Consider the following 56,868-nt stretch of genomic DNA (forward strand, 5'->3'; position numbering starts at 1 on the left):
TGACGGTATCATCAGCACCTGGGACCTTACGGTTGTAGAAGGTGAGGTACTGGGCACGCAGGACCCTGCAGGCTATGAGGTAACGTATTACACCAGCCTGGAAGATGCAGAGAACTATGAAAATGCCATAGCCACCCCTGAGGCCTATACCAATACTATAGCCGATGACCAGACCATCTGGGTAAGGGTAACCAATACCGCTACACTAAGCAAATGCCATGATATCACTACCTTCACCCTGCATGTAGAGCGCCTTGCAGAACCTGTGATCACAGGGGAGAACGGCAGCAATACGGTATGTGTCGATGTAGACGGTACCACAGACGGCCTGCTGCTTGACAGCGGTGTAGCCCCTGCAGGGCACAGCTACCGCTGGTTCTTAGACGGAGTGGAGCTTACCGACGCCGATCCGTCCTCAGGTACTTACCTTGCCGTATCGGAAGGTGATTATACGGTAGAGGTAACCGGGCCGCTTCCCAATGCGTGTGTATCTGACCTTTCAGCAGTATTTACAGTGATCAAGTCGGGAATGGCAAGTCCTGTAGGAGCAGGTTATTATGTAACCAACTACTTCAGCGACAACCAGGTGATCACCATCACAGTGGAAGGGAACGGAGAGTATGTGTACCAGCTTGATGAAGGCCCTACACAGACCAGCCCTGTATTTACCAATGTATCTCCAGGCCCTCACATGGTAAGGGTATATGATGTGAAGACCGAGTTCAGCTGCGGAGTACTTCCGATAGAAGGTGTTAGTGTTGTAGACTATCCTAACTTCTTTACCCCTAACGGTGACGGCTTCCACGATACGTGGAACATCATCGGGCTTCAGAACACAGGATCTGTAATTTACATCTTTGACCGCTATGGCAAGCTTATCAAACAGATCAGCCCTGACCTTGAGAGCGATGGATGGGACGGTACCTTCAACGGTACACCGCTTCCTGCCGATGACTACTGGTTCAGTGTAACCTATCCTGAGTTTGATGGCACCACAACGGTAACAAGGGAGTTTAAAGCGCATTTCTCACTTAAAAGATAAGAAGTGAATCCATAATAAAGAAACCGGGCAGCCAATCAGGCTGCCCGGTTTTTTTTATGTTATAACTTTATCATATAGAATAACTTGTATGCTACAAAAAAAAGCCTCACAAGGTGAGGCTTTATATGGATATTAAAAAAATTACCTGGCTTTATATTTTTCTATAGCATCAGCCAATATTTCTACTGAACGTATAAGGTCTTCTTTTTTCAGTACATAAGCAATTCTAATTTCATCCAAACCTACATTTGGAGTTGAATAGAACCCTGCAGCGGGAGCAACCATAACCGTTTCTCCGTTTAAATCATATGATTCAAGCAGCCATTGTGCAAAATTATCAGCATTGTCAACCGGTAGCTTAGCAATACAGTAAAAAGCTCCTTTAGGGGTTGCTACTTTTACACCTTCTATTTTATTAAGTTCGGAAATAAGTGTATCTCTTCGCTCTTTATATTCACCAATTACTTCATCAAAATAACTCATAGGAGTTTCCAGAGCAGCCTCGCTGGCAATCTGGGCAAAAGTAGGAGGGCTAAGGCGAGCCTGGGCAAATTTCATTGCAGTAGCCATTACGTCTTTGTTTTTAGAAACAATGCATCCGATTCTTGCTCCGCACATACTGTAACGTTTAGATACTGAATCGATCATAATAGCATTTTCTTCAATACCTTCAACATTCATTACCGAATAATGCTTATCACCATCATAAGTAAATTCGCGGTAAACTTCATCGGCAATAAGAAAAAGATCATGTTTTTTTACTAATTGTGCTAATTGCTGAATTTCTTCCTGAGTATAAAGATATCCTGTGGGATTGCCCGGATTACAGATAAGTATAGCTTTTGTTTTTGGTGTAATAAGCTTTTCAAAATCAGCAATAGGAGGAAGTGCAAAACCTTCATCTATAGTTGATATTACGGGTACTACTTTCACGCCCGAAGCTACAGAAAATCCATTGTAGTTAGCATAAAATGGTTCAGGAATTATAATTTCATCACCTGCATCCATAGTGCTTCCTAAAGCAAAAAGCAAAGCTTCAGAGCCTCCGGTTGTTATTATAATATCCTGTGTATTTACATTAACGCCATGGTTTGTATAATAAGCAGCCAGTTTTGTCCTGTAGCTTTCAAAGCCTGCAGAGTGGCTATATTCTAATATTTTAATAGAATTGTTTTTTATAGCTTCCAGCGCCACTTCAGGAGTTTTAATATCCGGTTGTCCAATATTCAGGTGATATACTTTATGGCCTTTCTTTTTTGCCATTTCGGCATAAGGAACCAGTTTCCTGATGGGAGATTCAGGCATTTGCCTGCCTTTATTAGATACTTGAGGCATTGTATTTTAGATTTTATAATGAATGGCGCAAATTTGCGACTTTTTTTAGATATTTAATAATTTTATAATAAGCAAATTTACTGTTGTAACAGTAAATGAAACTTCTTAAAAACGAAAAAGCCCTGCATTGCAGAGCTGTATTGATTATTATTTTCGGAAGTTTACTGGTTTGGAAGACTTTTTTTCTTTTCCAGGATATTGACTTCCTCTGTTTTTACTACTTCTCCTTTTAATTTTAAGGCTACAACACCATCAGGATAATTAACAGCATTTGATTGAACGGTTATTGTTTTTCTTATAGGGCCGGGACTCATATTATATTTAACCTCTATTACACCTGTTTTTCCCGGAGCTATAGGCTCTTTTGGCCATGAAGGCACTGTACATCCACATGTTGATTTTACATTTTTTATAATTAAAGGAGCATCACCTGTATTTTTAAATTCAAATGACCTTTTACCACTATCATCATTCTTGTTGGTTGTACCATAGTCTACAGTATCAGTTTTCAATTCCATTTTTGCACCTGATTGGGAATGTGATACTGTGGTTATAAAGATAAGTGTAATAAGGAGTAAAATTTTTTTCATGGTAGTAGTGTTTGGATTAAGTAAAAATACAGACTTTAAATTAAAGTGCAAATATTGACATATGTTTTTTTAAAATTGTACTTATATGGTTACTTTTGCTTACATTTTAAAAACATACACCAATATTTTTGGAGTAATTATATATAGCACACTAAATTATGACGATTCCATCGCAATTTGACGCCAAAACAGCAGAAAGTAAATGGTACGATTACTGGATGAAAAACAATTATTTTCATTCTGAACCTGACCACAGAACACCTTATACTATTGTAATACCTCCACCTAATGTAACAGGTGTGCTGCATATGGGACATATGCTTAATAATACTATTCAGGATGTGTTAATAAGAAGAGCACGTCTTAAAGGGTATAATGCATGCTGGGTGCCGGGTACTGATCACGCATCTATTGCTACCGAAGCTAAGGTTGTTGCTAAACTTAGAGCAGAGGGTATTAATAAGAATGATCTTACGCGCGAGGAATTCTTAAAGCATGCATGGGAATGGACCGACAAATATGGAGGTGTTATACTTGATCAGCTTAAAAAGCTTGGAGCTTCCTGCGACTGGGACAGGACCAAATTTACAATGGATCCTGATATGTCGGCATCGGTTATAAAATCGTTTGTAGATTTATATAATAAAGGGCTTATATATCGCGGTTACCGTATGGTAAACTGGGATCCGGAAGCGAAGACAACACTTTCTGACGAAGAAGTTATCTACGAAGAAAGACAAGGTAAGCTTTATCATTTAAAATATCAGATTGAAGGTTCTCAGGATTTTATAGTAGTTGCAACAACTCGTCCTGAAACTATACTTGGCGATACTGCAATATGTATTAATCCTAATGATGAACGTTATATACATCTAAAAGGGAAAAAAGCTATTGTACCAATTGCAAACCGTATTATACCAATTATTTTTGATGAATATGTTGATATGGAGTTTGGTACAGGCTGTCTTAAAGTGACTCCTGCACACGATGTAAATGATAAGGAACTTGGTGAAAGACATAATCTTGAAATTATAGATATCTTTAATGAAGATGCAACTTTAAATAGTTTCGGACTTCATTACGCAGGTAAAGACCGTTTTGTGGTAAGAGATGAAATTGCTAGGGAGCTTGAATCGATTGGAAATCTTGAAAAAATAGAGAACCATATTAATAAAGTTGGTACTTCGGAAAGAACTAAGGCGGTAATTGAGCCAAGACTTTCTGACCAATGGTTCCTTAAAATGGAAGAACTAGCTAAACCTGCTATTAAAGCTGTATTAGAAACAGAAGAAGTAAAGCTTTATCCTAACCGTTTTAATAATACATACCGTCACTGGATGGAAAATATCCGCGACTGGAATATATCACGTCAGCTATGGTGGGGGCAGCAGATTCCTGCTTATTATTATGGTGAAGGCAAGGAAGATTTTGTAGTTGCTGAGACTGCGGAAGATGCTTTATCTCTGGCTAAAACAAAAACAGGAAACCAGAATCTTACAGATGCCGATTTGAAACAGGATCCTGATGCATTGGACACATGGTTTTCATCATGGTTATGGCCTATGGCTGTTTTTGGAGGAATACTTGATTCTGAAAATGAAGATTTTAAATATTATTACCCTACAAATGATCTTGTTACAGGGCCTGATATTCTTTTCTTCTGGGTAGCAAGAATGATTATTGCAGGTTACGAATATGCAGGAGAGAAACCATTTACTAATGTTTACCTTACTGGACTTGTAAGGGATAGTCAGCGACGTAAGATGTCTAAACAATTAGGTAATTCTCCTGATCCTTTAGATCTTATTGAAAAATTTGGAGCCGATGGAGTACGTGTCGGTTTGCTTTTAAGTGCTTCTGCAGGTAATGATATATTATTTGATGAAGAACTTTGTAATCAGGGCAAAGCATTTACAAATAAAATATGGAATGCTTTCCGACTTATAAAAGGATGGGAGGTAGCGGATATTGAACAGCCTGATTATGCTAAGAAGGCGGTAAACTGGTATGAAGCAAAACTAAATAAGACCTTAACTGAAATTGAAGACCATTTTGAGAAATACAGAATATCTGATGCTCTAATGGCTATTTATAAGCTTGTTTGGGATGATTTTTGCTCATGGTTTCTTGAAATGATCAAACCCGGCTACCAACAGCCTATTGACAGAGCTACATTTAACAGTGCTATTGAAATGCTGGAAAATAACCTTAAGTTACTGCATCCTTTTATGCCTTTCCTTACCGAGGAAATATGGCATCATATTGCAGAAAGAAGCAAGGAAGAAGCGCTTATTGTATCTGAATGGCCTGTAATAAAACAGGCTGATGAAAGACTTATAGGCGGATTTGAGATGGCTTCTGAAGTTATTGCAGGTATACGTACTATAAGAAAAGAGAAAAATATCCCTCAAAAAGATGCTATAGAACTTAGGATTATAAATAATGAGGTGATTTCGGATGAATATGATAGTGTAATTGCCAAACTTGGCAATATATCCTCTCTTGAATATACAGCAGAAAAGATTTCGGGGGCACTTACGTTCAGAGTACGTTCTAACGAATATTTTGTACCGGTTACCGGAAACGTAAATGTTGAGGAAGAAATTGCTAAACTTACTGATGAACTTAACTACAACCGCGGATTCCTTAAATCAGTTCAGGCAAAGCTGTCTAATGAAAAATTTGTAGGCAGCGCTCCTGAAAAAGTAGTAGCAATGGAAAGGCAGAAAGAAGCAGATACACTTGCTAAAATCGCCACTATTGAACAAAGCCTTGAAAGCCTGAAATAAATTTTCATGTTATAAATACCAAAAAAGGCTGCCATATGGCAGCCTTTTTTGGTATTAGTCATAATAGGTAATTTGTCTTTCTTCAATAAACTGAGGGACATTTTTAATTTTTATCGTCTTCTTTATCCAGTTTCCATTTGAATCATAGTCATAAGCATATTCCCGCTTGTCTACTTCTTTTCCGGAATTATCATTAACAATAATAGATGTTGTGTTATTTTTACTGTCATATGTATAATTGGCAATCATGAAAAGTTTGTCATTTTTAACTACTTCCCATTGAATTTTATTACCATTGTCATCATACTTATAGGTATTTAAAGTGTTTGAATTATCGTACTTCTCAAATATTGAATGTGTAATCATGTTTCCTTTAGCATCATAAGTAAATTCTTCAGAATAATCAGTTTCACCTTTTTCATTAACAGTGTGTTTCTTTACCAGATTTTCACCTTCGTATTTTGAGATAGTTTCATAGAGTTTTTTTGAAGCTTTATCGTAACGGGCTTCAGAAATTTTCCTGTTTTTTTTATCGTATTTATTTATGCCTTTATATTGTATATATTCTGTTCCAAGGTAAATATTCTCTTCATTTACATTTCCTTTGCTATCGTACAGGTAGGTTATTTTATCTGTAGGATTGTTTTGAGAATTATAAGTGATTTTCTCCGCTAATTTATTGCCCTGATATTTCATTTCAATACGGTCAATCTGCGTATTATCTGCATTACGTCTTGTTATAGAAGTATTATCTTTACCAGACTTGTCCCAGTCATACTCAATTTTAATACCTACTTTTCCATTAATATACTGAAGTTTCTGTTGTTTTTTATCTTTCCCTTTATAAGTAGTTTCTTCATAAGGTATATTATTAAGATAAAGTTTTTCAGAAATCAATTTGCCTTCCTCATCAAAAAGCATATCGTTATCATGGTTACTCATGTCTTCATACTGGTTTTTTTCTTTTTCTAGATTTTCATTTACATGCCATGATTTGGTAGATATATTTTTTACATTTCCTTCAATCTTATAAAATGCCCAGTCTGTTTTTGAGTGGTCTACAGCTTTTCTATCTTCTTTTTGGCAGGAAGCTAAAATAAATAAAAGGGAGAGGGGGTATAAGTATTTCATTGGTCAATATTAAGTTTATAGTTTAGTTTTATGCTTCAAATGTGGCTCTTTTTTTTGAAAGAAACAAGCCTTAAAATTGCTTATTATTTTAATAACTGCATTCTATTATTCAATGGGGACTTCTAATATAGAGGCATAAAAAAAATCCGCCTTTTGGCGGATTTTCAATCATTCTATATTGCTATTACATGGCAGCAAGTGCAGCATCATATTTTTTACCAACAGCATCCCAGTTAATAACATTAAAGAATGCTGTGATATAATCAGGCCTTTTGTTTTGGTAATTTAAATAATAAGCATGTTCCCATACATCAAGGGCTAATACTGGCTTACCTTTAACTATAGCATTTGGCATTAAAGGGTTATCCTGGTTTGGTGTGCTGGTAACAACTAGTTTACCCGAACCATCTAATACTAACCATGCCCAGCCTGAACCAAATTGAGTAGCGGCAGCCTCACTAAATTGTGTTTTAAATGCATCAAAAGAGCCAAAATCTTTATTTATAGCTTCTGCTAAAGCACCTTTTGGTGCACCTCCTGCATTAGGCCCCATAACTTCCCAAAAGAAAGTGTGATTATAAAAACCACCTCCATTATTTCTTACAGCTTTATTTTCCATATCAAGGGTACGGAAAATTTCTTCAATGGTCTTATTTTCAAGGTCAGTTCCTTTAATAGCCTTGTTTAAGTTGTCAATATATTTTTTATAATGCTTAGAGTAATGAATTTCCATAGTTTTAGCATCAATGTAAGGAGCAAGAGCATCATATGCATATCCTAATTTCGCTACCTGAAATGGACCTTCTTCAGCTTTTACATCATCAGGATTGCCCATAGGTGCAGCCTCTTCTTTTTGAGGTTCAGGTACAGCTACAACTTCTTCAAGGTTGTTTTTGTCTTTACAGGATTGAAGTGATGCCATTATTACAAAAGCGGAAAGCAAAATCTTTACTTTTTTCATAATTGATTAGTTTTTTATTTGATTAAAGAATTTATCGTTTCTATATATAATTTTTTTGCTTCGTCAGCAGTTAAATGTCTCACCTGCATCCAGGCATTCATTTTAAAAGCATTGCGAAGATCAAAATTCTGATAATGATTCCTATAAGCAATTCCCTGTGTGGCTTGTTTATAATAAGCATAAATTCTCAGCATGACATCCTGCGGAAGCGATTCTGTCATATTTGAGGCTTTTTCATAAGCTTCATTAAACAGGGTATCTAAATCTTTTTCCTGCATTAAGCTTTTGTTGCAATTATTGTTTTACCGCCAATAGCTTTTTCTCCCAGTTTTACATTTACTTCAGTACCTAAAGGTAAAAATAAATCTACCCTCGAACCAAATTTTATAAATCCTGCATCAGTACCCTGTATTACCTGCATACCTTCCTGCGCATAATTTACAATTCTTCTTGCCAAAGCACCGGCAATCTGTCTGTATAATATTTCTCCAAAAAGCACATTTTCAATAACAACAGTTGTACGCTCATTTTCTTCACTTGCTTTTGGATGCCAGGCTACAAGGTATTTTCCGGGATGGTATTTACTGAACTTTACGAGTCCGTTTACAGCATAACGTGTTACGTGTACATTAATTGGAGACATAAAAATAGATACCTGAAGGCGTTTATCCTTAAAATATTCAGGCTCATATACTTCTTCTATTACAACAACCTTTCCGTCTACCGGTGCTATAATATTATGGTCGGTTGCCTGAACTATACGTTTTGGATTTCTGAAAAACTGCAGTATCAGTACCAGAAAAGCCAGTGCAACCAGCTGTACAATAATTTTAAGCGTTGCGCTCGGTATAAAATTGTCTGCAAGCAATGCTATTGTTACTGTTACAAATAGCGCAATAAAAATGATTTTAGCTCCTTCTTTATGAAACATAAGTTAAAATTTGGTAATACAAAAATAGAAAAGGTATTGCAAATATAATACTATCCAGCCTGTCAAGTATGCCTCCATGTCCCGGCATTATGTTTCCGCTGTCTTTTACACCTGCTTTTCTTTTAAGCTGCGATTCTACCAAATCGCCCAGCGTGCCAAAGATTACAAGTATTATAGCGGCTCCCATCCATATATATGCTGAATGGAATACAGGTGTTAAAAATATATCGAAAAGACTGATTATGTAAGCCCCAAGTATAGTAAAGATCATTCCCCCTAAAAAGCCTTCTATTGTTTTTTTTGGAGAAATGCGCTCTAATAATTTATGTTTACCCATAGTTTTGCCGACTATATAGGCAAAGGTATCATTTGTCCATATAAGAATAAAGCTGCCTATTATTATATAAGGTGTATAAGTGCCCTGTATTAAAAAAGGTAATCTGATGATAAGAAGAAAGGGAAGGATTACATAGCCTGTTAGCCTTGCAAGCTTTGCAGTCTTATCCTTAGGTATAGGGCCTTTATAAAAAAGTTCCTCCAGTAACATAAAAGCAATAAAAAGGGCACCTATATTTAGTAAAAGATTAGTGTAGAGTGTAGTATCTATTAAAAGGCAGAATATTACAAGTCCTGCGACTCCCATTATTAATGGAACCATTTTATTAAGGTTTGCTAATTTGCAGAATTCAGTAATGGCGATAAGCATAAAAATGCCGAACAGCAGTACAAAACTAATAGGGGAGAACAGGGTTGCGCCTAAAAGGAGTAGGATATAAACAACTCCCGAAAGCGTCCTGACAATACTTTCATTCATACTACAGATCTTCTAAAAGAAGCAGGTAAAGATTTTTTGCAGAACTGCCGTAGTGCAGGAAATCTTCTTCTTTTACTTTTTCAAAATATTTAATTGTGGTAATATTGGTAGGATAATCACGATCATATTTTTTTTTGATCTCCCTTAAACCATCACTTTTATTGCCTAAAATCTGGCTTGTTGTGGCAAAAATAACAATGTTTGCCGGCAGCTCATTTGGTTTATTTTGTTTGATTTGATTGGATGAGAATAAAACTGAACCTTCATCGGCAATAAGGTTTTCGCAGGATGCCAAAAGGAATTTTGGATTTGGAGATTTTGTATATGTAAGTTTATTTTCTTCTAATAAGCCATAAAGTTTAGGCTCAAGGCACATTGCCTCACACTCAAACCAGTCATTTTCTTCAAGAACATTTAAAAACTGCTCATGAACTTCATTCATATTGTCGCAGTAGATAAATTTACCTCCGTTTTTTCGGAAATTAAGCATAAAAAGTTCGTCGACAGGGAGTTGCTTTTCCGGAAGGAAAGGACTCGTTTCCGAGTTTTTTTCTTCGTTAGAAACATCGTTTACTGCGCCAAAAATTTTCTTGAAAAGACTCATATCTTACATTACCTTATTTCTCCTGATATGCTCAAAGATAAAAAAATCTTAATTCAATTTAAGTATTGAATTAAGATTTTTATAAATATTGACAATTTTTTTGTCTAAGCCTCTGTAATTACTTCAAAATCTGGTTTGTCAAATAATCTTTTGCCAAATATATCTTCAAGATCATCTTTAAAAATAACTTCTTTTTCAATAAGTATATCGGCTAATTTTATTAGTTTATCTCTGTTATCTTCCAGCAATTGTATAGCCCTTCGGTATTGTTCTTCAATAAGAGCAGAAATTTCCTGGTCAATCAATTTTGCTGTATCCTCAGAGTACGGTTTAGAGAAGTTGTATTCGCTTTGTCCTGAAGAATCATAATAAGTAATGTTACCAAGCTTATCATTAAGTCCGTAAACAGTAACCATAGCGCGTGCCTGTTTGGTAACTTTTTCAAGGTCGCTTAATGCTCCGGTAGAAATCCTGTTAAAAATTACTTTTTCAGCAGCACGGCCACCCATGGTAGCACACATTTCATCAAGCATCTGGTCAGGCCTTACAATAAGCCTTTCTTCCGGTAAATACCAAGCGGCACCAAGGCTTTGGCCTCGGGGCACTATAGTAACTTTTACAAGAGGGGCAGCATGTTCAAGCATCCAGCTTACTGTAGCATGGCCTGCTTCATGTATAGCAATCGCTCTTTTTTCTTCAGGAGAAACAATTTTATTTTTCTTTTCAAGACCACCTACTATACGGTCTACCGCATCCAGAAAGTCTTGTTTGTCTACCATTTTCTTGTCTTTCCTGGCAGCTACAAGGGCAGCTTCATTACAAACATTTGCTATATCTGCTCCCGAGAAGCCAGGTGTTTGTTTAGCCAGGAACTCTGTGTCAAGATCTTCAGATTTTTTTAACGGTTTCAAATGCACTTCAAAAATCTCTCTTCTTTCACGAATATCCGGTAAATCAACATAGATCTGTCTGTCAAAACGGCCTGCACGCATAAGTGCTTTATCAAGCACGTCGGCACGGTTGGTCGCAGCCAGTACAATTACGTTAGTATTAGTTCCAAAACCATCCATTTCCGTAAGCAGCTGGTTAAGGGTGTTTTCACGTTCATCATTAGAACCGGAAAAGTTGTTTTTTCCACGGGCACGTCCTACAGCGTCAATCTCGTCAATAAATATAATAGCCGGAGATTTTTCTTTTGCCTGTTTAAAAAGGTCTCTAACCCTCGATGCACCTACACCAACAAACATCTCAACAAAATCAGAGCCTGACAGTGAGAAGAAAGGCACTTTGGCTTCACCTGCTACAGCTTTAGCTAAAAGTGTCTTACCTGTTCCGGGAGGCCCTACAAGAAGAGCTCCTTTTGGTATTTTACCACCAATATTTGTATATTTTTCCGGATTTCTAAGGAATTCTACAATTTCCTGAATTTCTTCTTTTGCACCTTCAAGGCCGGCAACATCTTTAAATGTTACTTTTATATCATTCTTTTCATCAAATAGTTTGGCTTTAGATTTACCGATATTAAATATCTGGCCACCGCCACCGCCTGCACCGCCACCGGACATTCTTCGCATCATAAAAATCCAAAGAGCCACAATAACAAGTATTGGTAATAGTGTAAATAACAGTTCGCCCCAAATTCCATCCGGTTGAGGGTCGTAATCGTTTAGTTTACCTTGTTCACGGGCTTCATAAAGCCTTTTTTGAAAGTCTTCTGTATTGCCGGTTTGAAAAGAGTAATGAGGCCCTTTATTTGGTTTACCTAAAAAATCTTCTCTTACCTTTTCATTTTCAGGAAGTTTTAAAGCTTCCTTTTTAAGATAGACTTCTGCGTTAGTTTTATTATATGTGACTTTATCTATTTGTCCTTTATCGAGATATTCGTAAAACTTAGATAGAGATATAGACTTAGGGTCTTTCCAGTTGGAGTCTCCTGACAGCCAGCTTATTGCTAAAAACATTAATAGAATGCTACCATAAATTAGCCATGGGCTAAATTTAAGCTTCGATGGTTTATTATCTTTTGACATGAAATTCGATTATTAATAGTTGTTTCCTATTGATGTAATGCGGGCATCTCCCCAAAGGCTTTCAATATTGTAGTATTCACGTATGTGTTTCTGGAAAACATGTACTACAATGTTTACATAATCCATCAGAACCCATTCGCCGTTTTCTGTGCCTTCAACATGCCATGGCTTATCTTTTAATGATTTGGAAACTGTTTTTTGAATAGAATGAACAATAGCGTTCACCTGAGTGTTTGAGGTACCGTTACAAATAACGAAATAATCACAAACTGTATTGTCTATAGCCCTAAGGTCCAGAATGTCAATATCATTCCCTTTTACTTCTTCAATACCTTTGATGATATTAGCTAACAGATCATCATTACTTATATTTTTTTTAGCCATTTAAAATTATATGTTTTCGCAAAGTTATCATTTTTGTATTTACTTTTGAAGCTTCTACGCAGATTACTTGCATTTAAAAGTTACTTAAAGTTGTTTTAATGAATATTATCAAACTCAGTGCCATTAACTCTACTAACGACTATCTTAAAGAATTATGTGCATCACAATACGTTGAAAACTTTACTGTTGTAGTAGCAGAACATCAAACAGCAGGGCGTGGGCAAATGGGAGCAAAGTGGGAAACAGAGTCAGGTAAAAACCTTACTTTTAGCATATTGATTAAAGATTTATTACTGGGTATCAATGAAATTTTCAGCCTTAATGCTGCTGTTGCTCTCAGTATTGCTGAAGCTGTGAAAACTTTTAAGATCAATGACGTTTATATAAAATGGCCTAACGACATTTTGGCAGGCAATAAAAAAATTGCTGGCATACTTATAGAAAATAGTATTAAAAATAATGGGGAAATTTTTTCTATAGTAGGTATAGGGGTTAACATAAACCAAAAAAACTTTGAAGGGCTTGCTAAAGCCTCGTCTTTATCTGTACTGTCAGGCATAGAATATGACAAAGATATTGTTATGCATACTATTGTTAAAAATCTACGGTTAAACGTGTCGGCAATTATGAATAAGAATACCGTTAATATATGGAAGAAATATATTGATATGCTCTATAAAAAAAACGTTCCCATGCCTTTTGAAAAAGATGGGAATCGCTTTATGGGTATTATAAAGGGAGTTTCAAAAAATGGAACTCTTATGGTAATGCTTGAAAATGATACTGTAGCCGAATATGGAATTAAAGAAGTACAGCTACTTTATTAAGTAAAGATTAATCTTCTTGATCAAATTCTTCTTCACCTTCAGGGTCAAAATCATTTATTAAAAAGTCTATCACAAGTTCTATTGTGTCACCTTCTTCATTTAAGCCCCAATATGCCGGATAATAGCCATCACCCCAACCTGAGGCAAACATTATAACATTATTATCGGAATCTGAATCAGGATGATGATCATTCCAGTCGCCTAATTCTCTTGAAAAGTTATTTTTACCCGAATATTCTCTAAATTCTTCAGACAGTACATCATCATAATAATTCGATTCCGGATTTTTTTCCTGCAATTCGTCCATTTTTGCTGTGAACCTGGTATTTGTTTCTTCATCAAGAAAACATGCAAGCCCCGATTCTACAGGGAAGCCATAAAACTCATCTTCTCCAAGATCATTAAGCTCCTCACGTGTAATATCATCTGTAATCGCCAATATCCATTTTGATGCTTCTTCAGGCCTGAATTTAATTTTTGCGTAGGCAATCCTGTGATGGAGAGGATCAATTTCTGACATATAAATGAAAACAGGATATTTGTCTGGCTCAACAGTACGTGCAAAAGGACGTTGTTCTAAAGAAAAAAAAGGATCGGCAACAATAATTTTTCCGGTAGGTAGAGTAAGGTCGCCAATATGTATTTCTACAAGTTCCTGTGAATTCATTTCATCCTCAAGGTCATAGTGCAGTTCAAAGTCATTTATATCTTTCATGGTTTGTTGTTTTAAGGTTTAAAATTAGTGAAACCTTTATGGAGTGAGGGCGTTTTATAAAATCTTTAACGGCTAAATTTTTATTCTGGTTTTTTATCTTCTTCAAATATAGGATCTGATGGTATTGGTATATCAAGTTCATCGGACAGATTTGGTAAAAGCATCTTCATGCTGTAAAGATTATTTCCACCTGTATCTAAAAAATACCAGTTGTTACCATTGTCAGTAGATATTGCAATTAGAGTTGTAGTAGTTGTGAGTTTTCCTCCGGTTACCTGCATTTCTATCATTTCAGGGAAAGTGCATTGGAGCTCATTTTCAATAGTGATAATTTTATCCGGGGCACCAAATTTTATAGATAAAAAAGTTACCCCTTCATTTTCAAGAGATTCGATTTCTTTTTTAGTATCTGCAATCATTTTTGCCTCACCACCCATAGTTTTTACGACTTTTGGATGGCTGTATTTTAAAAAGCCCGAATAATCTTTTGCAATAAATTTTTTCCCCATATCATCAGCCTGCTCAAGAAGTTTGGTTGTAAGATTATTGTTTTGGGAAAAAGTATTTCCTGCTGTTAGAAGGAATATAAACAGAATTATATAAGTTTTCATTTTGACGCCATTAGAGTATAAAAATATAAAAAAAGCCTTTTAGTAGTACTAAAAGGCTAAGTTTGGCACAAACTGATATTACAGTTTGTGTATATTGTTTGCAAGAGTTTCTATAAATTTGGTAATAGGCCCTTTAATCATCATTGCCATCATAGCATTAAATTCACCTTCAAAAAAAAGCTGAACTTCACTTGAAGTGCCTGTTATTGCATTGATGTTTCCTGTAAGGGTAAATGGCAGTTTATCACTTGCAGCACCCAAAACAACCTTGCCGGGAGCAACTTTGTCTTTTAGTTTCAGTTTTATTTCCGGCATACCTTTAAGAGCAAAAATGAAAGATTCCTCTCCGGTTACTTCAAATTTCGCAATATTGTCGGGCATCAGTTTCTCAAAGCTTCTTACATCAATCAGCTGGTCGAAAATATATTGTGCCGGTTTTTGTACGGTTACTTTAGGACTTTCTAAATTCATTATTTATAGATTTATATCTCTGCTAAAGATAGTATCTTTTGATTTTTATTTTTTACCAAAAAGTTTTTCGATCTGTTTTTTTGTAAACATGTTTGAGGTGCCTTTATGCAGGCTCTCATTTTTTCCTTCTATAGATGAAAATGAAACTAACGTCATGCCGAAGCTTTTTACAAAGTTTATCCAAACAAAATTGGATTCAAGTTCTAATTTTATAGACTTTTTTTCCTTTTCTTTAAGACCGTCTATTATGGTTGTATATAAGGTTTCAAAATCATTTCCCGTATCTTTAAACATAAAATGCTCATATTGTTTTAAAGTTTTATATTCAGTATCAAGATATTTAAAAATGTAAACATTTGTTTCTTCATCCTTGTAGCAAACCATATGCATTGGTTGTCCTAAAGGAGAAATTGTTCCAATTTCGGTAAGAGAACTTTCTTCTTCCTGTACCTGTTTAATTTGAGCGTTAGAAACTACAGCTGTTAACAGCAGTAAAAACAGAATGATTTTTTTCATTGTGGTGGTTGTTAAAATTGGTTAATTATTATGGATTATTTGTTAAGTGTTTATGGCGTATAATATGTATTAAACAACCTCCTGTCCCCAGGTTGAAGGGCTTTTACTCCATTCAATAAGGGTTTCCTGTTCTTTTTCAGTAATATAGTTTTTAGATACAGCAAGTTCTAAAAGAGTTTTATAATTTCCTAATGTATGTAATGTTACATTAGCTTCTTTAAAGTTTTCTACGGATATATCAAAGCCATATGTAAATATGGCTACCATGCCTTTTACATTTGCCCCAGCCGCTTTAAGTGCTTCTACAGCAAGAAGGCTGCTTTTTCCTGTACTTATCAGATCTTCAACAACAACAACATTTTGTCCCTTTTGCAGAAAACCTTCCACCTGATTCTGACGGCCATGCTTTTTAGCCTCAGGACGTACATATACAAATGGCAGTCCCATATATTCTGCAACAAGCATGCCTATACCTATAGCACCGGTAGCCACACCTGCAATTACATCTGGTTTGCCAAATTCTTTTTCTATATGCTTTGCAAATTCCTCACGTATGTAATTTCTTATTGGTGGGAATGAGAGCGTTATCCTATTATCACAATATATAGGCGATTTCCATCCTGAAGCCCATGTAAAAGGATTTTTAGGATTTAATTTAATTGCGTTTATTTGTAAAAGCAATTCGGCTGTTTTTTTGGCGGTGTCTATATTGAAAATCATATTGCAAATGTATAAAGTTTTTGTAAACGATAAACCACTTTTTTTGACTAATACTGTTGAAAAAGAAACTGATTTCAGAATGTTTTTACTGGAAAGCGTTGATATTGAACAGTTAATAGTAAATATGTTTAATAATAAAATTCAAAAAGCTTTTCTTTACCATCCTGATGAAAAAGAAACATTAAAAAAATTAAAAGAAAAAATCCCGGTGGCTAAAGCCGGGGGAGGACTCGTTTATAACAAAAGAGGGGAAGTTCTTTTTATTTTCAGGAATGGTAAATGGGACCTTCCTAAAGGAGGTATAGAGAAAAATGAAGACATTGAAGACACAGCTATAAGGGAAGTAGAAGAAGAAACAGGTGTAAAAGGACTTAAAATTACTCAGAAATTGCAAAAAACATATCATGTTTTTAAGCGTAACGGTACTTACAGGCTTAAAGTAACACATTGGTATGAAATGAAAACCGATTATAGTGGTAAACTTTCAGGACAGCTTGAAGAAGGTATTGAAAAAGTAGCATGGCTAAACCCTGAACAAATTAAAGAGGTACTTACAAACTCTTACGAGAACATAAAATTACTTTTTGAAACAGTAGAGCTGGATAAATAGTGATTTAATCTGCTTTAAAAACCAATAGCCTGTTAAGTATTTACAGTTACTTAACAGGCTATTTTAGAATTTTAAGTCAATTAATTTTTAATCAATTTATAATTCAGTATCTGATTTTCAATTTGGAGTTTTACAATGTAAATTCCATTTTGTAAATCGGAAATGTTTATCTTATTATCGATTGTTTGCTTTACTAAAGCACCAGTAACCGAATAAAATGAAATATCTTTTAAAACCTTTCCCGAGTTGTTTTCTATATTAAGAATACCAGATGATGGATTAGGATAAAGTGAAATAGGATTTTTCATTAGATTATCAGGGATTGATGCTGTTGCATCTGTTTTAAAACGCCACCCTTCACCAGTTGTTACTTCCCATGCGCCGGTGTTACGTCCTTCAGGGCTATAAGCTATTGTTCCTGTGGCGTCTATAATTCCAACTACTGTATTTCCATTATTCCAGTCGAGGCATAAATCTTTTTTTGTTATCTGAATATCTATATAATTAAGTGTTTCATGCAAAATTATCTGAAATGAACTTGATGCACCAAACTGACTACAATAATACTGTGGCATATCATTAAAAGCAATTACAAATTGCCTGTAGGGCGCTTCACCCAAAACAGTCGAGGTACGGCTTGCCTGAGAACCTGTTGCAACAGAATTCATATCATGATAACATCCCAGTATTACATTTTTAACAGGAAAATCAACATTGGGTATAGTATTGCTGAACTGCCAGGTAGAAAATGTATTAGCCAGTTCTGTATTAAAACTTATAAATCCGTTGCCGGATATTACAAATTGGTTATAGGTTTGTCCAAAAAAGGTAAAGTCAAAAGGTATTTCAATTATATCTGAATAATAATCATCAAAAGTACCCTCAATAGGTACTGTTGTCTCATATATCTGATATGGTATTGACTCTACAACATAGTTAATTTGAGCATAACCCTGACCCTGACCTGAAAGCAAAATTGCCAGCAATACTATTGCAGACTGCATTTTTTTTAAGTAAGTAAATTTCATAGTTTAATAAGTTTAGTTTGAATAAATTTACTTAAAAATCTTACATATTGTGCATTTTATTTAAAACATTCTTGATTTTTTTCTATATATAATATTGTAATATTATTAAAAATAAAGTTATTTTAATATTTGCATATTATTGAATTTGTTTTTTTAATTATTGTTATTCGATTTCTATTTTTATTATTTTTTTTGTAAAAATCATATGTTTTTTTTTAAATATTTTAAGTAATCATATAACTATTTCATTTTTATTTTTACCAAAACTAAAATCTTAATAATATGAGAAAAAAATTACTTATTGGTGCCTTTATACTGGCAACTTTCTTTACATCTAACGCACAACAAAAAATTTCACAAAACAATGATGAAACTACTGTAGAATCAGGAGGGAATCTTGGATGTCCTACAGCACCCAATGTTTACAGTAGAAGTTTTGTGCTTTCAGATTTTGATATTACTGAAGATTGGAACGTTACAGAAGTAGAATTTGGTTTGCAGGATTATATTACAGCAGGTTCTCCTTTAACAATAACTTTATCAACAACTTCACAGGCTTATCCTGGCGGATATCCTGGTTCATTAACGCAACTTGCAACTATTACAGTAAGTTACACCGAAGCTGGTGAAACATTAAATGTACTTAAGCAAGTTCCAATTACGGCTGTTGTACCTGCAGGTTCTGAATTGGTAGTTGAAATTTCGGGTGATTTTTTTATAGGAGGTAATACTGCTGGCGCTTCAGGCCCTTCTTATCTTATGGCTGTAGGCTGTGGAGCTACTACTCCTACAGATGTTACCGAGCTTGGAGATTTTGGTGATGTTAACTTTGTTATTAATGTAACAGGTAGCTCTGAAACTGCCGGTATTAAGTCGAATTTAGTAGATAAAGTAACGTTATTTCCTAACCCAACTAACGGTATTGTAACTATTAAAGCTCCTGGTACAATAAATATTGCCGGTGCTACTATAACAGATGTTGCCGGAAAAGTTTCTAACGCTGATCTAAACGGTAATACCGTTAATATGACAAACTATGCAGCAGGAGTATATTTTCTAAATATTTCTACTGATTCAGGGAAAATAACTAAAAAGATAGTTAAGCAATAAATTGCTGAAGAAGATAGTTTTTATTTTTTAGCCGGACGATATATCTTATCGGTCGGTTTTTTATTAATACAAAGGGGAGTAAATTTACTTTACTATTCTGTAAATGGGATATTCCATATGTGATTGTTCATAATATACAGAATTACGATAAATCCAGTCTAATTGTGCATCTGCATCATCTGCAAACGGTTTGTTCTCTTGTTTTTTCTTTTCGAAGGCTGCTTTAAGGTTTTTATCATTTTTTAATAGATTAGCAGCGGTGTCTTCAAAAACATAATTAGAGAAATATTCTTTTTGCTGGAGTATAGGATCAAAAAAGTTCCAGTTAAAATACGAGTCTATAGCTTGAGGTTCTAAAGTTTCCAATAGATATTTAACACCTGGCTGTTGTGTGTTTATTACAAAATCGCCTTCATGAAAAGCAATTTTTTTGCTGCTGATTTCAATATTTATGTTATGATGAGGGTAATGTCCTTCATAAGGCTGTTTACTTGTTTTATAGTCTTTTATACGATAGCTTTCCACTTCAATTTCAATATCTTTAGCTAAAGGTTCCATTTCTATATTGTTGATTTTTAATAACTCTATTACATTCCACCATGATTTCGGAACAATATAGGCTTTCGGTATCGTTACTTGTAAAGTTGAAAGATAACTTTGATAGTAAGGAACCATTTTATTGAAGGGTTTACTGCGGTCATAATATAATCTTTGTTTGCCGGTTACTTCACTGGTTTTGTAATCGCCGTTATAACCTAAGAAGGGCAGGGGAGTAACCTGTGTAGAATCTATTTTCCATTGAAGCGTGTAATGCTTACCTGGGATATAATTTTCTAAGTTGGCAGAACGTAAAAGCTTAATTCTATTATAATTTTGATCAATAAATTTTATTGATTCGGCGATATATTCATAAGTGACTTTTACTCTGGAGCTATATTCTTTTAGCATATGTGTTTCGGGCATACATCCCAATACATTAAACATAGACGCATATCCTGTAGAATATCTTGGATAGTCCATAAATTGGGTAAAACCTGCTGTGTCAGGTTTTGTGTCATGCACGTTTACATAAGGAGTAGCTTCTATTCCTTTTTCTTTTAAAGAAGCCAATATTTCCGGCATCATTTCTTCTTTAAAATAAGAACCAAGTTCACCTCCGAGCTTTTGATGATGGGTTGCAATATAAGTTAAAGTGTATTGATAATCTGCCCCATTACTCACATGATTGTCAATAAAAACATCGGGATTTACAAGATGAAAAATCTGTGCAAAACTTTTAGCATTTTTAGTGTCACTTTTCACAAAGTCCCTATTTAGGTCATAATTACGGGCATTACCTCTAAAACCATAGCTTTCAGGGCCATTTTGGTTCGTTCTTGTGTGAGAATTTCTGTTTAAGGCACCACCAATATTATATATAGGAATATTTACAATTACAGTATTTTGCGGTGCTTTTAATTTTCCGGTTGCAAGATCTCTGTAAAGCATCATAGTGGCATCAATCCCATCAGGTTCTCCGGGATGAATACCGTTGTTTAATAATAGTACAGCTTTATTTTTTTTAATTTGCTTAAAATCAAAATTTTTATGGGGATTGTATATAACAATATGTAAAGGTTCTCCACTATCTGTAAGTCCCATTTCAACCATCTGGATGCTTTCAAAATCTTTATCCAGAAGCTTGAAAAAAGCTATAGTTTCAGCATAAGTAGCTGTCTGGTTTCCGTTTCCTTTTTCGTATGGAGTTTGATACATTACTTTTTTTTGTGCAAATATGATACTACTAAAAAGCAGTAATGGTAAAATTTTCTTCATACAAATCATTTTACCCTTACGGCATCAGGTACCAGTATAGTATAATCTCCGCCATTGCGTAAAACATCGCGGACTATGCTGGAACTTATATATGATGTACTGGCTGCCGTAAGTAAAAATACGGTTTCAATTTTAGATAGTTGTCGGTTTGTGTGCGCTATAGCTTTTTCAAATTCAAAATCGGCAGGGTTACGAAGGCCCCTTAAAATAAATCCTGCGTTTACTTTACGGCACAGGTCAATAGTAAGTCCCTCATAAGTTACTACCTCTACTTTTGGCTCGTTTTTAAATGATTCTTCAATAAACCTTTTACGTTCCTCTAATGAAAACATATATTTTTTTTCGGCATTAACTCCTATAGCAACAATCACTTTATCGAATAGGCTTACACCACGTTTAATGATGTCATAATGACCAAGAGTAATGGGGTCAAAAGACCCGGGGAAAACGGCTATTTTCATTTCTTTGAATTTAGAGATTTAATAGGACATCTTACTAACTTAATATAGTGATGACTTTTTTCAAATCTAATTTACTATTTCTTCCAGAGTACTTTACGGTTCAGTGCAAGTTTTATTTCATTATCCAGTAATTCAGACATAGGTATTCCTGCATGTTGTGCCTGCTGTGGGAAAATGCTCTGAGGAGATAATCCGGGGTTGGTATTCATTTCTATAAAATGCGGTTCACCATTACGAATAATAAAATCAGTACGTGAAAACCCACTCATGCTAAGTGCATCATAAGCTTTGGCTGCTACTTCCTTTACTTTTCCTTCTGTTTCAGCATCAATTCTTGCAGGTGTTATTTCATCTGATTTGCCGTGATATTTAGCTTCGTAATCAAAAAAGTCATTATGCGATACTATTTCTGTAATACCCAGTACGGTAGTTTTATCATTAAGGTTAAGTACACCTACTGAAACTTCTGTACCCTTAATAAATTCTTCTATCAGTATGTCAGAATCTTCTGCGAAAGCAAATTCAAGTGCTTTTTCAAATTCATTAATGTCATTAACTTTAGAAACACCAAGGCTGCTTCCGCTTTGATTTGGTTTTACCATAAATGGTAGGCCTAAATTATCAACAATCTCCTGTGCTGTAACCCTGTCTCCTTTAGAAAGATAAATAGATTTTGCTTTGGGAATATTAAATTTTGAAAGTACCGATAAAGTATCTCTTTTATTAAAAGTAAGTGCAGACTGATAGAAGCCACAACCTGTATAAGGCAGTTCGAGTAATTCCCAATACGATTGCATATGTCCGTCTTCACCCGGAGTACCATGAATTGTATTTACAGCAACATCAAAAGTTACTTTTTCTCCATCTTTTTCAAAAGAAAAGTCACCTTTATTAACAGGGAATTTGTGTCCATCTGTTAATACATACCAGCCCTCAGGCAGAATATGTACTTCAAACGGAGTATATTGTTTGCGGTCAAGATTGTTTAATATAAGCTGACCACTTTGTATAGAAATAACGGATTCATCTGAATATCCGCCCATTACTACTGCTACATTCATTTATTTACAAAGGTTATTGTTTATTGATCTTACACGAATTAATATATAAATGCGTTATAATTAACAGGTATAAAGTCCACACAAAAATATCATTATTTGTGTAAACTTATAAAGTTTAGTATTATTTATATCTTTGCCAAAATTTGTAATAGATGAGCCTTAAAGATTTTCTACAGAGTAAAGTTTTTTTCAAGCAGTTAATAATAGCATTGGTTATTATAATAGTAATCGTTTTTGCATTACTGCAATACCTTAGCTATGCTACAAATCATGGTGAGGAAATTCCTGTGCCGGACCTTCGCAAAATGACTGTTGATAAAGCAGAAGAGACTCTTGAAGCTGCTAAACTGGAATATGTTGTTCTTGATACTGTAGATTTTAAAGCTGATTACCCTGCCTATACCATAGTTCAGCAGGACCCACTGCCTAAGGTGAATGTGAAAAATGGCAGAAAGGTATATGTAAAAGTTAACTCTGCCGGATATGCTAAAGTTAGTATGCCCGACATTATCCAGAAAACATACAGAGCTTCATTACCATTGCTTAAATCTGCAGGGCTTGAAGAAGGCAAAAAAACTTACAAACCTTATCTTGCTAAAGACGTGGTACTTGAAGTATGGCAAAACGGTAAAAAACTAAAAGCAGGAGATAAAATATTAAAAGCATCAAAAATAGACCTTGTTCTGGGTGATGGTAAAACAGGTTATGAGGAACCGGAAACAGAAGATATAATAGAAGACAGGACAGAAACAGAATAAAAAAATGAGTAATCCAATTATTGAACAGGAGCCGGACGAGGAGTTATTTGAGCATTACCGTTTTGAAGCAGGCAAAGGACAGGCACCACTGAGGGTGGACAAATTTTTAATGAATCTTGTTGAGAATGCTACGCGTAATAAGATACAAAAGGCAGCAGAAGCGGGCAATATATATGTAAATGATGTACCTGTTAAATCTAATCATAAAGTTAAGTCTAACGATATTGTAAGGATACTTTTAGAGCATCCGCCATATGAATACCTGCTTGAGCCCGAAAATATACCTTTAAATATAGTTTATGAGGATGATCAGCTTCTTGTTGTAAATAAAGAGGCAGGTATGGTTGTACACCCGGGGCATGGTAATTATAGTGGTACGCTGGTTAATGCACTGGCTTATCATTTTGATAACCTGCCTATGAACAGCAGCGAAAGGCCCGGACTTGTACACCGAATCGACAAAGATACATCAGGTCTATTGGTTATTGCCAAGACAGAATTGGCTATGACACATCTTACCAAACAGTTTGCAGACAAAACTTCTGAGAGAGAGTATGTAGCATTAGTTTGGGGGAATATTGAAGAGGAGGAGGGAACTATAGAAGGAAATATTGACCGTCACGTTAAAGACCGTATGCAAATGGCTGTTTTTCCTGAAGGAGATCAGGGAAAACATGCGGTAACGCATTATAAAGTATTAGAACGTTTTGGTTATGTTACTTTGGTTTCATGCAGGCTTGAAACAGGACGCACACACCAGATACGTGTGCATATGAAACACATAGGGCACACCTTATTTAATGATGCCCGCTACGGTGGCGACCATATTCTTAAAGGTACAACTTTTACAAAATACAAACAGTTTATAGATAACTGTTTTAAAATATTACCGCGTCAGGCACTGCATGCTAAAACATTAGGTTTTGAACACCCAACAACAAAAGAGTTTATGCGTTTTGACAGCGAAATACCTGCCGACATGCAGGAATGTATTGAGAAATGGCGCACTTACTCTAAATCTCATACCGTAGAAGAGGAAGAACAATAGTTATTTGGTAATGTGTTGATTTGATTATTTGACAAATCAATCTGAATATAAACGAATCCTGTAGTGAAAACTTCGGGATTTTTTTATGGATGATGTACATTTTAGTTACTATTTTTCGTTATTTTTATATACTAACCAAATGAATTATTATGAAAGTAATGCTACTCTGCCTGTTGTTTACATCGTTTGTTGATAGCGAGATTGCGATGCCTTTTGAGGAAGCAAAACAAAAAGGAATAAGCCCTGAAGTAGATAAAGTATACAAAGGAGCTTTGGGAGATGATGGTGTGTTTAAAACTGAAGAAGACCAACAAAAGCATATTGCAGCCTATCAGAATTTTCTAAAAGGACTGGGAGTATACTTAGATTCACACAATTTTAAATGGGATGCTGTTACCAAAGGTTTCAACAGGATTTACATGAGGCCTGATGGTACTATCGATTATTTTCTTTACGCATTTAAAGACCTTCCGGCAGACAAGGAAAAACAATTCAGCTTTTAAACGAATACATTAAAACCCATAAATTTGGTATTACTGCTCAAGTTAAATTTGCACAGTGCAGCCCGGTTACCTATTCTAGGACGCTATAAATGGAATCCCAAAGAATTAACTTGAGGATTCTATTTATATTTAAATACTATTTCGACATTAGCGTTTACGGGTAAATTAACTGAATATGCTGATGGCCATTTTTCACTACGTATTAAATGACTAATATAATCATTGAAATATTTTGAAAACTTAGCGTTATAAGCATTATTAAATGTTGACTTTAAATTCAAATTTTTGATAGTACCATTTTTTAGCAATATAAAATTGGCTGTAGTTTTTGATTTTTTTTCATTATCGGACTTATAATCTTCAGGAAAAATAAAATCATAATTGAATTTTAATCGAATTTTATTTAGCAAGTTATCAAAATCTGCGGCACCATCGTTTGAATAAAAGCTATCAAGATCTCTCATGGAAGCAATATATTTAGGGTGATCTATAATATATTGCTGCTCTACTGTCTCTGCAATAGAGTCTAAAAATAAAGTGTTATATTTATATTTTTGTAATACATATTCCTGCATTACAGATTGATAACATTTTTTATGGAAATACATTAGATAGCCGTTTGAATCTCTAATATCCTCTCTAGAAGTAGTATCTGGGATTATTTTTAATGCAGCAAATTTTTGTTGTAATTTATTATAATCGTAAGGCTTATAAAGCTTTATGGAGTAATAGATTTTGCCTGTGTTTATATCATTGTAAGCTTTTTCTTTTGCGTTAATGCAGGCAGTGTCTACAATTTTGACCTTACTCCTGAAATCTTGATAGTTGTATATTTTTAAAGCTTTTGATTCTTCTTTTTTATCACAGGATAAAATAATGAAGAAAAGTAATAACAAAATTGATCTGTCAAAATTCATAAAATAATTATTTATATGAAACTCTAAACTCCATTTCATTATTTACAATAATTCCTGCATAAGTAGGGTGTACCCATTTTTTTTGGCTTTTAATAAAATCAGTAATTTGCTTTTCAAAATATGATGTAAACTTTTTATTGATAGGGTTTTGAAATGTAGTTTCAATAGATAAATCCTTAATAGACCCATCCTTCATCAAGATAAAACGAGCAGTCGAATATGAATAGTCGTCCGGTTTCTTCTTTTTTATATTATAACCTTCAGGATATTTCATTTGTAATGTAAAGTCTATACTTAATTTACATAGAAAGTCGTAAGCAGGGTCATCACCTTCAAAATCATCGAAACGGGGCTGATCACGACCTTGAAATGAAAAGATATCATTGTTATTTCTTAGAACATATTTACTTTCTATGACCTTTTTAATAGAATCTATGAGGTCATATTTATAGTGTTTTAAAATTTCATTTTCTAATGATGACTGATAACAATCTGTTTTAAACATATTATTTCCTAACAGAGGTATGCAGGTAGGGTAGGATACGTCAAAGTCTGGTTTAATTTTAAATTTTGCGAGTTCATAAGCCAAGTCCTTTCTGAAAACTGTATCGGAAAAATGATAAAAATTACTTTTTATAAAGTGATTTACAATTAATGAAGATTTACCATTTTTAAAATCATTAACCGCTTTTAGACTATCGTTGATACATACTGTATCTATAATCTGAATTTTTGTTTTAAAGTCCTCCTCACTATAGAGCTCTATTACTCTTGACGTATTTACGTCATATTCTTCTCTTTTGCCACAAGACAAAAGAATAAAAAAGAATAAAAGAATTAAAAATTGGTTGATGCGCATAAGTTGATTGTTATACAATAGTAACGCTAAACTTACAAAATTTAATATCACAGCATAAAAAAACCTGCAATGCGTAAGTATTGCAGGTTTTTACGAAACATATATTTGGACTAAAACAATTATTGTTTTACAAACTGAAGCTCTATAGCAAGCTTCACTTCTTCGCCTAGTAATACACCACCTGTTTCAAGGGCGGCATTATAGCTAAGGCCAAAATCTTTACGGTTTATTTTACCTGTAATACTTAAGCCGGCTTTTGTATTACCCCAAGGGTCTTTAGCAATACCACCAAATTCTACATCAAGGCTTACCAGTTTAGTTTCTCCATGAAGGGTAAGGTTTCCGTTAAGTGTATATTCTCCTTCATTCTTTTTATCAAAAGAAGTTGATTCAAAAGTGATTTTTGGAAATTGTTCTGCATTAAAAAAGTCTGCACTCAATAGGTGACTATCACGGTCAGCGTTTGCTGTATTTACAGAATCGATATCACCGCTAAAAGAAAATTTAGCATTATCAAAATGATCTCCTTCAGTTTCTGCTTCCGCAGTAAATTTTGTAAACTGGCCAGATACATTAGTAAACATCATATGTTTTACTTTAAATCCTATTTCTGAGTGGGTTGGGTCTACTGCCCATTTTGTTGTTGACATATTATTTATTTTTAAATTTTATTATTATTAATTGTATCTACAATATTTGTATATACAAATGTATGAATTAAATTTTGTTTTGCAACATTTTTTAGAAAAAATTATATTGCCATTGGTACTTCGATTAAAAGAAGCTCTGCATCTTGTGTATTTGCTGTTATTTTTATTGCATTGGTATCCCAAATACCAAGAGCATCACGCTGATTAAGTTTAATGTTGCCAATATTTACATCGCCTTTAATTACAAAAGCATAAATACCGTTGCCGCTTTTCTTTAGTTTGTAATTAGCCGTAAAATTTTTATCAAATCGTCCTAAGTGAAACCATGCATCCTGATGTATCCAAACGCCTTCATCTTTAGGATTAGGAGAAAGTATTTGTTGCAGTTTGTTATGTCGGTCAGATTCTTTAAGAGTAATCTGATCATAACGCGGGGTAACATTCTTTTTGTTAGGATATACCCATATTTGCAAAAACTTGGTAAGCTTATCTTTGTTTTTATTGTATTCGCTATGATAAATACCGGTTCCGGCACTCATTACCTGTATATCACCTTTTTTAATAATCGCAGTATTGCCCATGCTGTCTTTATGCTCCAGATCGCCTTCCAGCGGAATGGAAATAATCTCCATATTATCGTGTGGGTGAGTACCAAAGCCCATTCCGGCATCTACCCGGTCATCGTTAAGAACCCTAAGCACACCAAAGTGCATCCTATCCGGGTTATAGTAGTTAGCAAAACTAAAGGAATGATGAGAGTCCAGCCAGCCATGATTTGCATGACCACGGGTTTCTGCTTTATGCAGTACTGTGTTTTCTAATATCAGCGAACTTTCGTTAGGCAGGTGGTTGTACCCTATAGGTTCTAACGGAGTTATCTCGTCTATATCATTATTTAAAGTATCGCCTATAGCTGCCGAAGTAATAAACATCCCGGTACCTAAAAGGCCTTTTTTAATAAAATCTTTTCTGTCCATACTATGCTTGTTTTAATATTACTATGCAAAGTTGCGGCACATAAAACATTAAAACATTGAACTAGGACAAGAAAAACGTAAAGCTGATTTTTTAGTAGTGAGATATTATATTTTAGTATTTAGAGCATGTACAGTCTAATGTCTCAATATTCATTACTGTTTGGCTATTTTGGCTCTTACTTTACTTAAAAATTCTGCTGAGATCCCAAGATAAGAAGCTATATAGTGCTGGGCAACGCGTTGTGGCAGGGTAGGGTATAGCTCAAGAAATTCAAGGTACTTTTCCATAGCTGTTTTCGATATTGTATTAAAAAGCCTGTTTTGTGTTACCGATAAATGGCGTTCAAACAATATCCTGAAGGCCCTTTCAAACTTTGGTGCTTTTGTAAAAAGTTCTTCTTTTGTTTCGGGATTAAAGATTAGAAATTCACAATCTTCCATTGTTTCAATAAAAATCTTGCTGGGTTTGGTTTCATAAGAACTAAAAGATATATCACTAACCCAGGCATTTTCTATGGCAAATTGTAAAATCACTTCAAAGCCATTATGATCTATAAAATATTTACGCACGCAGCCTTTAACTACAAACGCTTCAAAATTGCATACTTCGCCTTCATGCAGCATAATAGTTTTTTTGGGTACTTTTCGATATTCCAGTAATGAATTGAAGATGTCAAGTTCTTCTTTTGTGAAGGTAACATAGCGGCTGATGCTGGCATCAATTTGTTCATACATGTCCATAAATATAGGCTTTACACAAATATAGTCGATTTGTTAAAATAAAATAGCGCCCTTAGGCGCTATACTTAAACTGTTTTAGGTTCCTTTTTAAAACTGCTGCACTAATTAATGACACTACAAGGCTTAGTGGAAGTATTTCTGAATATGTCATAAGAATAATATATAAAGGGTTTTTGTAATATACTTTCATTTGTTCCATTTCGGCCGTTTTAGCATCAATTACAGCCTGGGCTGCACCCTCCGCTTTTAATTTGTCAATAACGCAAGCCGAGTATTTTTCCATAAAGTCAGGATGAAAGTTATAATAGGTAATCAGCCATAGCCCCACATATACTGTAGAAGCAATAAGGGAAATATAAAGGCCTATTAAAAAGGCTTTCCTAAAGGTTAAAGTTCCTCCATTTTGTTTTCGGTATTGAATAGTAGCTACAAAAATTAGAGAAAAGGCTAGAATCATAGAGGCGAAACCGTAAATCATGCCCTTATCAAAATCCATTTCATCACCCATTGTCAGAAAACCAATACTGGTAATGAACCCTGCAATTAATCCGTAAATAAGTACAAGTTTTTTCATATCGTTATATTTTATGTTTTGTCTGTCTATTCTTTATCGTTAGCTTCAAATAATTCAATTTTATTACCTTCCGGATCAAGAATGTGAACAAACTTTCCATAGTCATATGTCTCTATCTTATCAAGTATTGTTACTCCTTCTTTTTTTAGAACTTCCACCAACGCTTCTATATTATCAACACGGTAATTAATCATGAAATCTTTTTCTGAAGGAGCAAAATATTTGGTATCGTCAGGAAAAGGACTCCATAGTGTGTAACCATTTTTTGATGATTCTGACTGGTCTTTCCATTCAAACTTTGCGCCGTATGGAGTAGTGTCTAAGCCAAGATGGGTTTTATACCATTCGTTAATCATTTTAGGGTCTTTGCATTTAAAGAAGATGCCGCCAATTCCGGTTACTCGTTTCATATTTGTCTGTTTAGTGTTTACTTTATATAAAATTGAATTGAATGCGAAGCCAAAACTGAATGATATTGCCACCGCAAAAAATAAAATTTTTGTTTTTATCATTTTGTAATGTTTTTGGTTTTTCACTGGACAAAATTGATAAAATTGAGTAGTTTTTAACTCATACTTTTGGGTGATTTATGCAATAATACCCCTCTTTTTTGCTTTTTCTACGGCTTGTGTCCGGCGTTTAACTTCCAGTTTTTCAAATAATTTAGAAGAATGCGTTTTAACGGTATTTAATGACACAAAGAGTTTTTCGGCTATTTCTTTATTGCTTAGTCCCTCCGCCATAAGACTGAGTACTTCCAGTTCACGTTTACTAATAGAAAGATTTTCTATCTCTGCTTCGTTAGGTATAAAATTACTGGCAGCAGAAACATAAACAGGCTTTTCTACAATTATGGTTTCAATTTTTGGTTTCGCCAGTTTTATTGCCAGCCATATACCCAGTCCTGTAAACAAAAGAGCAATGGCTCCTATGTAAATATCCTGTGATTGCGGACTGTATAAAACAAAAAGTTCCAGCCCGCGTAGCAATAAAAGCAAAAGCGCCAGGCCGGAACCATATAGTAGTATCCATTTATATTTAATAATTGCCCTTATCATTATTCAAGCGTTTGGGCAAATATAAAAAACTATTTTTCTTCAGGTAGGTTAAGAGCTGTTCTTATAGTTTCTTCAAACGCAGGCTGGTCTGCATACGGCATGTGCGAATTAACCATATTACCTTTCGGATCTATAAGTATAAATTTAGGGATACCTTCTACATTATAATCTGTGTAAAATTTATCAATATCGCTGGCATGAAGCTGCAATACCGATTTAGATTTTTCTTTTGCACTTACCAGCCAGTTGCCAAAATTCTCATCAACGCTTATTGCTATAAATTGTATGTTCTGGTCTTTATATTTAATAGCTGTTTTTTCAAAATACGGCGATTGTAACTTACATGGTGCACACCAGGTAGCCCAGGTATCTATAGCAATATATTTTCCTTTTAGATCATTAAGGGTAACAGGGTTATTGTTCATATCCACTGTTGTAAATACAGGTGCAGGATTTCCTTTGGTAAGGCTTTCCAGTATCCTTTTTTTGTTATTAATAATAAGTGTGTATCTTTTATTATTAAAACCGGCTATATAATCTGATGTAAGTTTATTACGTTCTTCGGTGGAAGATGCTTCTTTTATACTCTTTTCCAATTGCCAGTATAACATTTTGTCTTTAAACATACCCGGACTTAATTTTGCAATAGCGATTAATGTTTTAGTATTTTCATCCAGGTCAGATTTATTCTCACTGATCATTTTGTTCCTTACATACGTAAAATACTCTTCATTACTAAGCATGCCGGCATCATTTAGTGGCACTGTTTCTATCATTGCTGTAATTTCAGGTGTAACAACAGTTTTTTTATCAGGATACATGACAGCCCTCTTTTTAAGAAAAGTATTCCAGTAATTCAGGTATTGTATGGTTAGAAGTTTGCGCCTGTAGTTTAGGTAATCTTCACGCGGTATATAATTATCTACAGTTTTAAATCTGTTTGTTTGAGACATTGCATCTTTCCATTCATCAACAAGCATAGTAATAAATGAGTCGGCATCCTCCAGATCGTTATTCTGCTGAAGCTTATAAGCCGCATAACTCCATGTGGCATTATTTTCTTTGTTCTGTGTATTTTCAGGTGCACGTGTTCCTGTTATTTTTAAGTCATTACTTGCTTTATATATTTTAACATCAATAAAAAGGCTATCCTTATTGCCAAGAACTATTTGGGCTCTTTGTCCGTCAAAACTAAACATATACCTGTCAAGAGGTATATCCTCTTTTACTGCATAATTAAACTTGTTGTTCTTAATAGGTATTACAGCAATGGTATCGTAAATAAAGTTATCAAGAAGATATACATTGCTGAATGTTTTGTGACTCTCAATTTTGCCACTTATAACTGTTTTGCCATAAGGCTCATTTATATTTGGTGTAAGTACATACCAGCATAATCCGCCCAATACTACAACAGCAGCAGCTGCACTAGCTGTTCTGGTACCTTTACCCAAAAAAGCACTTCTTAGTGTTTTATATTTATACCACTCAAAACCTAAATAAAGTAGGAGCAGACTCATAATAAAACTTACTATTTCAGAATAAGTAAGCAGATATCCCAAATCACTTCCCTTATTATATAAACTCACTTTATTAAGTATTTCCATAGGATACCAGTCCGGTATTGTTACTTCAAATGCCTGAAGGAATAAATAGGTAATAAGTATGGCAAAGCCTATAAGTATAGACCATATAAAACTTGGCACTATAACAGAGAGCAGGTACTGAAAAGCTGTAATTGCCAGTCCGGCAATAAACAAACGCAGTATGATAGATAATATGTGGACTAAATCAAACGGAGCAGTAGCATGTTCCGGTATGCCTTTTATTGCACCAAGTAATAAGCCCGAAAAGTACCCGGCCAGTATCATAGAAAGTATAGCAATAAAATTTGCTATAAGGACAACCGAAAATTTAGAAAAATAAATATTGAATTTTTTTATTGGCTGCGTTTCCATCAATTGCCAGCCGCCATATTTATGGTCAAGCTGTGTAATACGGCTTACCATTATTATTATAAACAACGGGAAAAAGAAAATGGTAAATGCTTCAAGAGAATCTTCTATTGTGTTAACATAAAAGTTAACAGGTATGCCGCCGCTTTGGGGTATGCTATAGTTAGTTAAGCTTACCAGTAGGTTTATAAATGGAGCTATAGCACCAAGTATAATGCCCATTACATAAATACCTGTTCCTTTTTTTTTGATATGTTCTGCTTTTAAGACAGTTATAAAATTTTGCATTATATAGTAAGTTGTTGGATTGTTTTAGTTAACTAATGTCATAAACCATTCTTCAAGGCCATCAAGAATCCTGATTTCATAAATATCTGCACCCTGTTCAACGAGTTTTTTTGTAAAGGCAGGTATATTTTCCCTGGAAGAAAGTTCAAGGCTTATTTGTGTTCCGTTTTCAACTTTAGCATCGGGAAATTCGGGGCGGAGTTTATCGTGCCATACACTTGCGTCTTTTAGTGTAACCTGTATTTTGCATATCCCTGATTTTCTGGAAAGTTCCTGCATAGTACCTTCAAATTGCAGCTTTCCATTATTAATAATACCAACGTGGGTACACATCTTTTCTATTTCAGCCAAAAGATGGCTGGATACAAAAATAGTAACACCTTTTTCGCGGTTAAGCTTAACAAGTAACTTTCTAATGTCCTGTATTCCGTTGGGATCAAGACCATTTACTGGCTCATCTAATAACAGTAGTTGCGGCTCACTAAGCAATGCCATTGCTATTGCAAGACGTTGTTTCATCCCCAGCGAATATTGTTTTGCCTTACGTTTAGCATCTTTTGTCAGCTCAACCAGCTCAAGTACTTCGGCAATTCTGCTTTCAGGAATATTGCGAAGTTTTGCTATATATTTTAAATTGTTATATCCGCTGAGGTGGAGATAGAGTGCGGGACTTTCTACCAGCGAGCCTATGTTTTCAAAAACTCCAGGCAGCTGATTTTTTAAAGGCTTACCAAAAATGGCAATAGACTCATCCTGCTCTTCAAGTATGCCGGTAAGCAGCCGCATTGTGGTAGATTTTCCTGCTCCGTTCGGGCCGAGAAAACCATAAATTGAACCTTTAGGAATATTTAGTGAAACGTTATCAAGTACTTTATTGTGTTTTGAATAACGAAAATTGAGTGATTTTGTCTGGATTATAAATTCAGCCATTTTATAATTGAGTTGGTTAAGTTTATGCAATATAAGAATTTACTCATAACGATTAAAAAGCGGTTTTGAGTATAAGAGTACAATTATTAACTTTGAGGTATAATATACATTTTATGAAAATCGTAATCTCTCCTGCAAAATCGCTGGATTTTGAAACTAAACTACCAACACGTAAACGTACTGAACCTTCCTTTCTGACTAATGCCGAAGTTGTACATAAGGCGGTTAAAGAAAAATCACCGGCACAGCTGCGCGAGCTTATGGATATATCGGATAAACTTGCCGAATTAAACTGGCAGCGTAATCAGGAGTGGACAACTCCCTTTACACCTAAAAATGCGCGTCCTGCCATGTATGCTTTTAACGGCGACGTTTACACTGGCCTTGATGCTTATACAATACCAACCGCTAAATTGGGTAAGCTACAGGATACATTAAGAATATTATCCGGTTTGTATGGCCTCTTGAAACCACTTGACCTCATACAGCCTTACAGGCTTGAAATGGGAACTCATCTTGCAGTAGGAGACAATAAGAATTTATATGAATACTGGAAAGAGATGATTACGAATACATTAAATGACGAACTTAAAGATGGAGAATTGTTTATTAACCTTGCCAGTAAAGAGTATTTTGATGCTATAGATGCTAAAGCACTTAAAGTACCTGTAATAACTCCTGAGTTCAGGGATTATAAAGATGGTAAGTTAAAAATGATAAGCTTTTTTGCAAAGAAGGCGAGGGGTATGATGGTGCGCTATATAATAGATCATAATGTAAAAACGTTAAAAGGACTTAAAGGTTTTGATTATGATGGGTACAGATTTGATGCAAAATTATCTAAAGGAAATATATTAGTTTTTACAAGATAAGTTAGTATATGAGGATAGAAGATTTATTTAAGATAGAAAATACAGAGCGGGAATATAAACAGTCGGTTCTTATTAACTTTTATTATGGCTACCAAAGTCTGGATGAACTTCATAATCTTGAAAGCAAATTAAGAATATTGCTTTATAATAAAGGAATAGGTGTGCTGGATGGCCATGAAATTAATATGGATAATTCTGATGGTACACTTTATCTTTACGCGCACAATGCTGAAGAGTTGTTTAAAACTATAAAACCAATATTGACTGAAACCCCGTTTATGAAAAAAGCTGAAGTATATCTGCGTTTTGGGGATATTAGCGATAAATCTGCACCTGAAATTGATTTTATTCTTGAATAGAAAATAAAAACTCCGAAGATAGCTTCGGAGTTTTCTTTTGAATTGATGATTTATATAACTAATTACGCATTTATGCTAAGTAAGAGTAACATTGTTTTTGCTTAGGGCCAGGCAAATTGCGAAAGATCATGAATATCAGTCTGATTTTTGTCTTTGCCTATAAGCTTTTTTAGAACATTTAATAGCCCTTCCTTTTTTTTAAATTCAACACTTATAGGTTCTTTTTGGTCTTCACCAATTTCTTCAAGTGTTATTTTGTAATGATTGTAATTGTTTTCCATTTTGATTTATTTGATTTGATGATTTTGTATATGAAGCCTGTCATTTCTGACAGGCCATAACTATATATAATTAATGCATTGCATCGCTCATATCCACTTTGTTTTTACCTTGTTTTACCAATAATATAAAAGGAATGCAGATAAGGAATAATATGCCCAGATATAGAAACACATCCATATAAGAAAGAACAGTTGCCTGTTTCATTACAGCTCCTTCCATTGCTTTATATGCCTTTGCGGTTGCTTCACTTACAGAATAGCCTTTAGACATAAATCCCGCTGTAAGCTGCTGAACCCTTTGCTGAACAGCAAAATTTGTTACCTGCTCATGGCTTACAAGGTTTACCCTGTGCGTTTGTGTAAAACGGGTAACAAAGGTACTTATCAATGCAATACCAAACGAACCGCCTAACTGGCGCATCATACCTGTAAAAGCGGCACCCTCTCCAATACTTTTCCCTTTAAGGGTAGAAAGTGCCATTGTAGTAATAGGTACAAAAAGTAAACCTAATCCCATACCACGTAAAATTAATGGCCAAAACATATGTTCGCTCCCTGTATCCGGTGTCATAATGCTGAACATCCAGAAGGTAAAGCCAAAAAAGATCATGAAACCTGTTGCCACCATATAGGTTTGCGGTACACCACGCTGTATCATTTGTCCTATAATCGGCATCATAAATGCGGTCATTAACGAACTTGGTATAAGCAACAATCCTGCATCAAGCGCTGTCCATCCTAATATTGACTGTGTATATATTGGTACTATAAATGTAGATCCGTATAAGCCAAACCCCATTATAAAACATAATATAGTACCTATTCGCAGATTACTGTCGTTTAGAACCTTCAAATTTACAATAGGGTGCTTGTATACCAGTTCCCTCCATATAAACGCAAGAAGGCCAAATAAACTTACAATACTCAGGGCTATAATCAAATGGTCTTCAAACCAGTCGTCCTGCTGGCCATGCTCAAGTACAAACTGAAGTGAACCAATAAATGTAGCAAGAAATACTATACCCCACCAGTCTACCTGATTAGCTTTTAGCTTTTCACCATATTTAGGACTTTTTACAAACATTAAGGTAAGTATTGTAGCAATAATACCTAAGGGTACATTGATGTAAAATATCCATCCCCATGAGTAATTATCTACTATCCAGCCTCCAAGAGGAGGACCAAGGGTAGGCCCTACAATTACTCCCATTCCGTAAATAGCCTGCGCCATACCACGTTTTGCAGCAGGATAGCTTTCGGTAATAATGGTTTGTGCTGTTACAAGCAACGCACCACCACCCATACCCTGTATAAACCTAAAAGCTACCAGTTCCCAAATGTTTGTGGCATTACCACACATAAAGGACGATACTGTAAATATGATGATAGATGCTGCAAAATAGTTTCTACGGCCAAACTGCATAGATAGCCAGCTGGTCATAGGTATTACAATTACGTTTGCAATTGCATAGGCGGTAATTACCCAGGCAACATCTGTAAGTGTTGCACCAAGGGTACCGCGCATATCGTTTAATGCAACGTTAACAATAGTTGTGTCTACAATTTCAAGCAGGGCACAAAGTACCGCTGTTATAGTGATAATAACACGCCTGAAGCCATATTCAACTAAACTGTCGTCGGCTGCTGTTGCTGCTCCTGCCATAATATTATTTTAAATGTACGTCTACATCCACATTCATTCCCGGACGCAGCAGTTTTACTTTTTCTTTATCGTTATTTTCTGTAAGGCTTATTTTTACAGGAAGCCTTTGTATTGTTTTTACAAAGTTACCTGTAGCATTATCAGGAGGTAGTAATGAGAACCTTGCACCTGTAGCAGGAGAGAAGCTTGTTACCACACCTTCAAATTCAACATCAGGGTAAGCATCTGCTTCAATGCTTACTTTCTGGCCTTCTTTCATTTTTGTAAGCTGTGTTTCTTTAAAATTAGCAACTACCCATGCTGCTTCGTTGTTTATAATATAAAACAAAGCTTGCCCCGGTTGTACAAGTTGCCCTGGCTGAATATCTACTGTAGAAACCTGGCCGTCAACTGCCGCAGTAACTACGGTATAGCTAAGGTTAAGGTTGGCAGCGTCTAATGCTGCCTGTGCTCTTTTTATGTTAGCAGAAGCCACCTCAGTTTGTTTTCCTGTAACATTAGATCGTGATATACTAGCATTTCGCTGAGATCTGCTTGCTGCCTCAGCCTGTTGTAAAACTTTAAGCTGGGCTTCTGCTTCCTGCTTGGCTGCCTGAGCCTGCTCAAACTGTTGTTTGGTTATTGAGTGATTTTTGTATAAGTTTTCAAAACGTTCAAAATCATTATTAGCTCTCCATAACCTTACTTTGGCAGCTTCAATATTTCCTTTAGATGATTGTATGTTGGCTTCAGATACAGAAACATTTGCTGTTGCACCGCCAATATCTGCTTTAGCAACTTCATAACTTCCTTCCGCTGCGGCAAGAGCAGCTTTTGCTTCTTCAACTTTTACAACATAGTCTTTGTCATCAATTACAAAAAGAGTGTCACCTTTTTTAACAAAGTCGTTATCTTTTACATAAACTTTAGTTATATATCCTGTTACACGGGGTATAATAGGGTTCATATTTTTTTCTATCTGTGCATCATCAGTTGTTTCATGAGACAGCGATTGTATGTACTTGTAAACACCATAGCCACCGCCTATAATAACCAGCGCAGCAAGTATTACAATAAATTTTTTATTTGTTTTTTTCTTACTATTATTTTCCATGATCGGACTATTATTTGTTTTGAGTGATATTAAAAGAATTGGTTAATTTTCCTGAAGCATTAAGCAGTTCATAATAGCGCTGCGTAATATCGGCTTTAGAGAATGTTTCGTTTATTTTTGCTGTAAGCTGATCAACATCTGCTTCAAGTAAATCGTTAGTGTCTACAAGGCCATTATCATATTTGTCTTTAACTATTCTGTAATTTTCTGCAGCCTGCTCCACAGCTTCTTCATAAACTTTATTTTGTTTCAGGCTCAGGTTATAGTTCTCAAGAGACTCCTGCACCTGTATTTTAATACGGTCAGTAAGCAGTTCTACCTGCTGTTTTGTTTCTTCAGCGCGGCTTTGGGCTGCTTTTACTTTTTTACCATTTTTAAAGATTCCGGAAAGATCATAAGAGATACCTACACCAAAGTTTACAGCATTATATACCTGAACTACGTGTTGAATATCCAGAGCTACATAACCGGCAGAAAGAGCCAGAGAAGGGTAGTAGTCTGCTTTTGCTATTTTAACATCAGCCTCCGAAGCTTTTTGCTGCCATCTAAGCGCTTCTAAATCGTTACGCTGACTGATAGCCTCACTTTCGGTAACCGAAGGCGTTATACCGCCTGCATTTTTGAAATAAGCATCGCTCGGTTCTACTTTTGTGCCGTCAGGTAATTTTAAAAGTGTTACCAGCTGATAATTTATTGTAGATTCCCTTTTTATGGCATCATCAAGTGTGATCTGAATGTTACTAGCCTGTAATTGCGCTTTTAATAAATCATTACGAGCCATAAGTCCGTTTTTCTCCATTGCAGTAAAATCTGTTACACGCTGGTTGGCACTTTTCAGGTTTTCCTTTATCAGCTCAATAGATTGCTGTGCTTTGTATAAATTAACATATAATGCCACTGCCTGCATGGCTAATTGCTCTTTAGTGTTTGCAGCATTATAAGTTTGTGCTTTATACATATTTTCAGATGCATCTATGCTGTTCTTGATTTTAAAGCCGGAAAACAGGGGCAGACTAAGGCTTGCCTGGGCAAACATTATCTGATTCACGCTTGGAGATGATGATGAAGATGTAGTACCTCCGTCATCAGATTCTGAAGAATCACCAAGCGGTATTCTGAATTTTACGGTCGGATCCGTAATTCTCATATACTGGCCTGAAACTTTAAAATCAGGGTACTGGTTGTTTTTGGTATTATCCAGGTCAAATTTTGAAGTAGTTACTTTAGTGTCCGCAAGCGTTGCTTCCGTACTTTTTGTCACAGCCAGATTAATGGCTTCGTCCAGCGTAAGCTGTTTCTTTTCCTGAGCTTGCAGGGCTAAGGCAAAAAGTAAAAAACCGCCATGCAGTAAATGTTTAATTTTCATGTGCTAAAAGCGCTTTAATGGTTTGTTTAATATGAGCGGTAAGCTCGTTTTTGATGTAGTTTTCAAAATGCTCTTCAGTATTAATACCTAATAACGGCTCAAAATACTGTCTGTTCATCTGAAAATGTATAAGTGTACCCATAATAGTAGCAGGAATAAGAGGGATTGCTACATCTTTTCTGAATGCTCCCATTTCCTGCCCTTCTTCAATAATTCTTTTAAATGATTCAAGATTCTGCCTTTTTATATCTATAAAGGCCTGCATATCCATTATCCTCTTTTTTGTAGAAAGTTCAAAATGCAGTATCTGGTACATACATTTGTTTTTATTGATTCGGGATATGTATAGATCTATAAGGCGGTCCACTTTCTCAAAAGGGGCAAGGTCTTCCCTGAAAATGTTTTCGAGTTCCATTTTCATACCTCTTGAGCGATGAATAATGAGTGCTTCAAGCAGCTTTTCCTTTGAGCCAAAATAGTAAGATATCATAGCGATATTTACATTGGCTTCTTTGGCTATAGTCCTGATGGAAGCACCGTCAAATCCTTCTTCAGCAAATAGCTTTTCTGCTGCCTGCAGTATATCGGTTTGTTTATCGTTAAACTCCGTCATAACATTAATTGTTAATTACGGCACAAAGTTAAACACTTGTTTAAATTAAACGTTTGTTTAAAATTGATATTAACATTTTTTTAACAAAAAACGATTTAGGAATCGGCTATAGTTTTTTTCTATAGTGTTAATTTATAATATTAAATTTCAAATATTTAATAGTTTAATATTAAAGTTATACTTTACGTTATTTTACGAATTGATCCAGTTTGATAAAATTAGCTTTCCCTGAGGTGTTAATACAGATTCCGGGTGGAACTGTACTCCTTTAACGTCTAAAATTTTGTGTCTTAAAGACATTATGTAGCCATTTTTATCTTTTGATGTTGCTTCTAAAACGTCCGGAAAATTAATATGATCTACGCTCCAGGAATGATATCGGCCTACAGATATTGTATCCCCTATTTGATTAAAAAGAGGTTCATCATCCACAATTATTTTAATGCTTTCAGATATGCCGTGATACACTTCATCCAGATTAATTAAACTGCCTCCGAATGCCTCTGCTATAGCCTGCTGGCCAAGGCAAATTCCGAGTATGCTTTTTGAAGGAGCATACTTTTTTATGATGCTTTTTAATAAGCCGGCTTCATCAGGAATACCCGGTCCGGGAGAAAGAAGAATTTTGTCATAGTCTGCAGGTTCTTCTAAGGTAATTTCATCGTTTCGTATTACAGTAACCTTGCAGTCAAGGTCTTCTAGGTAATGTACAAGATTGTATGTGAAGCTGTCGTAGTTGTCTATAACCAGTATGTTTTTCATAAAATAAAATATGTGTTGCAAATGTATGAAAGATTTAAGGTGAATTATTAATCTATTAAATCGGTAGACTATTAATGTTTTTTATTTATTTTTGTTATGTAATAATACAAATTATGAAGGCCTTAAATCAAAATATTGCTATGTGTCTGTGTTGTCTTTTGCAGAAAGAAGCATTTGCCGTGGCATGATTTTAAGGTTTAAACTTTAATTATATAACAGCAAAAGCTTCTCGTTAACGGGGAGCTTTTTTATTTTTTACTCATCATGAAACATCCGGTTTATACTGCAAATTATTTAAAAGCAGGTATTTTGCCAAATAGGGAAAAGACTGAATATTGGATAGAAGAGTTCTTTAAATGGCTCTTTTGCATAGGTGAAGAATATGCAGATTACGCCTATTTTAAGGTTAAAGAAAAAGAACTTCAGGAAAGTCTTTTTGGCTTGCTTACTATTTCAGGTTTTGATACTAATAAAATTGAGTTAATAATTTTATATTTAAATGATAATATAGAATTACTTCATCAAAAACTTGAAGATGATTTAAAAGCTATTTTTGAGTTTGATCCTGCCGCAAAATCCCGAGCTGAAGTGCTTGTTGCTTATCCTGGATTTTTTGCAATTTCCGTCTACAGAATTGCTCATGAACTATGGAAAAAAAATGTACCCTTACTGCCCAGAATGCTGAGTGAGTATGTGCATAGCAAAGCAGGAATTGATATTCATCCCGGGGCAGAAATAGGAGATCGTTTTTTTATAGATCATGGCACTGGTGTTGTAATTGGTGAAACAACTATTATTGGTAATGATGTTAAAATATATCAGGGAGTAACCCTGGGCGCTTTAAGTGTGAGCAAGGCTGATGCATCTGTTAAACGGCATCCAACTATTGGTAATAATGTCACAATTTATGCAAATGCTACTATTCTTGGCGGCCATACAACTATTGGTAATGGCAGTATATTAGGTGGTAATGTATGGATTACCAATTCTATTCCTGATAACTCGCTTGTATATCATAAAAGCGAAATAACTATAAAAACTAGGGAAATGTTTCCCGAACCATTAAATTTTGTAATCTAAAAATTCACTATATATGAAAGCCAACAGCATTTTAGAAACTATAGGTAAAACGCCGCATTTAAAACTTAATAACTTATTTCCTGAGCGAAATGTATGGATAAAGCTGGAGCGTACTAATCCGGGTAACAGTATTAAAGACAGGATTGCACTTGCAATGGTAGAAGATGCCGAAGCTAAAGGGATTTTAAAACCTGATAGTGTTATTATTGAGCCTACATCGGGTAATACAGGTATTGGCTTAGCTTTGGTTGCTGCTGTAAAAGGTTATAAGCTAATACTTGTAATGCCGGAAAGTATGAGTGTAGAGCGCAGAAAGCTAATGTCTATCTACGGAGCGGAATTTGAGCTTACACCGCGTGAGAAAGGCATGAAAGGAGCGATTGAAAGAGCTGCTGAACTTACTGCAAGTACACCCAATGCATGGTCGCCAAGTCAGTTTGATAACCAGGCTAATGTAGAGGTACATAAAAAAACCACCGCTAAAGAAATACTTGAAGATTTTCCTGATGGAATAGATTATATAATTACAGGCGTAGGTACAGGAGGGCATATAACAGGTGTAGCATCTGTTTTAAAAGAAAAATTCCCTAAACTGAAGGTATTTGCTGTTGAGCCGGAATTATCGCCTGTGTTAAGCGGAGGTACTCCGGGCCCGCATCCACTTCAGGGTATAGGGGCAGGTTTTGTGCCATCAATTTATAAAAGTGATCTTATTGATGGTGTAATTCAGGCAGGGAAGGATGAAGCTTTTGAATTTGCCCGCAATGTTGCAAAAAAAGAAGGTTTGCTTGCAGGTATATCAACAGGTGCCTCATTGGCAGCAGTAAGTAAAAAGCTTGCTGAAATTCCTCAAGATGCTGTAGTGCTTACTTTTAATTATGATACAGGAGAGCGCTACCTTTCTATTGAGGGGCTTTTTTAATACAATATTTTAGAACTTTATAAAAACAAAACCCACGCATTGCGTGGGTTTGTAATTCAATTTAAACACTAAGATTATTAGTACACAAGATTTACGTTAAGAGTAAACTCATCATAAATAGCTTTGTCTCCAATGCTGTCAAAAAAACTTTTAGAACCATATGTAATATCATATTTAGTTCTGTCTACTTTTAAAGTAGTTGTAGCAGTATTTTTACCAACTGCAAGATCAAAAGTAATTGGTTTAGTTGTTTTTTTGATTGTAAGATCACCGGTTACAGTATAAACACCTGCAGATTTTAATTTTACAGATTTAAAAACAATTTTTGAAGTTGGGTATTTATCAGTACCAAAGAAATCATCAGCTTTTAAGTGGCCTTCAAGTTTCTCTTTACCTTCACCGGCCTTAAGATCTGTTGCCTGAATTGAAGTCATATCTACAGTTACATTACCGCCTGTAAGTTTACCGCCTTTGAAAGTAAGAACACCATCTTTAATATTGATAGTTCCTTCGTGCTGGCCCGTTACTTTTTCACCCACCCAGTTGATTTTACTCTTAGCTGCGTCGATTTTTTTGTCCTGAGCTGTAGCTGATAAAGTTGTAAACACTGCTACTAATGCAATTGCAATTGATTTTAGATTCTTCATTATTTTAAAAAATTATTTGGGTTATTAAATTACGTGATTAAATATTAGATGGTAACAAAAAGTTCTTCTTTAGGTTTTCTTACTTTTTTAAGATGCTGATTAGCGTCTTCTTCATGCCTGTAGCCAATAGCAGCAATTACAGCAGCATTAAGTCCTAGCTTGTCGAAGCCTAAAATCTTATTGAATTCTTCAGCATTAAATCCTTCCATTGCTGTAGTATCTATTTTTAAAACTGCAGCGCTGTTTACAAGGGTAGATAAGGCTATATAAGTTTGTTTAATGGTCCATGCATTTTTCTGTTCCGGAGTAAGGCCTTTTAAAAATCCGGAAATATAGTCACTGAAACCTTTAAGGTTTTCAGGTTCTATACCCCTTGTTTCACCTATGTTTTTAACATAATTCTCAACTTCTGTATCTCCGGGATTAACTTCGTTAGCAAATACAAAAAGATAAGATGAGTCTGCAATAATATTTTTATTATTACCACCTGCAGCTTCAATAAGTTGTTTACGAATATCTGTATCTCCTATGATAAATACTTTATAAGGCTGTAATCCGACCGATGATACGCTTAGCCTCACAGCATCTTTAAGTGTTTCAAGATCTTTATCTGATACTTTTTTTGAAGCATCGTATTTTTTTGTGGCGTACCGCCAGTTTAAACTTTCTATATAATTGTTCATAATGTTTTATTTAATTATTGGTCCTGTATTTTTCTAACAGGTTATTTAGTAATTCAAGCTCTTCTGCAGTTAAGTTGCTTGCAAATTTTTCTTCATGATTATCAACTAAAGGATCAAGTTCTTTTAAAAGTTCAAGGCCTTTTTCGGTTATTAAAACTTCCATTTTCCTTCTGTTGTTCTCGCATACTTCACGTGTTACTAAGCCCTTTAGTAATAATTTATCAACCAGTCGGGTAGTGTTGCTTGTTTTTGCAATCATACGTTCCTGTATAATTCCCATATTAGCAGGTTTTCCCTTTTGGCCCCTTAAAATCCGCAGCACATTAAACTGCTCGGATGAAAGATCATACTGCTTCATAACCTCATGGAAATTCTCACTTATAATGTTTTGTGTGTACAAAATATTTAGCATTATCTTCTTGGCAGGAGATATTGCAGCAGTTGATTTTATTATATCTTCTATTTTCATATTTGTAATTACAAAATTTGTATGTACAAATGTAGTTGGTTTTATATTTGTATATACAAATAAAATGTTAAAATTTTCTTAATTTTTTTTACACGTTTAATTAGGGCTTAATTTTAGGGGGATAATTTCAAATCAAACTTAAAGTATGATTATACGTCAAAGCAAAATGTTGTTATTACTTTTTACGGGGATAGTATTTACATCCTGTATAAAAAAAGAGGAGGAACCGGCTCCGCCAAAACCATTAAAGGTATATAGTAAAGATGGAGTGAGTGTTAATGCTTATGATTTTGATAAGCTCGAATATTTTCTTACCCGAAACAACGATACTACCTACGTTGTGAATTTTTGGGCAACATGGTGTATACCATGTGTAGAAGAATTACCTCATTTTGAAACAATAAATGCTAAGTATAAAAAAGACAAAGTAAAAGTAATGCTCGTTAGTCTTGATATGTATAAAATGGTAGAAAGCAGATTACTGCCATTTATCAAAGAAAAACATCTAAAAAGCGATGTAGTATATCTTAGAGATCCGGATCAGAATACATGGCTGCCTAAGGTAGATTCTACATGGAGTGGCGCTTTACCAGCTACATTAATCTATAATAAAGATAAGCGTAAGTTCTATGAGCAGTCATTTACTTACGAAGAACTTGAAAAAGAAGTAAACAATTTTAAATAACTAATAAATATATGAAAACCGTAAAAATTTTAGGAACAGTAATGCTTGTTGCATTATTAAGTGCATTCGGAATTAAAAATGCACCAACAGGTTACAAGGTAGGAGATATAGCTACCGATTTTAGCCTTAAGAATGTTGATAATAAAAATGTATCTCTTAAAAATATTAAAGATGCTAAAGGTTACATCGTTATTTTTACCTGTAACCATTGTCCATATGCGCAGGCGTATGAAGACAGAATTATAGCACTGGATAAGAAATATAAAAAACTTGGTTATCCTGTAGTGGCTATTAATCCTAATAACCCTGAAAAAGTAAAAGACGACAGTTTTGCTAAAATGCAGGAAAGAGCAAAAGAGAAAGGATTTACTTTTCCTTATCTTTTAGATGAGGGACAAAAAATATTTCCTCAATATGGTGCTACAAAAACACCACATGTATATGTATTACAAAAAACGGCTAAAGGTAATGTGGTAAAATACATAGGTGCTATTGATGATAATTACGAAGATGCAGCAGCTGTTAAAACGAAATATGTGGAGAATGCTGTAGATGCTTTATTAAAAGGTAAAGAAGTAAGTGTAAAAGAGACAAAAGCTATTGGCTGTTCTATAAAAGCATAATACCTTTGTACAAAATTATTAAAAATGAATATATCTCAGGAAGAATGGTGGACTCAGGCACAGGCAGACAATAATGCTGTTGTGCTTGATGTAAGAACCGAAGACGAGTGGAACCGAGGAATTATTCCCGGTGCTATAAACATTGATATTTATAAAGGACAGGGGTTTATATATGCTGTTGAAGAGCTTGATAAAAGTAAGAATTATTATGTTTATTGTGCTGCGGGCGCCCGCAGCGCACAGGCATGTAATATAATGAATCAGCTTGGTTTTGATAACACCTTCAATCTTATTGGCGGAATATCCCAATGGGATGGGCCTGTGGTGGCTCCTGAATAAATAATAAAAATATTTTTATGTGAAGCCCGGTAAATGCCGGGCTTCTTTTTTTTAAGATAATATTAACTTTATTTGATTTATTATCTGAAAAATGAATTTTATTGAGTATTTATAGGATTTTTTTTCTTAATTTCTTAAATTTGCATTTCTAAATAGATGAGATAATCTCATTTTCTTTAAATGCCTTCTCTGAAGCGTCATATTTCTATTTCCTGTTTCATTGCATTGAAATAGATATGATTTACAATCATTATAAGTTTGCGTTCGCTAAATTTAAGAGGTGGCTATTAATTTTTTAAAAAACAGATATGGAATCCCAGACAATTAAATTGTGCTCTTACGAAAAAACAGAATTCACTAATGATCAGATTGCTTCATTTTTACACAAACACCTTGATCAATTTGGTGATGCTAAAGAAGATATTTTGAAATGCATTGCTTTCGCTCAGGATAAAAATAAAGGAGGGCAAATTCTTTTAGCTATACTTGATAACAAAATTGTAGGTGCCGTAATTTTGAATAATACAGGAATGAGTGGCTATATTCCCGAAAATATACTTGTTTATATTGCAGTTGACAATAGCTACAGAGGCAAAGGTATAGGTAAAAAACTTATGGAACTTGCAATACAAACTTCTGAAGGTAATATAGCGTTGCATTGTGAGCCTGATAACCCCGCACTGCATTTGTATGAAAAATTAGGCTTTAAAAGCAAATATCTTGAAATGCGTTTAAATAAGCAGGCTTAAATTAATTACACTTCAAACAAAACAAATGGCTTTTATAAAATTAGACCGTAAAAAATTAAAACACAATTACCTTTATTTGCAAAAATTATTTCAGTCAAGAAATATAGAATGGGGTGTTGTGTCAAAGATTTTGTGTGGCAACAAACTATTTATTAAAGAGATAATAGATCTTGGAGTACGGGAAATACATGATTCCAGAATCAGTAATTTAAAAACGATTAAAGAACTATGTCCTGAAGTACAAACGGTTTATATAAAACCTCCTGCAAAAAGGAGTATTTCCAAGATTGTAAAATATGCCGATGTTAGCTTTAATACCGAGATAGATACTATTAAAATGCTTTCGGAAGAGGCTGTGAAGCAAAACGTTATTCATAAGATCATAATTATGATTGAAATGGGCGATTTACGTGAAGGTATTATAGGAGAAGATCTTATTTATTTTTATGGTGAGGTAACAAGATTGCCCAACATTGAAATAAGAGGAATAGGAACTAACCTGAATTGTTTGAGTGGTGTTATGCCTAATCAGGATAAACTAATTCAGCTAAGTCTTTACAAGCAATTAATTGAGGCAAAGTTTAATATTTCTATTCCCTGGGTTTCGGGAGGTACTTCAGTAGCAATTCCTTTAATATTAAAAAATGCTCGCCCTATGGCTGTAAATCATTTCAGGGTAGGAGAGGCATTGTTTTTTGGTAATGACTTATTTACCGGAAAGATAATTGAAGGAATGGAAAGCGAAGTTTTTAAACTTTATGCCGAAATAATTGAAATTAATGAAAAACCTGATGTACCAAGTGGTGAATTGGGAGAAAATGTTGCCGGTAATACTTTTGAAATGAATGAAGGACAGGATTTAGGCACTTCGTCCCTCAGGGCTATTTTAGATATTGGCCTTTTAGATATGCAGCCACAATATATAGAACCTGAAGATGAGAATATTACACTGATTGACGCAAGTTCTGATATGCTGGTTGTAGATATATCTAACTCTAACGGTGATTATAAAATTGGCGACTTAATTTCTTTCAGAATTAGGTATATGGGAGCTTTATATTTATTGAACTCTGATTATATTGAAAAGATAGTAGTGTAATATAGAATTATATAATAATAAAAGAAGGCGCAATTTAATGCGCCTTCTTTTATTATTCCTTATTGCTTTATGATTTTTTATTCTTTCCATTGTTGAATTTTACTTTTTCTACAACGGGAGCCGGTTTTTTCGGCTTATTTTTTTGAGGAGGCCCTTTAGGTGCGGGCTTTTTTGCCACAGGCTTTTTAGGTTTGTCAAAAGTTGAAGCTGTCGCTGCGCGTTCTTTTTTTGCCGCAGCTACAGCTGCTTTATTCTGATTAAGAACATCCTGTGCATTTTTAGGCTCTTCTTTTGTACCTCTTAAATGAATTATAAGTCCGTTTAAAAAATTACGTAGTACCTGGTCACCACATTCCATGTAATTAGGGTGGTCGGCATTACGGAAAAAAGCACCAAGCTCAGCCTTAGATATCCTGAAATCTACCAGTTCAAGTATTTCTACAATCTGGTCATCTCTTAACTGAAGCGCTACTCGTAGCTTTTTAAATACATCATTATTATTCATTCTACTTTATTTTTGGCAAAAGTAATGTTTTTTGACGGATTTGGTTGTTTATGTATTTGGTTATTCGCTCATCGTGTGGCAAACAGGCAAATTATTCAAATAGCCAGGTGTACGCTTCCGTAAATTCTTTACTCCATAAAGTTTCATTATGTCTCCCATTATGAACTATTTTTTTATGGATGCTTTTGTTATCGGTTTTGGTGTGTAAAATTTCAAGCATTCGTTCAAGATCCTGTACCATTTCGGTGCTTTCATGGTCTCCACACATAAAGTAAAGTTTTGATGTTATTCGGGGAGTATTAATAGCTAAATCATATATACTCTCGCTAAACCAGAATGAAGGTGAAAAAATACCAGCTTTACCAAATACATTAGGGTATTTTAATACTGCATAAAAAGATACCAGCCCGCCAACTGAACTGCCAAATATTGCCGTATTGTCTTTATCAGTTTTTGTATGAAAGTGTTCATCAACATACGGTTTTAAAGTGCTAACTATAAAATCTAAATATTTATCGGCATTTCCGCCGCCATATTTTTCATTTACATAGGGTGTAAGCTCGTCTATACGTTTTTCGCCGCCGTGCTCAATGCCTATTACTATAGTTTTAGCCTGTAAACTGTCAAGCTGCTCGTCAATTCGCCATTCCCCTGAAAAAGATGAGGCAGTATCAAAAAGGTTTTGTCCGTCATGCATATAAATTACAGGGTACCGTTCTTCATTTTCTTTATAATCTGAAGGTAGGTAAACCCATATTTTTTTATCGGTTTCAAGTTCCGGAGAATTGATTGTAAAAACTGAGACGTTTTTAGAGAAGGTGTGTTCCTGTGCATTAGTATTCATAAATGTAAGATATAAAAAAAGGAGCAAAAATTTGAAGCCCATATATTTGTTTTATTTACGCAAAAGAATAATTTAGCTAAAATTACCAATTCTTATGAATACACACGAAGAAAAACTAAGCTTACTGACAGAAATGATCGCATTTGCAAAAATTGACGGGCAGGTGCACGAAAGAGAATATCAGTTTCTTACAATTGTGGCAAAGCAGCTTAGAGTTGATAAGGATATTTTTGAGAGCCTTTTTAATCAGCCTGCAGATAAGGTAGTAATAAAATCCGAGCATCAGCGCATATTACAATTTTACAGACTGGCGCTTCTTATGCAGGCGGATGGTATTTTGCATGATAATGAACAGGTAGCTATTCGAGAAATGGGTATTAACATGGGATTAAGCCCCTTTGCTATGAAAAGTGTGCTTGTGGAAATGCAGCGTTCTCCCACGGGAATGATAGACCCTGATATGCTGCTGGCCCTTTTCAGGGCACAGCAAAATTAATCGGCAGCTTTATGTATGACCCTTTGAGGAAAAGGGATAGATATATTGTTTTGTCTAAATTTTTCAAGTATGAGGTATCGCACCTGGCTTCTCACACCTTCAACCCTAAAAACATCTTCAACCCAAAAATATACTGAAAAATTAAGAGACGAATCGCCAAAATCATTAAAACGTACAAAGGGTTCGGGTGTCTCTAATATTTCTTTATTCTCTGCAACTGCTTCTTTTAATAATTGGCTTACCAAATTTACATCAGAAGAATAATCAACACCTACAGCTACTTCAAACCGGGAGGCTTTAGTATTATGTGTCCAGTTTATCAATTCGCTGCGTGTAAGGTCAGAATTTGGAAGAATGATATATTTATCATCGCGCGTTTGCAGGGTAGTAGTTCTTAATGTTATTTCCTGCACCGTGCCTACAATACCGTTTATTTCAATAACATCATTCATTTTTACGGTTGCGTCAACCAAAATTACAATTCCGGAAATATAGTCACTAAAAAGATTTTGAATACCTAAGCCCAAACCTACCAGAAGTGCCGCAGAGCCTGCCAATAATACTGACAGGTTAAAACCAATTATTTCCATAGATAAAACAAGCACTACAACCAGTAGTATATACTTTATCAGGGTAAAAATTGAATATTTTTTAGCATCGTCAAAATGATTAATGCTATATATACTTTTCTTAATTATTTTCAGGATAAAAGCAACTACTATCCAAAACAATATTAAAGTAACAATTGAGCTTACTTTTAAATGTGTTTTACCTATGGTAATCAGCGTTTCATTAAGAAGGTCTTTAATATGCTCCCACATAGCTCAAAATGTATTATGGTTTATCTTTATCTACTTTTACGTTAAAAGATGGTGCTTTATAATCCTTGTCCAGATAATCTGAAGGAATAGTTGTCATATTACCATCTCTTGCAGCTCTGTAGTGAGGAGAAAGTATTTCAATACCCATCTCGTTACAGCAGTTCTGAATATTTTTATGAAGTTCAGAATATATTCCGGCCTGTTTATTCGCTTCTTTTGTATAGGCATTTATCTGGTAAGCAACATAAAAATCTTCAAGGCTGGTTTGCAGTACAAAAGGTTTTGGCTCCTTCAATAAATTTTCAGTCCTGTCTGCAGCTGTAAGCAATGCCTGATGGATATCTTTCCATGGTACATCATAGCCTATGGTTACTGTTGTATGCAGTATCAAGCCGTTAGTTACAGTATCACTACTATAATTAATAGTGTGGCTGCTCATTACGGTTGAATTTGGTATTGATATAATTTCATTTTTTATTGATCGTATACGTGTTACAAGTAATGACTTTTCAATTACGTCTCCGGTTACATCACCTATTTTTACACGGTCGTTAATTTTAAAGAGGCGCATGTATGTAAGCACTATACCGGCAATTACATTAGATAAAGACCCCATTGAACCGAATGTAAACAGAAATCCTAAAAATACAGATACTCCTTTAAAAACAGGAGAATCACTACCTGGCAAATAGGGAAATATAACAATTAATAAAAAGGCAAGTATAAGCACACGTACTATCTGATAAGTGGGATTGGCCCAATCAGGATAAAAGCCATCTATAGTCAGATTACCACGTGCAATTTCATTTTTAAGAAAACGTGCGAACCTTAATATATACCTGAAAATTATAATTAAAACTATTATCGTTATCAGGTTAGGCAGATAAGCCCATATACCGAAAGCTACTTTTTTAACAGGATTTAGAATGTAACTGAATAACGTTTCAGCAAAGTTTTGTGTCCATGGAAATATACCAAATAAAACAGGTAAGGCAATATAAATTAATAAGGCAATAAATAACCATTTTATAAGCGTATTGACTAATATTAAAAGGTTAACCTGCCTGTCAGCATTAAAAAGTTCATAGTTTTTAATTTTTATGCCTTTTATACGTTTGCCTTTTTGGTCTCTTATTTTTGATGCGGTCCAGTTAAATAGTTTTCCTGAAAAATAAATTAAAAGCACAAGTACCCCTAAAACAAGTAAGGCAAGCGCAATTTCTTTAGCTAAGGTTTTAAAGCTGGTTTCTTTTCTGTAACGCGTAATTTCGTCGGTAATTATTTTTTTATAAGTTTTTGCAAGCTGTAGTTTCGAGGTATTATTCCATATAGCATCATTTTCAGAAATACTTGTAATAATACTCTCATTATACATTAGGTCAATAGTATTTTCAGCCTCAGTAATTTTTAAGGAATCTGTATTAAAAAGATAATTATCGCCAAGCACTTCCAGACGGTTTGAAATTGCAGCAGCACGATCATGTGCCGAAAAACTCCCTAATTTGCTGTAAATAAAGAAAAGTGTATCATTAAAGAAACCTTTTACCGGGTGGCCTTTAATTTTAGAACGTAAGGCATCAATCTGTGCTTTTTTTGAAGCAATTCTAACAGAATCACGGCTGTTTAGCTTTTCAAGTTCTTTTTGAAGTTCTTCTTTTTTTAGGTTATCGGTGGTTTTAAGCGACTTTAAACTTTTTTCAAGTTCAGCACGCTTTACAGAATCGCTTATACGCTGCTGCTCTATCTCTGCAAGCTTAGTAGTATATTGAGCAAGTGTAGCTGCTGTAACAGAATCATTTTGCTTATTGGTGATACTGTCTTTTTGGGCAAAAGCGTTACCCCAAAATAATATAACAACAAACAGGATTAAATAGCAGTAATTTTTCTTCATATACAATATATTTACAGGCGTAGTCTATAATATAAATTTAGAAAAATTATTTAGTATAGTATGTATGATGGAATGATTTGTGTAAAAAAGCATTTATATAATTTACACCTTTTCCTGTAATGCTTTAATTTCATCTCTTAGTTTGGCAGCCTGTAAAAAGTCAAGTTCTTTAGCAGCTTTCTCCATGGCTTTACGTTTATCGCGTATAATTTTTTCAATATCGCCTTTTGCCATATACGTAGTATCAGGTTCGGCGGCAATTTTAGGAGCATGTTCGAGTTTATAAGCCTCGCTTCTTCCTAAGGTGTTTTTTTCTATCTTCTTATTAAGGGCTGTAGGTACAATATTATTAGCTACATTAAAGTTGTGCTGCTTTTCACGTTTATAATTGGTTTCATCTATAGTACGCTGCATACTGTCAGTAATTTTATCGGCATACATTATAGCTTTACCATTTATATTACGGGCTGCACGGCCTACTGTTTGGGTTAGTGAGCGGTTGCTCCTTAAAAAACCTTCTTTATCAGCATCTAATATTGCAACAAGCGATACTTCGGGCAGGTCAAGTCCTTCTCTTAAAAGGTTTACACCAATCAACACATCAAATAACCCCCTGCGTAAATCCTGCATTATTTCTACGCGTTCCAGCGTATCTACTTCAGAATGTATATAGCGGCATCGTATAGATACTTTTGTAAGGTATTTTGCAAGTTCTTCGGCCATACGTTTGGTAAGTGTTGTAACAAGTACACGTTCGTCAACTTCTACACGTTGCTGTATTTCTTCTATAAGGTCGTCTATCTGATTAAGGCTAGGCCGAATCTCAATAACAGGGTCAAGCAGTCCGGTAGGGCGGATGATCTGCTCTACATATACACCTCCTGATTTCTGAAGTTCATAATCAGCAGGTGTGGCACTCACAAATACTACCTGATTCTGCATAGCTTCAAACTCTTCAAACTTAAGAGGTCTGTTATCCATTGCAGCAGGGAGGCGGAATCCAAACTCAACCAGATTTTCTTTACGAGAACGGTCACCGCCATACATGGCATGCACCTGGCTTACGGTTACGTGGCTTTCATCAATTACCATAAGGTAATCTTTAGGAAAGTAGTCTAAAAGACAGAAAGGGCGTGTGCCCGGCAGCCTGCGGTCTAAATAACGTGAGTAATTTTCAATACCTGAGCAATAGCCTAATTCGCGGATCATTTCCAAGTCAAAATTGGTACGTTCTTCAAGGCGTTTTGCTTCAAGATGTTTACCAATTTCTTTAAAGTAATCTACCTGCTTTACAAGATCCTGCTGAATTTCCCAGATAGCTCCCTGAAGCACATCGGGGCTGGTAACAAACATATTGGCAGGGTATATATTTAATCGGTCATAGCGTTCTATAACTTTAGCTGTTTTGGCATCAAAAGCTTCGATCTCTTCGATCTCATCACCAAAAAAGTGAATACGGAAAGGTTCATCTCCATAACTAGGGAAAACTTCGACCGTGTCACCTTTTATCCTGAAAGTTCCCGGATTAAAATCGGCCTCGGTACGGGCATAAAGGCTTTGTACCAGCCTGTGTAATAATTTGGTACGCGAAAGCATTTCTCCGCGTTCTATAGATACTACATTCTTTTGAAATTCTACAGGGTTACCAATACCATACAGGCAGGAAACCGATGCTACCACAATAATATCACGTCTTCCTGAAAGTAGGGAAGAAGTAGTACTAAGCCGCATTTTTTCAAGTTCTTCATTTATGGAAAGATCTTTTTCTATATAAGTTCCGGTAACGGGTATGTAGGCTTCAGGCTGATAGTAGTCGTAATAAGATACAAAATATTCTACGGCATTATTAGGGAAAAACTGCTTAAACTCACTATATAACTGGGCTGCAAGTGTTTTGTTATGTGCCAGTACAAGTGTGGGTTTCTGTACTTCCTGAATTACATTTGCCATGGTAAAAGTTTTACCCGAACCTGTAACCCCAAGAAGTGTCTGAAAACGTTCTCCTGATTCAATTCCTGCGCTTAGCTCTTTTATAGCCTGAGGCTGGTCGCCCATGGGTTTATAGTCTGATACTACGTTGAATTTCATTTCTTTTCCTTGCTTTTTACAAAGATAGTGAAATGATTATATGTTTTATTCGTGAATTTATTTATCCGGAGTTACAAATGGATCAATTTACCAGATTGCAAGAAGAGTCTGTAAATTTCCCTCACTTTCTGTGCTAATTGATTTAAAGTATAAGTGATTTGATACCCAAATTCACGAATAAACCAAATCGACAACTCTCTAATCAAAGCATTCCATCATTAGCAGATCACCTTCTTTGTGCTCAATAAGTACAACCCCGTCTGCAAGGGCTTCATTACTGCTTCCGGTCCGGTAACCAATAGTAAGTTCGTCATCATTCAGTTGATATTTCAGGTTTTTGCTGCTGATGCCTGATACTTTTCCTATTGGTATCAGTGACAGGGGAGTGCCGGCAGGATACCATTTTTCAAATTTTTGGGACAGCAAAAATACTTTAGAATGATCGTCAAGTAGTACTATTTTCAGTTTATCACGAAACCTTACAATATTGGTAATATTGGTAATGGTATGATCGGCCCGGCGGCCTGTCGCCCAAATAACATTAACGGCAGGTATTTTACGGTCAATAAGATATTCAAATGCTTTTTCAAGATCGGTCTTATCCTGGTCGGGAGTATGAACAATTTCTAACGGATATTGTTGGCTTTTATAATATTCAGGATCAAAATCACGGTCAAAATCCCCTAAAAGGACATCTACCTTAATGCCCAGTTCCATAACGCGGTTCATAGCACTGTCAAGCACAATCACAAGGGGCGACCATTCCAGGAGCTGACCTAAAAGCTCTTTGCTGCATTCAGCACCGTTAGCAATTATTAAAGCAGGTTCCTGATCGTCGCGTACAATATGGTGTGAAGACATGTTTTGGATCTAAATTTGAAGACTAATCACTAAAAAGTCCTCCATTGAGGAGGACTTCAAAGTTACATATATTTTGAACTTAATAAATTACTGTATTGTATAATTAACAGAAGATACTTCACCCAGCCTGAAATAGCCTAAAGCAAAATTATCTTCATTCGTCTGGTTTATAATATTGCCTCTTGCATTTACCGGTGGTGTCTGAAAAGGCCCACTGCCGGCTCCGCCTTCAACCATAGATATAAGTATGCTCATGTAGTTATAATAACGCTCTGAAATACCATACAGCTTTAAACCTACAACATCTCCTGCTTTAAAGTCTTCATGATCTATAAAGTCAAACATAAGGTTACCCTGAAAAAACTCATCTTTAAGTGCATCATAGTCAGGATAAGGCAATACATCAGTATCAAATCGCACAAGATAAAAATTATCCTCATTGCCATTGTCCATAAAAAAGAAACGTACTTCTATATTATCATTAAGAAAACCACCTTCATTATCCTGAATTATGTTTTGAATATCCGGAGCCGCATAAAGCGTATCGGATGCCTTATAAGTTTGTCCGTCATACTCAACTGTAAGTGTATAGTTTTCTCCTATAACCGGTTCAAAATTAGTGCATACATATTCCCCTGTACCAGGTGTTTCAGCAAAATTAAAAACAATATTTTCACTATTTGTAATAAATACAGTAGCACCCGAAACTGCCGGTACGGTATTTTCATAGTAACTTCCGGTAGTGGTAAGCTTTATTTTTTGCTGGCTTCCATCGGTACCCTTTATCCAGTTTATAGAGGCATCTATAACAAGTTTAGGAGCAGCAGTGTTAAGGTCTACATCTACAACTTCCTCGCAAGAGCTGAGCAGTAAACCAATTGTCAGCATTATTATATATTTTATACTTTTCATTATGCTTAAAATTTAAAATTATAAGTAACACTCGGTATAATGCCAAATATAGAAAGCCTCACGGCTTCATTTCTTCCGGTGTCTTCATTTTGCCTAAATGTCATAGAGGCTGCGTTAGACCTGTTGTACAAGTTATAAATACTAAATACCCATTCACCCTGCCAGCCTTTGGTTTTTTCTGGCTTAGGCACATAAGTAGCTGAAATATCAAGGTGATGGTACATAGGCAAACGGTCGCCATTTCTTGAACCAAATACAGGAACATTTATATCGCCATACTGATACTGTCCGTTAGGAAAGGTAGCAGGCTGGCCGGATTGCAGGGCAAATA

64 protein-coding genes (1 of these 64 cut by a window edge) are annotated in these 56,868 nt (G+C 35.0%); 18 read left to right on the plus strand and 46 right to left on the minus strand.

From position 1 onward, the window contains the following. The coding region (locus NHE85_RS11670; protein ID WP_252812202.1) for a T9SS type B sorting domain-containing protein at positions 1–1,042 on the plus strand (1,042 nt) is incomplete at its 5' end. A gap of 141 nt (positions 1,043–1,183) precedes the next feature. On the opposite strand, the gene NHE85_RS11675 is transcribed toward NHE85_RS11670, so the two are convergent. Then, positions 1,184–2,377, minus strand: a complete 1,194-nt coding sequence (locus NHE85_RS11675; RefSeq protein WP_252812203.1) for a pyridoxal phosphate-dependent aminotransferase — start codon at positions 2,375–2,377, stop codon at positions 1,184–1,186. Positions 2,378–2,538: 161 nt separating this feature from the next. Further along, complete coding sequence (locus NHE85_RS11680) at positions 2,539–2,967, minus strand: DUF1573 domain-containing protein (RefSeq protein ID WP_252812204.1); 429 nt, start codon at positions 2,965–2,967, stop codon at positions 2,539–2,541. 158 nt (positions 2,968–3,125) lie between these two features. Here NHE85_RS11680 and NHE85_RS11685 point away from each other — a divergent pair, with 158 nt between their 5' ends. Further along, a complete protein-coding gene (locus tag NHE85_RS11685) occupies positions 3,126–5,756 on the plus strand; it encodes a valine--tRNA ligase (protein ID WP_252812205.1) in 2,631 nt (876 codons plus the stop codon). A gap of 54 nt (positions 5,757–5,810) precedes the next feature. Here NHE85_RS11685 and NHE85_RS11690 read toward each other — a convergent pair whose 3' ends face one another. From NHE85_RS11690 to rsfS, 8 genes are all read right to left on the minus strand, one after another. Beyond that, complete coding sequence (locus tag NHE85_RS11690; RefSeq protein ID WP_252812206.1) at positions 5,811–6,887, minus strand: hypothetical protein; 1,077 nt, start codon at positions 6,885–6,887, stop codon at positions 5,811–5,813. Positions 6,888–7,071: 184 nt separating this feature from the next. Further along, the gene (locus tag NHE85_RS11695) at positions 7,072–7,848 is read right to left on the minus strand and encodes a superoxide dismutase (RefSeq protein ID WP_374676563.1); all 777 of its coding nucleotides are present in this window, start codon (positions 7,846–7,848) and stop codon (positions 7,072–7,074) included. A 14-nt stretch (positions 7,849–7,862) separates the two neighbouring features. After that, entirely contained in the window at positions 7,863–8,126 is a 264-nt protein-coding gene (locus NHE85_RS11700; RefSeq protein ID WP_252812207.1) for an acyl-CoA-binding protein, read from the minus strand. Beyond that, positions 8,126–8,779, minus strand: a complete 654-nt coding sequence (locus tag NHE85_RS11705; RefSeq protein WP_252812208.1) for a phosphatidylserine decarboxylase family protein — start codon at positions 8,777–8,779, stop codon at positions 8,126–8,128. The genes NHE85_RS11700 and NHE85_RS11705 overlap by 1 nt, the downstream gene beginning before the upstream one ends. Next, complete coding sequence (locus NHE85_RS11710; protein ID WP_252812209.1) at positions 8,769–9,593, minus strand: phosphatidate cytidylyltransferase; 825 nt, start codon at positions 9,591–9,593, stop codon at positions 8,769–8,771. Before NHE85_RS11710 ends, NHE85_RS11705 begins: the two co-directional genes overlap by 11 nt. A gap of 1 nt (position 9,594) precedes the next feature. Further along, positions 9,595–10,197 (minus strand): lactate utilization protein B/C, encoded by a 603-nt coding sequence (locus NHE85_RS11715; RefSeq protein WP_252812210.1) that lies wholly within the window; start codon positions 10,195–10,197, stop codon positions 9,595–9,597. A 104-nt stretch (positions 10,198–10,301) separates the two neighbouring features. Continuing rightward, complete coding sequence (ftsH, locus tag NHE85_RS11720) at positions 10,302–12,227, minus strand: ATP-dependent zinc metalloprotease FtsH (RefSeq protein WP_252812211.1); 1,926 nt, start codon at positions 12,225–12,227, stop codon at positions 10,302–10,304. A gap of 12 nt (positions 12,228–12,239) precedes the next feature. Further along, positions 12,240–12,611 (minus strand): ribosome silencing factor, encoded by a 372-nt coding sequence (rsfS, locus tag NHE85_RS11725; protein WP_252812212.1) that lies wholly within the window; start codon positions 12,609–12,611, stop codon positions 12,240–12,242. 98 nt (positions 12,612–12,709) lie between these two features. Here rsfS and NHE85_RS11730 point away from each other — a divergent pair, with 98 nt between their 5' ends. Then, entirely contained in the window at positions 12,710–13,438 is a 729-nt protein-coding gene (locus tag NHE85_RS11730) for a biotin--[acetyl-CoA-carboxylase] ligase (protein WP_252812213.1), read from the plus strand. A gap of 7 nt (positions 13,439–13,445) precedes the next feature. Here NHE85_RS11730 and NHE85_RS11735 read toward each other — a convergent pair whose 3' ends face one another. The 5 genes from NHE85_RS11735 to pyrE form a co-directional block, all read right to left on the minus strand. Beyond that, on the minus strand, positions 13,446–14,153 hold the full coding sequence (locus NHE85_RS11735) for a DUF4241 domain-containing protein (RefSeq protein ID WP_252812214.1): 708 nt from the start codon (positions 14,151–14,153) through the stop codon (positions 13,446–13,448). 80 nt (positions 14,154–14,233) lie between these two features. Then, positions 14,234–14,764 (minus strand): hypothetical protein, encoded by a 531-nt coding sequence (locus NHE85_RS11740; protein ID WP_252812215.1) that lies wholly within the window; start codon positions 14,762–14,764, stop codon positions 14,234–14,236. Positions 14,765–14,842: 78 nt separating this feature from the next. Further along, positions 14,843–15,235, minus strand: a complete 393-nt coding sequence (locus NHE85_RS11745; protein ID WP_252812216.1) for an SRPBCC family protein — start codon at positions 15,233–15,235, stop codon at positions 14,843–14,845. Positions 15,236–15,280: 45 nt separating this feature from the next. Continuing rightward, positions 15,281–15,751, minus strand: coding sequence for a hypothetical protein (locus tag NHE85_RS11750; protein WP_252812217.1), 471 nt, complete (start codon positions 15,749–15,751; stop codon positions 15,281–15,283). 69 nt (positions 15,752–15,820) lie between these two features. Further along, a complete protein-coding gene (pyrE, locus tag NHE85_RS11755) occupies positions 15,821–16,471 on the minus strand; it encodes an orotate phosphoribosyltransferase (RefSeq protein WP_252812218.1) in 651 nt (216 codons plus the stop codon). A gap of 7 nt (positions 16,472–16,478) precedes the next feature. Here pyrE and NHE85_RS11760 point away from each other — a divergent pair, with 7 nt between their 5' ends. Further along, positions 16,479–17,081, plus strand: a complete 603-nt coding sequence (locus NHE85_RS11760) for an NUDIX hydrolase (RefSeq protein ID WP_252812219.1) — start codon at positions 16,479–16,481, stop codon at positions 17,079–17,081. An 80-nt stretch (positions 17,082–17,161) separates the two neighbouring features. On the opposite strand, the gene NHE85_RS11765 is transcribed toward NHE85_RS11760, so the two are convergent. Further along, positions 17,162–18,109 carry a T9SS type A sorting domain-containing protein gene (locus tag NHE85_RS11765; RefSeq protein WP_252812220.1) on the minus strand — a complete coding sequence of 316 codons (948 nt, stop codon included), beginning with the start codon at positions 18,107–18,109 and terminating at the stop codon, positions 17,162–17,164. 282 nt (positions 18,110–18,391) lie between these two features. Between NHE85_RS11765 and NHE85_RS11770 the strand changes: the two genes are divergently transcribed. Continuing rightward, a complete protein-coding gene (locus NHE85_RS11770; RefSeq protein WP_252812221.1) occupies positions 18,392–19,219 on the plus strand; it encodes a T9SS type A sorting domain-containing protein in 828 nt (275 codons plus the stop codon). 84 nt (positions 19,220–19,303) lie between these two features. Here the strand turns inward: NHE85_RS11770 and NHE85_RS11775 are convergent, their stop codons facing one another. From NHE85_RS11775 to NHE85_RS11785, 3 genes are all read right to left on the minus strand, one after another. After that, positions 19,304–21,034 carry a M14 family metallopeptidase gene (locus NHE85_RS11775; protein WP_252812222.1) on the minus strand — a complete coding sequence of 577 codons (1,731 nt, stop codon included), beginning with the start codon at positions 21,032–21,034 and terminating at the stop codon, positions 19,304–19,306. Between the two features lie 5 nt (positions 21,035–21,039). After that, positions 21,040–21,495 (minus strand): pantetheine-phosphate adenylyltransferase, encoded by a 456-nt coding sequence (gene coaD, locus NHE85_RS11780; RefSeq protein WP_252812223.1) that lies wholly within the window; start codon positions 21,493–21,495, stop codon positions 21,040–21,042. A gap of 74 nt (positions 21,496–21,569) precedes the next feature. After that, positions 21,570–22,556, minus strand: a complete 987-nt coding sequence (locus NHE85_RS11785) for a D-alanine--D-alanine ligase (RefSeq protein ID WP_252812224.1) — start codon at positions 22,554–22,556, stop codon at positions 21,570–21,572. Positions 22,557–22,708: 152 nt separating this feature from the next. Between NHE85_RS11785 and NHE85_RS11790 the strand changes: the two genes are divergently transcribed. From NHE85_RS11790 to NHE85_RS11800, 3 genes are all read left to right on the plus strand, one after another. Then, on the plus strand, positions 22,709–23,314 hold the full coding sequence (locus NHE85_RS11790) for a PASTA domain-containing protein (protein WP_252812225.1): 606 nt from the start codon (positions 22,709–22,711) through the stop codon (positions 23,312–23,314). A 4-nt stretch (positions 23,315–23,318) separates the two neighbouring features. Continuing rightward, the gene (locus NHE85_RS11795) at positions 23,319–24,362 is read left to right on the plus strand and encodes an RluA family pseudouridine synthase (protein ID WP_252812226.1); all 1,044 of its coding nucleotides are present in this window, start codon (positions 23,319–23,321) and stop codon (positions 24,360–24,362) included. Positions 24,363–24,511: 149 nt separating this feature from the next. After that, positions 24,512–24,865, plus strand: coding sequence for a hypothetical protein (locus NHE85_RS11800; RefSeq protein ID WP_252812227.1), 354 nt, complete (start codon positions 24,512–24,514; stop codon positions 24,863–24,865). 119 nt (positions 24,866–24,984) lie between these two features. Here NHE85_RS11800 and NHE85_RS11805 read toward each other — a convergent pair whose 3' ends face one another. The 10 genes from NHE85_RS11805 to NHE85_RS11850 all read right to left on the minus strand — a co-directional run bounded on the left by NHE85_RS11805 (position 24,985) and on the right by NHE85_RS11850 (position 33,814). Beyond that, entirely contained in the window at positions 24,985–25,782 is a 798-nt protein-coding gene (locus tag NHE85_RS11805; protein ID WP_252812228.1) for a hypothetical protein, read from the minus strand. Between the two features lie 7 nt (positions 25,783–25,789). Beyond that, positions 25,790–26,641 (minus strand): hypothetical protein, encoded by an 852-nt coding sequence (locus tag NHE85_RS11810; protein WP_252812229.1) that lies wholly within the window; start codon positions 26,639–26,641, stop codon positions 25,790–25,792. A gap of 119 nt (positions 26,642–26,760) precedes the next feature. Next, positions 26,761–27,291, minus strand: coding sequence for a YceI family protein (locus tag NHE85_RS11815; RefSeq protein WP_252812230.1), 531 nt, complete (start codon positions 27,289–27,291; stop codon positions 26,761–26,763). Between the two features lie 101 nt (positions 27,292–27,392). Next, the gene (locus tag NHE85_RS11820; RefSeq protein ID WP_252812231.1) at positions 27,393–28,268 is read right to left on the minus strand and encodes a pirin family protein; all 876 of its coding nucleotides are present in this window, start codon (positions 28,266–28,268) and stop codon (positions 27,393–27,395) included. 153 nt (positions 28,269–28,421) lie between these two features. Continuing rightward, the gene (locus NHE85_RS11825) at positions 28,422–29,009 is read right to left on the minus strand and encodes a Crp/Fnr family transcriptional regulator (protein ID WP_252812232.1); all 588 of its coding nucleotides are present in this window, start codon (positions 29,007–29,009) and stop codon (positions 28,422–28,424) included. A gap of 52 nt (positions 29,010–29,061) precedes the next feature. After that, positions 29,062–29,583, minus strand: coding sequence for a DUF4199 domain-containing protein (locus NHE85_RS11830; protein ID WP_252812233.1), 522 nt, complete (start codon positions 29,581–29,583; stop codon positions 29,062–29,064). Between the two features lie 26 nt (positions 29,584–29,609). Beyond that, positions 29,610–29,993 carry a VOC family protein gene (locus tag NHE85_RS11835; RefSeq protein ID WP_252812234.1) on the minus strand — a complete coding sequence of 128 codons (384 nt, stop codon included), beginning with the start codon at positions 29,991–29,993 and terminating at the stop codon, positions 29,610–29,612. A gap of 177 nt (positions 29,994–30,170) precedes the next feature. Continuing rightward, positions 30,171–30,641: a response regulator transcription factor gene (locus NHE85_RS11840; protein ID WP_252812235.1), complete on the minus strand. Its 471-nt coding sequence runs from the start codon at positions 30,639–30,641 to the stop codon at positions 30,171–30,173. 29 nt (positions 30,642–30,670) lie between these two features. Continuing rightward, a complete protein-coding gene (locus tag NHE85_RS11845; protein ID WP_252812236.1) occupies positions 30,671–32,884 on the minus strand; it encodes a redoxin family protein in 2,214 nt (737 codons plus the stop codon). 24 nt (positions 32,885–32,908) lie between these two features. Further along, positions 32,909–33,814: an ABC transporter ATP-binding protein gene (locus NHE85_RS11850; protein WP_252812237.1), complete on the minus strand. Its 906-nt coding sequence runs from the start codon at positions 33,812–33,814 to the stop codon at positions 32,909–32,911. Between the two features lie 113 nt (positions 33,815–33,927). Between NHE85_RS11850 and yaaA the strand changes: the two genes are divergently transcribed. Then, a complete protein-coding gene (gene yaaA / locus NHE85_RS11855) occupies positions 33,928–34,686 on the plus strand; it encodes a peroxide stress protein YaaA (protein WP_252812238.1) in 759 nt (252 codons plus the stop codon). A gap of 8 nt (positions 34,687–34,694) precedes the next feature. Then, complete coding sequence (locus NHE85_RS11860; protein ID WP_252812239.1) at positions 34,695–35,045, plus strand: hypothetical protein; 351 nt, start codon at positions 34,695–34,697, stop codon at positions 35,043–35,045. 101 nt (positions 35,046–35,146) lie between these two features. On the opposite strand, the gene NHE85_RS11865 is transcribed toward NHE85_RS11860, so the two are convergent. The 6 genes from NHE85_RS11865 to NHE85_RS11890 all read right to left on the minus strand — a co-directional run bounded on the left by NHE85_RS11865 (position 35,147) and on the right by NHE85_RS11890 (position 40,823). Next, entirely contained in the window at positions 35,147–35,326 is a 180-nt protein-coding gene (locus NHE85_RS11865) for a hypothetical protein (protein WP_252812240.1), read from the minus strand. A gap of 70 nt (positions 35,327–35,396) precedes the next feature. After that, positions 35,397–36,989 carry a DHA2 family efflux MFS transporter permease subunit gene (locus tag NHE85_RS11870; RefSeq protein ID WP_252812241.1) on the minus strand — a complete coding sequence of 531 codons (1,593 nt, stop codon included), beginning with the start codon at positions 36,987–36,989 and terminating at the stop codon, positions 35,397–35,399. A 4-nt stretch (positions 36,990–36,993) separates the two neighbouring features. Further along, positions 36,994–38,082: an HlyD family secretion protein gene (locus NHE85_RS11875; RefSeq protein WP_252812242.1), complete on the minus strand. Its 1,089-nt coding sequence runs from the start codon at positions 38,080–38,082 to the stop codon at positions 36,994–36,996. Positions 38,083–38,092: 10 nt separating this feature from the next. Beyond that, positions 38,093–39,448, minus strand: coding sequence for a TolC family protein (locus tag NHE85_RS11880; RefSeq protein ID WP_252812243.1), 1,356 nt, complete (start codon positions 39,446–39,448; stop codon positions 38,093–38,095). Continuing rightward, positions 39,438–40,061 (minus strand): TetR/AcrR family transcriptional regulator, encoded by a 624-nt coding sequence (locus NHE85_RS11885; protein ID WP_252812244.1) that lies wholly within the window; start codon positions 40,059–40,061, stop codon positions 39,438–39,440. The genes NHE85_RS11880 and NHE85_RS11885 overlap by 11 nt, the downstream gene beginning before the upstream one ends. Before the next feature lie 192 nt (positions 40,062–40,253). Next, positions 40,254–40,823, minus strand: coding sequence for an aminodeoxychorismate/anthranilate synthase component II (locus NHE85_RS11890; RefSeq protein ID WP_252812245.1), 570 nt, complete (start codon positions 40,821–40,823; stop codon positions 40,254–40,256). A gap of 264 nt (positions 40,824–41,087) precedes the next feature. Between NHE85_RS11890 and epsC the strand changes: the two genes are divergently transcribed. Both epsC and cysK read left to right on the plus strand, forming a co-directional pair. Next, complete coding sequence (gene epsC, locus NHE85_RS11895) at positions 41,088–41,903, plus strand: serine O-acetyltransferase EpsC (RefSeq protein WP_252812246.1); 816 nt, start codon at positions 41,088–41,090, stop codon at positions 41,901–41,903. Between the two features lie 13 nt (positions 41,904–41,916). Next, the gene (cysK, locus tag NHE85_RS11900) at positions 41,917–42,825 is read left to right on the plus strand and encodes a cysteine synthase A (protein ID WP_252812247.1); all 909 of its coding nucleotides are present in this window, start codon (positions 41,917–41,919) and stop codon (positions 42,823–42,825) included. Positions 42,826–42,902: 77 nt separating this feature from the next. Here cysK and NHE85_RS11905 read toward each other — a convergent pair whose 3' ends face one another. From NHE85_RS11905 to NHE85_RS11915, 3 genes are read right to left on the minus strand one after another with little or no spacing between them, the layout of a single operon-like run. Next, positions 42,903–43,472, minus strand: a complete 570-nt coding sequence (locus tag NHE85_RS11905) for a YceI family protein (RefSeq protein ID WP_252812248.1) — start codon at positions 43,470–43,472, stop codon at positions 42,903–42,905. Positions 43,473–43,516: 44 nt separating this feature from the next. After that, a complete protein-coding gene (locus tag NHE85_RS11910) occupies positions 43,517–44,155 on the minus strand; it encodes an NAD(P)H-dependent oxidoreductase (RefSeq protein WP_252812249.1) in 639 nt (212 codons plus the stop codon). Between the two features lie 10 nt (positions 44,156–44,165). Next, a complete protein-coding gene (locus tag NHE85_RS11915; RefSeq protein WP_252812250.1) occupies positions 44,166–44,624 on the minus strand; it encodes a MarR family winged helix-turn-helix transcriptional regulator in 459 nt (152 codons plus the stop codon). A 145-nt stretch (positions 44,625–44,769) separates the two neighbouring features. Between NHE85_RS11915 and NHE85_RS11920 the strand changes: the two genes are divergently transcribed. The 5 genes from NHE85_RS11920 (at position 44,770) to NHE85_RS11940 (ending at position 48,119) form a co-directional block, all read left to right on the plus strand. Then, positions 44,770–45,309, plus strand: a complete 540-nt coding sequence (locus NHE85_RS11920) for a TlpA disulfide reductase family protein (RefSeq protein ID WP_252812251.1) — start codon at positions 44,770–44,772, stop codon at positions 45,307–45,309. An 11-nt stretch (positions 45,310–45,320) separates the two neighbouring features. Then, positions 45,321–45,932, plus strand: coding sequence for a thioredoxin family protein (locus NHE85_RS11925; protein WP_252812252.1), 612 nt, complete (start codon positions 45,321–45,323; stop codon positions 45,930–45,932). Between the two features lie 24 nt (positions 45,933–45,956). Next, positions 45,957–46,271 carry a rhodanese-like domain-containing protein gene (locus tag NHE85_RS11930; protein WP_252812253.1) on the plus strand — a complete coding sequence of 105 codons (315 nt, stop codon included), beginning with the start codon at positions 45,957–45,959 and terminating at the stop codon, positions 46,269–46,271. A 308-nt stretch (positions 46,272–46,579) separates the two neighbouring features. Then, the gene (locus NHE85_RS11935; RefSeq protein WP_252812254.1) at positions 46,580–47,020 is read left to right on the plus strand and encodes a GNAT family N-acetyltransferase; all 441 of its coding nucleotides are present in this window, start codon (positions 46,580–46,582) and stop codon (positions 47,018–47,020) included. Positions 47,021–47,045: 25 nt separating this feature from the next. Continuing rightward, positions 47,046–48,119, plus strand: a complete 1,074-nt coding sequence (locus NHE85_RS11940; protein ID WP_252812255.1) for an alanine racemase — start codon at positions 47,046–47,048, stop codon at positions 48,117–48,119. Positions 48,120–48,186: 67 nt separating this feature from the next. Here the strand turns inward: NHE85_RS11940 and NHE85_RS11945 are convergent, their stop codons facing one another. Next, positions 48,187–48,624 carry a DUF1456 family protein gene (locus tag NHE85_RS11945; RefSeq protein WP_252812256.1) on the minus strand — a complete coding sequence of 146 codons (438 nt, stop codon included), beginning with the start codon at positions 48,622–48,624 and terminating at the stop codon, positions 48,187–48,189. A gap of 91 nt (positions 48,625–48,715) precedes the next feature. After that, a complete protein-coding gene (locus tag NHE85_RS11950) occupies positions 48,716–49,468 on the minus strand; it encodes an alpha/beta hydrolase (RefSeq protein ID WP_252812257.1) in 753 nt (250 codons plus the stop codon). A gap of 94 nt (positions 49,469–49,562) precedes the next feature. Between NHE85_RS11950 and NHE85_RS11955 the strand changes: the two genes are divergently transcribed. Further along, positions 49,563–49,964 (plus strand): excinuclease ABC subunit B, encoded by a 402-nt coding sequence (locus tag NHE85_RS11955; protein ID WP_252812258.1) that lies wholly within the window; start codon positions 49,563–49,565, stop codon positions 49,962–49,964. Here NHE85_RS11955 and NHE85_RS11960 read toward each other — a convergent pair. The 6 genes from NHE85_RS11960 to NHE85_RS11985 all read right to left on the minus strand — a co-directional run. Further along, positions 49,961–50,785, minus strand: a complete 825-nt coding sequence (locus tag NHE85_RS11960; RefSeq protein ID WP_252812259.1) for a mechanosensitive ion channel family protein — start codon at positions 50,783–50,785, stop codon at positions 49,961–49,963. The two genes, NHE85_RS11955 and NHE85_RS11960, sit on opposite strands and share 4 nt — an antisense overlap. A gap of 13 nt (positions 50,786–50,798) precedes the next feature. Further along, positions 50,799–52,676 (minus strand): mechanosensitive ion channel family protein, encoded by a 1,878-nt coding sequence (locus NHE85_RS11965; protein ID WP_252812260.1) that lies wholly within the window; start codon positions 52,674–52,676, stop codon positions 50,799–50,801. A gap of 102 nt (positions 52,677–52,778) precedes the next feature. After that, complete coding sequence (gene uvrB / locus NHE85_RS11970; RefSeq protein WP_252812261.1) at positions 52,779–54,764, minus strand: excinuclease ABC subunit UvrB; 1,986 nt, start codon at positions 54,762–54,764, stop codon at positions 52,779–52,781. 198 nt (positions 54,765–54,962) lie between these two features. Next, a complete protein-coding gene (locus NHE85_RS11975) occupies positions 54,963–55,625 on the minus strand; it encodes a thiamine diphosphokinase (RefSeq protein WP_252812262.1) in 663 nt (220 codons plus the stop codon). An 87-nt stretch (positions 55,626–55,712) separates the two neighbouring features. Beyond that, the gene (locus NHE85_RS11980; RefSeq protein WP_252812263.1) at positions 55,713–56,537 is read right to left on the minus strand and encodes a DUF4249 domain-containing protein; all 825 of its coding nucleotides are present in this window, start codon (positions 56,535–56,537) and stop codon (positions 55,713–55,715) included. Between the two features lie 5 nt (positions 56,538–56,542). Next, positions 56,543–56,868: the end of a TonB-dependent receptor gene (locus NHE85_RS11985; protein ID WP_252812264.1), read on the minus strand. The gene runs 2,053 nt beyond the window's last position; only the last 326 of its 2,379 coding nucleotides appear in the window; its start codon lies beyond the right edge, outside the window — the gene reads right to left on this strand; the stop codon is at positions 56,543–56,545.

The organism is Flavobacterium sp. NRK1 (genome assembly GCF_024054175.1).
GTDB lineage: Bacteria > Bacteroidota > Bacteroidia > Flavobacteriales > Flavobacteriaceae > Flavobacterium.

Coding starts and splice junctions, on each gene's coding strand:
- NHE85_RS11675 (WP_252812203.1), bottom strand. CDS start 2,377: ATGCCTCAAGTATCTAATAAAGGCAGGCAAATGCCTGAATCTCCCATC.
- NHE85_RS11680 (WP_252812204.1), bottom strand. CDS start 2,967: ATGAAAAAAATTTTACTCCTTATTACACTTATCTTTATAACCACAGTA.
- NHE85_RS11685 (WP_252812205.1), top strand. CDS start 3,126: ATGACGATTCCATCGCAATTTGACGCCAAAACAGCAGAAAGTAAATGG.
- NHE85_RS11690 (WP_252812206.1), bottom strand. CDS start 6,887: ATGAAATACTTATACCCCCTCTCCCTTTTATTTATTTTAGCTTCCTGC.
- NHE85_RS11695 (WP_374676563.1), bottom strand. CDS start 7,848: ATGAAAAAAGTAAAGATTTTGCTTTCCGCTTTTGTAATAATGGCATCA.
- NHE85_RS11700 (WP_252812207.1), bottom strand. CDS start 8,126: ATGCAGGAAAAAGATTTAGATACCCTGTTTAATGAAGCTTATGAAAAA.
- NHE85_RS11705 (WP_252812208.1), bottom strand. CDS start 8,779: ATGTTTCATAAAGAAGGAGCTAAAATCATTTTTATTGCGCTATTTGTA.
- NHE85_RS11710 (WP_252812209.1), bottom strand. CDS start 9,593: ATGAATGAAAGTATTGTCAGGACGCTTTCGGGAGTTGTTTATATCCTA.
- NHE85_RS11715 (WP_252812210.1), bottom strand. CDS start 10,197: ATGAGTCTTTTCAAGAAAATTTTTGGCGCAGTAAACGATGTTTCTAAC.
- ftsH (WP_252812211.1), bottom strand. CDS start 12,227: ATGTCAAAAGATAATAAACCATCGAAGCTTAAATTTAGCCCATGGCTA.
- rsfS (WP_252812212.1), bottom strand. CDS start 12,611: ATGGCTAAAAAAAATATAAGTAATGATGATCTGTTAGCTAATATCATC.
- NHE85_RS11730 (WP_252812213.1), top strand. CDS start 12,710: ATGAATATTATCAAACTCAGTGCCATTAACTCTACTAACGACTATCTT.
- NHE85_RS11735 (WP_252812214.1), bottom strand. CDS start 14,153: ATGAAAGATATAAATGACTTTGAACTGCACTATGACCTTGAGGATGAA.
- NHE85_RS11740 (WP_252812215.1), bottom strand. CDS start 14,764: ATGAAAACTTATATAATTCTGTTTATATTCCTTCTAACAGCAGGAAAT.
- NHE85_RS11745 (WP_252812216.1), bottom strand. CDS start 15,235: ATGAATTTAGAAAGTCCTAAAGTAACCGTACAAAAACCGGCACAATAT.
- NHE85_RS11750 (WP_252812217.1), bottom strand. CDS start 15,751: ATGAAAAAAATCATTCTGTTTTTACTGCTGTTAACAGCTGTAGTTTCT.
- pyrE (WP_252812218.1), bottom strand. CDS start 16,471: ATGATTTTCAATATAGACACCGCCAAAAAAACAGCCGAATTGCTTTTA.
- NHE85_RS11760 (WP_252812219.1), top strand. CDS start 16,479: ATGTATAAAGTTTTTGTAAACGATAAACCACTTTTTTTGACTAATACT.
- NHE85_RS11765 (WP_252812220.1), bottom strand. CDS start 18,109: ATGAAATTTACTTACTTAAAAAAAATGCAGTCTGCAATAGTATTGCTG.
- NHE85_RS11770 (WP_252812221.1), top strand. CDS start 18,392: ATGAGAAAAAAATTACTTATTGGTGCCTTTATACTGGCAACTTTCTTT.
- NHE85_RS11775 (WP_252812222.1), bottom strand. CDS start 21,034: ATGAAGAAAATTTTACCATTACTGCTTTTTAGTAGTATCATATTTGCA.
- coaD (WP_252812223.1), bottom strand. CDS start 21,495: ATGAAAATAGCCGTTTTCCCCGGGTCTTTTGACCCCATTACTCTTGGT.
- NHE85_RS11785 (WP_252812224.1), bottom strand. CDS start 22,556: ATGAATGTAGCAGTAGTAATGGGCGGATATTCAGATGAATCCGTTATT.
- NHE85_RS11790 (WP_252812225.1), top strand. CDS start 22,709: ATGAGCCTTAAAGATTTTCTACAGAGTAAAGTTTTTTTCAAGCAGTTA.
- NHE85_RS11795 (WP_252812226.1), top strand. CDS start 23,319: ATGAGTAATCCAATTATTGAACAGGAGCCGGACGAGGAGTTATTTGAG.
- NHE85_RS11800 (WP_252812227.1), top strand. CDS start 24,512: ATGAAAGTAATGCTACTCTGCCTGTTGTTTACATCGTTTGTTGATAGC.
- NHE85_RS11805 (WP_252812228.1), bottom strand. CDS start 25,782: ATGAATTTTGACAGATCAATTTTGTTATTACTTTTCTTCATTATTTTA.
- NHE85_RS11810 (WP_252812229.1), bottom strand. CDS start 26,641: ATGCGCATCAACCAATTTTTAATTCTTTTATTCTTTTTTATTCTTTTG.
- NHE85_RS11815 (WP_252812230.1), bottom strand. CDS start 27,291: ATGTCAACAACAAAATGGGCAGTAGACCCAACCCACTCAGAAATAGGA.
- NHE85_RS11820 (WP_252812231.1), bottom strand. CDS start 28,268: ATGGACAGAAAAGATTTTATTAAAAAAGGCCTTTTAGGTACCGGGATG.
- NHE85_RS11825 (WP_252812232.1), bottom strand. CDS start 29,009: ATGGACATGTATGAACAAATTGATGCCAGCATCAGCCGCTATGTTACC.
- NHE85_RS11830 (WP_252812233.1), bottom strand. CDS start 29,583: ATGAAAAAACTTGTACTTATTTACGGATTAATTGCAGGGTTCATTACC.
- NHE85_RS11835 (WP_252812234.1), bottom strand. CDS start 29,993: ATGAAACGAGTAACCGGAATTGGCGGCATCTTCTTTAAATGCAAAGAC.
- NHE85_RS11840 (WP_252812235.1), bottom strand. CDS start 30,641: ATGATAAGGGCAATTATTAAATATAAATGGATACTACTATATGGTTCC.
- NHE85_RS11845 (WP_252812236.1), bottom strand. CDS start 32,884: ATGCAAAATTTTATAACTGTCTTAAAAGCAGAACATATCAAAAAAAAA.
- NHE85_RS11850 (WP_252812237.1), bottom strand. CDS start 33,814: ATGGCTGAATTTATAATCCAGACAAAATCACTCAATTTTCGTTATTCA.
- yaaA (WP_252812238.1), top strand. CDS start 33,928: ATGAAAATCGTAATCTCTCCTGCAAAATCGCTGGATTTTGAAACTAAA.
- NHE85_RS11860 (WP_252812239.1), top strand. CDS start 34,695: ATGAGGATAGAAGATTTATTTAAGATAGAAAATACAGAGCGGGAATAT.
- NHE85_RS11865 (WP_252812240.1), bottom strand. CDS start 35,326: ATGGAAAACAATTACAATCATTACAAAATAACACTTGAAGAAATTGGT.
- NHE85_RS11870 (WP_252812241.1), bottom strand. CDS start 36,989: ATGGCAGGAGCAGCAACAGCAGCCGACGACAGTTTAGTTGAATATGGC.
- NHE85_RS11875 (WP_252812242.1), bottom strand. CDS start 38,082: ATGGAAAATAATAGTAAGAAAAAAACAAATAAAAAATTTATTGTAATA.
- NHE85_RS11880 (WP_252812243.1), bottom strand. CDS start 39,448: ATGAAAATTAAACATTTACTGCATGGCGGTTTTTTACTTTTTGCCTTA.
- NHE85_RS11885 (WP_252812244.1), bottom strand. CDS start 40,061: ATGACGGAGTTTAACGATAAACAAACCGATATACTGCAGGCAGCAGAA.
- NHE85_RS11890 (WP_252812245.1), bottom strand. CDS start 40,823: ATGAAAAACATACTGGTTATAGACAACTACGACAGCTTCACATACAAT.
- epsC (WP_252812246.1), top strand. CDS start 41,088: ATGAAACATCCGGTTTATACTGCAAATTATTTAAAAGCAGGTATTTTG.
- cysK (WP_252812247.1), top strand. CDS start 41,917: ATGAAAGCCAACAGCATTTTAGAAACTATAGGTAAAACGCCGCATTTA.
- NHE85_RS11905 (WP_252812248.1), bottom strand. CDS start 43,472: ATGAAGAATCTAAAATCAATTGCAATTGCATTAGTAGCAGTGTTTACA.
- NHE85_RS11910 (WP_252812249.1), bottom strand. CDS start 44,155: ATGAACAATTATATAGAAAGTTTAAACTGGCGGTACGCCACAAAAAAA.
- NHE85_RS11915 (WP_252812250.1), bottom strand. CDS start 44,624: ATGAAAATAGAAGATATAATAAAATCAACTGCTGCAATATCTCCTGCC.
- NHE85_RS11920 (WP_252812251.1), top strand. CDS start 44,770: ATGATTATACGTCAAAGCAAAATGTTGTTATTACTTTTTACGGGGATA.
- NHE85_RS11925 (WP_252812252.1), top strand. CDS start 45,321: ATGAAAACCGTAAAAATTTTAGGAACAGTAATGCTTGTTGCATTATTA.
- NHE85_RS11930 (WP_252812253.1), top strand. CDS start 45,957: ATGAATATATCTCAGGAAGAATGGTGGACTCAGGCACAGGCAGACAAT.
- NHE85_RS11935 (WP_252812254.1), top strand. CDS start 46,580: ATGGAATCCCAGACAATTAAATTGTGCTCTTACGAAAAAACAGAATTC.
- NHE85_RS11940 (WP_252812255.1), top strand. CDS start 47,046: ATGGCTTTTATAAAATTAGACCGTAAAAAATTAAAACACAATTACCTT.
- NHE85_RS11945 (WP_252812256.1), bottom strand. CDS start 48,624: ATGAATAATAATGATGTATTTAAAAAGCTACGAGTAGCGCTTCAGTTA.
- NHE85_RS11950 (WP_252812257.1), bottom strand. CDS start 49,468: ATGAATACTAATGCACAGGAACACACCTTCTCTAAAAACGTCTCAGTT.
- NHE85_RS11955 (WP_252812258.1), top strand. CDS start 49,563: ATGAATACACACGAAGAAAAACTAAGCTTACTGACAGAAATGATCGCA.
- NHE85_RS11960 (WP_252812259.1), bottom strand. CDS start 50,785: ATGTGGGAGCATATTAAAGACCTTCTTAATGAAACGCTGATTACCATA.
- NHE85_RS11965 (WP_252812260.1), bottom strand. CDS start 52,676: ATGAAGAAAAATTACTGCTATTTAATCCTGTTTGTTGTTATATTATTT.
- uvrB (WP_252812261.1), bottom strand. CDS start 54,764: ATGAAATTCAACGTAGTATCAGACTATAAACCCATGGGCGACCAGCCT.
- NHE85_RS11975 (WP_252812262.1), bottom strand. CDS start 55,625: ATGTCTTCACACCATATTGTACGCGACGATCAGGAACCTGCTTTAATA.
- NHE85_RS11980 (WP_252812263.1), bottom strand. CDS start 56,537: ATGAAAAGTATAAAATATATAATAATGCTGACAATTGGTTTACTGCTC.